General features: G+C 65.7%; 58 protein-coding genes and 1 pseudogene. 12 read left to right on the forward strand and 47 right to left on the reverse strand.

The annotated features are described in order from the left end of the window. The first annotated feature begins 64 nt into the window (after positions 1–64). From DI624_RS08445 to DI624_RS08455, 3 genes are all read left to right on the forward strand, one after another. A protein-coding gene (locus tag DI624_RS08445) for an IS3 family transposase (RefSeq protein ID WP_088491822.1) occupies positions 65–1,251 on the forward strand; the annotation gives its coding sequence in 2 pieces (ribosomal slippage) (positions 65–317 and positions 317–1,251; 1,188 coding nt in all). Positions 1,252–1,904: 653 nt separating this feature from the next. Then, positions 1,905–2,735, forward strand: coding sequence for a type IV toxin-antitoxin system AbiEi family antitoxin domain-containing protein (locus DI624_RS08450; protein WP_291537344.1), 831 nt, complete (start codon positions 1,905–1,907; stop codon positions 2,733–2,735). Beyond that, complete coding sequence (locus DI624_RS08455) at positions 2,722–3,645, forward strand: nucleotidyl transferase AbiEii/AbiGii toxin family protein (RefSeq protein WP_183197762.1); 924 nt, start codon at positions 2,722–2,724, stop codon at positions 3,643–3,645. The genes DI624_RS08450 and DI624_RS08455 overlap by 14 nt, the downstream gene beginning before the upstream one ends. 94 nt (positions 3,646–3,739) lie before the next feature. On the opposite strand, the gene DI624_RS08460 is transcribed toward DI624_RS08455, so the two are convergent. Together DI624_RS08460 and DI624_RS08465 are read right to left on the reverse strand one after the other, a co-directional pair. Beyond that, positions 3,740–5,629, reverse strand: coding sequence for an ATP-dependent helicase (locus tag DI624_RS08460; protein ID WP_291537345.1), 1,890 nt, complete (start codon positions 5,627–5,629; stop codon positions 3,740–3,742). Next, positions 5,626–7,617, reverse strand: coding sequence for an AAA family ATPase (locus DI624_RS08465; protein WP_291537346.1), 1,992 nt, complete (start codon positions 7,615–7,617; stop codon positions 5,626–5,628). The genes DI624_RS08460 and DI624_RS08465 overlap by 4 nt, the downstream gene beginning before the upstream one ends. A gap of 497 nt (positions 7,618–8,114) precedes the next feature. On the opposite strand from DI624_RS08465, the gene DI624_RS08470 reads away from it, so the two are divergent. Next, complete coding sequence (locus DI624_RS08470; RefSeq protein WP_291537347.1) at positions 8,115–8,654, forward strand: hypothetical protein; 540 nt, start codon at positions 8,115–8,117, stop codon at positions 8,652–8,654. A 93-nt stretch (positions 8,655–8,747) separates the two neighbouring features. Here the strand turns inward: DI624_RS08470 and DI624_RS08475 are convergent, their stop codons facing one another. From DI624_RS08475 to DI624_RS08485, 3 genes are all read right to left on the reverse strand, one after another. Continuing rightward, complete coding sequence (locus DI624_RS08475) at positions 8,748–9,218, reverse strand: hypothetical protein (RefSeq protein ID WP_287928168.1); 471 nt, start codon at positions 9,216–9,218, stop codon at positions 8,748–8,750. A 247-nt stretch (positions 9,219–9,465) separates the two neighbouring features. Next, the gene (locus tag DI624_RS08480) at positions 9,466–9,726 is read right to left on the reverse strand and encodes a hypothetical protein (protein WP_183197753.1); all 261 of its coding nucleotides are present in this window, start codon (positions 9,724–9,726) and stop codon (positions 9,466–9,468) included. A 57-nt stretch (positions 9,727–9,783) separates the two neighbouring features. Continuing rightward, a complete protein-coding gene (locus DI624_RS08485) occupies positions 9,784–10,005 on the reverse strand; it encodes a DUF2188 domain-containing protein (RefSeq protein WP_183197751.1) in 222 nt (73 codons plus the stop codon). A 128-nt stretch (positions 10,006–10,133) separates the two neighbouring features. Here DI624_RS08485 and DI624_RS08490 point away from each other — a divergent pair, with 128 nt between their 5' ends. From DI624_RS08490 to DI624_RS08505, 4 genes are all read left to right on the forward strand, one after another. After that, positions 10,134–10,439, forward strand: coding sequence for a helix-turn-helix transcriptional regulator (locus DI624_RS08490; protein WP_183197749.1), 306 nt, complete (start codon positions 10,134–10,136; stop codon positions 10,437–10,439). Then, on the forward strand, positions 10,436–11,305 hold the full coding sequence (locus tag DI624_RS08495) for an ImmA/IrrE family metallo-endopeptidase (protein ID WP_287928169.1): 870 nt from the start codon (positions 10,436–10,438) through the stop codon (positions 11,303–11,305). The genes DI624_RS08490 and DI624_RS08495 overlap by 4 nt, the downstream gene beginning before the upstream one ends. A gap of 294 nt (positions 11,306–11,599) precedes the next feature. Further along, positions 11,600–12,439, forward strand: a complete 840-nt coding sequence (locus DI624_RS08500) for a hypothetical protein (protein WP_291537348.1) — start codon at positions 11,600–11,602, stop codon at positions 12,437–12,439. 59 nt (positions 12,440–12,498) lie between these two features. Then, positions 12,499–13,785, forward strand: a complete 1,287-nt coding sequence (locus DI624_RS08505; RefSeq protein WP_183197743.1) for a hypothetical protein — start codon at positions 12,499–12,501, stop codon at positions 13,783–13,785. Between the two features lie 47 nt (positions 13,786–13,832). Here the strand turns inward: DI624_RS08505 and DI624_RS08510 are convergent, their stop codons facing one another. From DI624_RS08510 to DI624_RS08550, 9 genes are all read right to left on the reverse strand, one after another. After that, entirely contained in the window at positions 13,833–14,633 is an 801-nt protein-coding gene (locus DI624_RS08510) for a hypothetical protein (protein WP_183197741.1), read from the reverse strand. Positions 14,634–14,740: 107 nt separating this feature from the next. Further along, positions 14,741–15,691, reverse strand: a complete 951-nt coding sequence (locus tag DI624_RS08515; protein WP_291537349.1) for a hypothetical protein — start codon at positions 15,689–15,691, stop codon at positions 14,741–14,743. 119 nt (positions 15,692–15,810) lie between these two features. Continuing rightward, positions 15,811–16,260 carry a hypothetical protein gene (locus tag DI624_RS08520; RefSeq protein WP_291537350.1) on the reverse strand — a complete coding sequence of 150 codons (450 nt, stop codon included), beginning with the start codon at positions 16,258–16,260 and terminating at the stop codon, positions 15,811–15,813. Continuing rightward, positions 16,253–17,779 carry a toll/interleukin-1 receptor domain-containing protein gene (locus DI624_RS08525; RefSeq protein ID WP_291537351.1) on the reverse strand — a complete coding sequence of 509 codons (1,527 nt, stop codon included), beginning with the start codon at positions 17,777–17,779 and terminating at the stop codon, positions 16,253–16,255. Before DI624_RS08525 ends, DI624_RS08520 begins: the two co-directional genes overlap by 8 nt. A 20-nt stretch (positions 17,780–17,799) precedes the next feature. Beyond that, positions 17,800–18,540: a hypothetical protein gene (locus DI624_RS08530; RefSeq protein WP_291537352.1), complete on the reverse strand. Its 741-nt coding sequence runs from the start codon at positions 18,538–18,540 to the stop codon at positions 17,800–17,802. A gap of 8 nt (positions 18,541–18,548) precedes the next feature. After that, on the reverse strand, positions 18,549–19,484 hold the full coding sequence (locus tag DI624_RS08535) for a hypothetical protein (protein ID WP_291537353.1): 936 nt from the start codon (positions 19,482–19,484) through the stop codon (positions 18,549–18,551). A 190-nt stretch (positions 19,485–19,674) separates the two neighbouring features. Then, positions 19,675–21,198: a hypothetical protein gene (locus tag DI624_RS08540; RefSeq protein ID WP_291537354.1), complete on the reverse strand. Its 1,524-nt coding sequence runs from the start codon at positions 21,196–21,198 to the stop codon at positions 19,675–19,677. 111 nt (positions 21,199–21,309) lie between these two features. Further along, positions 21,310–21,741 (reverse strand): hypothetical protein, encoded by a 432-nt coding sequence (locus DI624_RS08545; protein WP_183197731.1) that lies wholly within the window; start codon positions 21,739–21,741, stop codon positions 21,310–21,312. A gap of 33 nt (positions 21,742–21,774) precedes the next feature. Then, entirely contained in the window at positions 21,775–22,299 is a 525-nt protein-coding gene (locus DI624_RS08550) for a hypothetical protein (RefSeq protein ID WP_291537355.1), read from the reverse strand. Between the two features lie 48 nt (positions 22,300–22,347). On the opposite strand from DI624_RS08550, the gene DI624_RS08555 reads away from it, so the two are divergent. Then, entirely contained in the window at positions 22,348–22,614 is a 267-nt protein-coding gene (locus tag DI624_RS08555) for a hypothetical protein (protein WP_183197728.1), read from the forward strand. On the opposite strand, the gene DI624_RS08560 is transcribed toward DI624_RS08555, so the two are convergent. The 19 genes from DI624_RS08560 to DI624_RS08650 form a co-directional block, all read right to left on the reverse strand. Next, positions 22,611–23,015 (reverse strand): AlpA family transcriptional regulator, encoded by a 405-nt coding sequence (locus DI624_RS08560; protein ID WP_291537356.1) that lies wholly within the window; start codon positions 23,013–23,015, stop codon positions 22,611–22,613. The genes DI624_RS08555 and DI624_RS08560 overlap by 4 nt on opposite strands. Then, positions 23,003–23,161 (reverse strand): hypothetical protein, encoded by a 159-nt coding sequence (locus DI624_RS08565; RefSeq protein WP_291537357.1) that lies wholly within the window; start codon positions 23,159–23,161, stop codon positions 23,003–23,005. The genes DI624_RS08560 and DI624_RS08565 overlap by 13 nt, the downstream gene beginning before the upstream one ends. 40 nt (positions 23,162–23,201) lie before the next feature. Next, positions 23,202–23,453 carry a hypothetical protein gene (locus DI624_RS08570; RefSeq protein WP_291537358.1) on the reverse strand — a complete coding sequence of 84 codons (252 nt, stop codon included), beginning with the start codon at positions 23,451–23,453 and terminating at the stop codon, positions 23,202–23,204. Positions 23,454–23,479: 26 nt separating this feature from the next. Next, positions 23,480–24,097 carry a lytic transglycosylase domain-containing protein gene (locus DI624_RS08575; protein ID WP_291537359.1) on the reverse strand — a complete coding sequence of 206 codons (618 nt, stop codon included), beginning with the start codon at positions 24,095–24,097 and terminating at the stop codon, positions 23,480–23,482. Then, positions 24,091–24,606 carry a S26 family signal peptidase gene (locus tag DI624_RS08580; RefSeq protein ID WP_291537360.1) on the reverse strand — a complete coding sequence of 172 codons (516 nt, stop codon included), beginning with the start codon at positions 24,604–24,606 and terminating at the stop codon, positions 24,091–24,093. The genes DI624_RS08575 and DI624_RS08580 overlap by 7 nt, the downstream gene beginning before the upstream one ends. Beyond that, positions 24,603–25,820: a TrbI/VirB10 family protein gene (locus DI624_RS08585; protein WP_291537361.1), complete on the reverse strand. Its 1,218-nt coding sequence runs from the start codon at positions 25,818–25,820 to the stop codon at positions 24,603–24,605. The genes DI624_RS08580 and DI624_RS08585 overlap by 4 nt, the downstream gene beginning before the upstream one ends. After that, positions 25,817–26,845, reverse strand: coding sequence for a TrbG/VirB9 family P-type conjugative transfer protein (locus tag DI624_RS08590; protein WP_291537362.1), 1,029 nt, complete (start codon positions 26,843–26,845; stop codon positions 25,817–25,819). Before DI624_RS08590 ends, DI624_RS08585 begins: the two co-directional genes overlap by 4 nt. Continuing rightward, positions 26,824–27,507: a conjugal transfer protein TrbF gene (gene trbF / locus DI624_RS08595; protein WP_291537363.1), complete on the reverse strand. Its 684-nt coding sequence runs from the start codon at positions 27,505–27,507 to the stop codon at positions 26,824–26,826. Before trbF ends, DI624_RS08590 begins: the two co-directional genes overlap by 22 nt. 2 nt (positions 27,508–27,509) lie before the next feature. After that, positions 27,510–28,865, reverse strand: coding sequence for a P-type conjugative transfer protein TrbL (gene trbL, locus DI624_RS08600; RefSeq protein ID WP_291537364.1), 1,356 nt, complete (start codon positions 28,863–28,865; stop codon positions 27,510–27,512). Between the two features lie 12 nt (positions 28,866–28,877). Next, complete coding sequence (locus DI624_RS08605; protein ID WP_291537365.1) at positions 28,878–29,627, reverse strand: conjugal transfer protein TrbJ; 750 nt, start codon at positions 29,625–29,627, stop codon at positions 28,878–28,880. Next, positions 29,578–32,001, reverse strand: a complete 2,424-nt coding sequence (gene trbE / locus DI624_RS08610) for a conjugal transfer protein TrbE (RefSeq protein ID WP_291537366.1) — start codon at positions 31,999–32,001, stop codon at positions 29,578–29,580. The genes DI624_RS08605 and trbE overlap by 50 nt, the downstream gene beginning before the upstream one ends. A 7-nt stretch (positions 32,002–32,008) precedes the next feature. Continuing rightward, complete coding sequence (locus DI624_RS08615) at positions 32,009–32,287, reverse strand: VirB3 family type IV secretion system protein (protein ID WP_035306146.1); 279 nt, start codon at positions 32,285–32,287, stop codon at positions 32,009–32,011. Further along, positions 32,287–32,607 carry a TrbC/VirB2 family protein gene (locus DI624_RS08620; RefSeq protein ID WP_164952685.1) on the reverse strand — a complete coding sequence of 107 codons (321 nt, stop codon included), beginning with the start codon at positions 32,605–32,607 and terminating at the stop codon, positions 32,287–32,289. The genes DI624_RS08615 and DI624_RS08620 overlap by 1 nt, the downstream gene beginning before the upstream one ends. 607 nt (positions 32,608–33,214) lie before the next feature. Continuing rightward, entirely contained in the window at positions 33,215–33,967 is a 753-nt protein-coding gene (gene arsH / locus DI624_RS08625) for an arsenical resistance protein ArsH (RefSeq protein WP_291537367.1), read from the reverse strand. Next, positions 33,967–34,383, reverse strand: coding sequence for a GNAT family N-acetyltransferase (locus tag DI624_RS08630; protein WP_134581262.1), 417 nt, complete (start codon positions 34,381–34,383; stop codon positions 33,967–33,969). Before DI624_RS08630 ends, arsH begins: the two co-directional genes overlap by 1 nt. Next, positions 34,383–35,468 carry an ACR3 family arsenite efflux transporter gene (gene arsB, locus DI624_RS08635; RefSeq protein ID WP_291537368.1) on the reverse strand — a complete coding sequence of 362 codons (1,086 nt, stop codon included), beginning with the start codon at positions 35,466–35,468 and terminating at the stop codon, positions 34,383–34,385. Before arsB ends, DI624_RS08630 begins: the two co-directional genes overlap by 1 nt. Then, a complete protein-coding gene (gene arsC, locus DI624_RS08640) occupies positions 35,465–35,890 on the reverse strand; it encodes an arsenate reductase (glutaredoxin) (RefSeq protein ID WP_291537369.1) in 426 nt (141 codons plus the stop codon). The genes arsB and arsC overlap by 4 nt, the downstream gene beginning before the upstream one ends. A gap of 7 nt (positions 35,891–35,897) precedes the next feature. Beyond that, positions 35,898–36,233, reverse strand: a complete 336-nt coding sequence (locus DI624_RS08645; protein WP_291537370.1) for a helix-turn-helix transcriptional regulator — start codon at positions 36,231–36,233, stop codon at positions 35,898–35,900. 174 nt (positions 36,234–36,407) lie between these two features. Beyond that, a complete protein-coding gene (locus DI624_RS08650; protein WP_367142102.1) occupies positions 36,408–37,085 on the reverse strand; it encodes an ATPase, T2SS/T4P/T4SS family in 678 nt (225 codons plus the stop codon). Positions 37,086–37,198: 113 nt separating this feature from the next. Between DI624_RS08650 and DI624_RS08655 the strand changes: the two genes are divergently transcribed. Next, complete coding sequence (locus DI624_RS08655) at positions 37,199–37,405, forward strand: helix-turn-helix transcriptional regulator (protein WP_291537385.1); 207 nt, start codon at positions 37,199–37,201, stop codon at positions 37,403–37,405. 110 nt (positions 37,406–37,515) lie between these two features. Beyond that, on the forward strand, positions 37,516–37,740 hold the full coding sequence (locus tag DI624_RS08660; protein ID WP_291537371.1) for a helix-turn-helix transcriptional regulator: 225 nt from the start codon (positions 37,516–37,518) through the stop codon (positions 37,738–37,740). An 89-nt stretch (positions 37,741–37,829) separates the two neighbouring features. Here the strand turns inward: DI624_RS08660 and DI624_RS08665 are convergent, their stop codons facing one another. The 6 genes from DI624_RS08665 to DI624_RS08690 form a co-directional block, all read right to left on the reverse strand. Beyond that, entirely contained in the window at positions 37,830–39,074 is a 1,245-nt protein-coding gene (locus DI624_RS08665; protein ID WP_291537372.1) for a DUF3363 domain-containing protein, read from the reverse strand. A gap of 331 nt (positions 39,075–39,405) precedes the next feature. Next, positions 39,406–40,350, reverse strand: coding sequence for a DUF2493 domain-containing protein (locus DI624_RS08670; RefSeq protein ID WP_291537373.1), 945 nt, complete (start codon positions 40,348–40,350; stop codon positions 39,406–39,408). A 380-nt stretch (positions 40,351–40,730) separates the two neighbouring features. Beyond that, on the reverse strand, positions 40,731–40,952 hold the full coding sequence (locus DI624_RS08675; protein ID WP_291537374.1) for a hypothetical protein: 222 nt from the start codon (positions 40,950–40,952) through the stop codon (positions 40,731–40,733). Positions 40,953–41,093: 141 nt separating this feature from the next. After that, on the reverse strand, positions 41,094–41,567 hold the full coding sequence (locus DI624_RS08680) for a GcrA family cell cycle regulator (RefSeq protein WP_291537375.1): 474 nt from the start codon (positions 41,565–41,567) through the stop codon (positions 41,094–41,096). Positions 41,568–41,690: 123 nt separating this feature from the next. Then, complete coding sequence (locus DI624_RS08685; RefSeq protein ID WP_291537376.1) at positions 41,691–42,110, reverse strand: single-stranded DNA-binding protein; 420 nt, start codon at positions 42,108–42,110, stop codon at positions 41,691–41,693. 36 nt (positions 42,111–42,146) lie between these two features. Continuing rightward, positions 42,147–42,503: a hypothetical protein gene (locus DI624_RS08690; RefSeq protein WP_066629722.1), complete on the reverse strand. Its 357-nt coding sequence runs from the start codon at positions 42,501–42,503 to the stop codon at positions 42,147–42,149. A gap of 187 nt (positions 42,504–42,690) precedes the next feature. On the opposite strand from DI624_RS08690, the gene DI624_RS08695 reads away from it, so the two are divergent. Beyond that, a complete protein-coding gene (locus tag DI624_RS08695; RefSeq protein WP_291537377.1) occupies positions 42,691–43,071 on the forward strand; it encodes a hypothetical protein in 381 nt (126 codons plus the stop codon). Positions 43,072–43,084: 13 nt separating this feature from the next. Here DI624_RS08695 and DI624_RS08700 read toward each other — a convergent pair whose 3' ends face one another. The 8 genes and pseudogenes from DI624_RS08700 to DI624_RS08735 form a co-directional block, all read right to left on the reverse strand. Further along, positions 43,085–47,359 carry a strawberry notch-like NTP hydrolase domain-containing protein gene (locus DI624_RS08700; RefSeq protein WP_291537378.1) on the reverse strand — a complete coding sequence of 1,425 codons (4,275 nt, stop codon included), beginning with the start codon at positions 47,357–47,359 and terminating at the stop codon, positions 43,085–43,087. A gap of 140 nt (positions 47,360–47,499) precedes the next feature. Continuing rightward, the gene (locus tag DI624_RS08705; RefSeq protein WP_291537379.1) at positions 47,500–49,566 is read right to left on the reverse strand and encodes a ParB N-terminal domain-containing protein; all 2,067 of its coding nucleotides are present in this window, start codon (positions 49,564–49,566) and stop codon (positions 47,500–47,502) included. 4 nt (positions 49,567–49,570) lie between these two features. After that, positions 49,571–50,518 (reverse strand): toprim domain-containing protein, encoded by a 948-nt coding sequence (locus DI624_RS08710; RefSeq protein ID WP_291537380.1) that lies wholly within the window; start codon positions 50,516–50,518, stop codon positions 49,571–49,573. A gap of 7 nt (positions 50,519–50,525) precedes the next feature. Beyond that, a complete protein-coding gene (locus DI624_RS08715) occupies positions 50,526–50,837 on the reverse strand; it encodes a JAB domain-containing protein (RefSeq protein ID WP_367142103.1) in 312 nt (103 codons plus the stop codon). Continuing rightward, positions 50,794–51,024: a helix-turn-helix domain-containing protein gene (locus tag DI624_RS08720; protein ID WP_291537382.1), complete on the reverse strand. Its 231-nt coding sequence runs from the start codon at positions 51,022–51,024 to the stop codon at positions 50,794–50,796. Before DI624_RS08720 ends, DI624_RS08715 begins: the two co-directional genes overlap by 44 nt. 153 nt (positions 51,025–51,177) lie before the next feature. Continuing rightward, a pseudogene (locus DI624_RS08725) lies at positions 51,178–51,635 on the reverse strand (transposase); the annotation flags it as partial. A 185-nt stretch (positions 51,636–51,820) separates the two neighbouring features. After that, positions 51,821–52,063, reverse strand: coding sequence for a hypothetical protein (locus tag DI624_RS08730; protein WP_291537386.1), 243 nt, complete (start codon positions 52,061–52,063; stop codon positions 51,821–51,823). Further along, positions 52,017–52,290, reverse strand: a 274-nt coding sequence (locus tag DI624_RS08735) for a YHS domain-containing protein (protein WP_291537383.1), incomplete at its 5' end; no start/stop codon positions are given. The genes DI624_RS08735 and DI624_RS08730, both read right to left, overlap by 47 nt.

Below are 52,290 nucleotides of genomic sequence, written 5' to 3' on the forward strand. Positions count from 1 at the left end.
TGACGTGCCCCTGAGAATTTCCTCCACGCGGAGCTAGAGTCCGCCCCTTGAAAGGACGGACGGAATGAAACGAGCGAGATTCACGGAAGAGCAGATCATCGGGATCCTGCGGGAGAACGAGGCCGGCGCGAAAGCGGGCGAGCTGGCGCGCAAGCACGGCGTGTCTGAGGGCACGATCTACGCCTGGAAGGCCAAGTTCGGCGGGATGAGCGTGTCGGACGCCCAACGCCTCCGGGCCCTGGAAGATGAGAACGGAAAGCTGAAGCGCCTGCTGGCCGACGCCATGCTCGACAAAGCGGCGCTGAACGATCTGCTCTCAAAAAAGTGGTAGGGCCCGCAGCGATGCGCCAGGCCGTCGCCCATCTGAAGGCGGCGTTCGGCGTCAGCGAGCGGCGGGCCTGCTTCATCATCAAGGCCGATCGAAAATCGGTGCGCTATCGCTCCTGCCGTCCGCCGGACACGGCGCTGCGGGAGCGGTTGCGCGCGTTGGCCGTGGAGCGGCGACGGTTCGGCTATCGCCGGCTGTTCGTGCTGCTGCGGCGTGAGGGCGAGCCTTCGGGCAAGAACCGGATCTACCGGCTCTATCGCGAGGAAGGCCTGACGGTGCGCAAGCGCCGCTCACGTCGTCGCGCCATCGGCACGCGGGCGCCGATCCTGGTCGAGGTCAGGCAGAACGCCCGTTGGTCGCTGGACTTTGTGCACGACCAGTTCGCCACGGGCCGCCGCTTCCGCATTCTCAACGTGGTCGATGACGTCACCCGCGAGTGCCTGGCGGCGATCCCCGACACCTCGATCTCGGGACGCCGCGTCGCGCGTGAGCTGACCGCGCTGATCGCTCGGCGGGGCCGCCCTGCCATGATCGTCAGCGACAACGGCACGGAGTTCACGTCCACCGCCATACTGGCCTGGGCGCAGGATCATGGCGTCGACTGGCACTACATCGCGCCGGGCAAGCCGACCCAGAACGGGTTTGTGGAATCCTTCAACGGGCGGATGCGCGACGAACTTTTGAACGAAAGCTTGTTCTTTAGCCTCGACCACGCCCGCCAGAAGGTCGCTGCCTGGGCGCTGGACTACAACACCCGCCGGCCGCACTCATCAATCGGCTACCTCACCCCGGAGGCTTTTGCCGCCAGTCTGACCGCAACAGGCCGACCCGCTGCGCAGGATGAAAGCTGCGCGGTCCGGCCTGTTGCTCATCCCACGCTGCGAGGCGTAACTAACCCAAGGACTCTGGTCGCCGCTGGATGAAAACTCAGGGGCACGTCACCCAAGTCTGACGTTGATGATCGCTGTGTCGATCTGGGATCTGGTGTCCACACCGAAAAGGAGGCTCGCCGGTGCGGCTTGAGTTTCCTTTCCCCCGGTAAGACGAGCAGATGAGCACCAAGGCCTCTCGTCGTAGGATCACACCCGCTGCCATATCGTGCGTCAAAACAGGGACGATGGGCGAGGAGGTTCAGCGTGCTGAGCCATGTCCTTAGATCTGCTCCTTAGATCTGCAGGGTCCACAGACCCTATCTCCGTGCCGAAGCGATACGGCCGGTCTGGTTACGCGAGCTAGACCCGAAGAAGTGGCGTGAGGACCAATCCCTAGCAGCTCCCGTGTCGCTCTTATTTTAAGCTCCGGCTTCAACCGAAGGCCCACGTCGCTTGGCGCCTGTTGGACTATTTGTCGGCCGACTACGCTGGCATCTGAGTGACGATCCGGTTCGGGCGCTTACAGAGTTGATTGGCGAGCGATGCAGTGCCAAGGCCTGAACTCGGGGCGACTTGCTGGTATCAATCCCGCACCATGCATGGTTTGACTTTGAGCGCAGTAAGACACTCACGGCGTTCCAATTTCAAGAATGGCAAACCAATATGTTTGACAATCTTCATATTAGGACACTATGAGTGTTCAAATGCTGGGAAAGCTAAACAAGCTCGAACGTATCCTCCCGGAAGGCCTCCTGGTCGATTCCGGCTGGATGAATGAGAACGGCTATCCCAACTCGCTGAGGGCCAAATACGTCGCTTCGGGGCGCCTGGAACGCACGGCGCGCCGCGTTTATCGACGTCCGCGCGGAACCCTCGACTGGCCGGTCGCCGTGCTGTCGCTCCAGGCCCTGCTCGACTATTCCGTCGTCGTGGGAGGACGCACCGCGCTCGAGCTCCAGGGCTACGCCCACTACCTTCCTGCCACCCGCAAGGAGGTTCATCTCTACGGCGACGAAACCCCGCCGACCTGGCTGGCCGACCTGCCTCTGGATGTCGCGTTCAAATATCATCCGTCGCAGAAGCTGTTCCGCAGCGCCCGATACTTCGAGGTCGCCCGGCTCGGCGAGGACTCCAGCCAGACCGGCCTCCTGGCGGACTGGGCCCGCGCCGCAGTGGTGGACACCCCCCTGGGCCACTGGCAATGGCCCTTGCGCCAGTCGACGCCCGAGCGCGCCATCCTCGAACTTCTGGACGAACTCCCCGATCATGAGAGCTTCGACCAAGTGGATCAGCTGATGGGCGCCCTGGCCACCCTCAGCCCGCGACGGCTGCAGCGCCTGCTCGAGGATTGCGTGAGCGTGAAGGTCAAACGCCTGTTCTTCTATTTCGCCGATCGGCACGCTCATGCGTGGCTTAAAGCCCTGGACCGTAACACCATCGATCTGGGCAGCGGCAACCGCGTGCTCGCCAAGGGCGGTCGACTGGACCCGACCTACAAGATCACCGTGCCGAGGTCGCTCGATGCCGGTCAGTGACGTCTACGCCCGGCAGGTCCGCCTCCTCGTCCAAACCCTCCCCCTCGTGTTCCAGGAACCTGTCTTCGCCCTTAAGGGCGGCACGGCGATCAATCTGTTCGTCCGTGATCTGCCGCGGCTGTCGGTGGATATCGACCTGACCTATCTGCCGGTTGAGGATCGGGACACATCGCTCGCCGCAATCGACGCGGCCTTGAGGCGGATCGCTGACGCCATCGAACACGCCCTGCCGGGCTCGGTCGTCGTGCGCGGCAAGGGTGGAGCCCAGCCCGTGATCGACAAGCTGCTCGTCCGCGCGGACGGCGCGGTGATCAAGGTGGAGGTGACGCCGGTCCTGCGCGGCGTGGTGTTCGAGCCCGAGGTCCGTCCGGTTTCAGCGGCAGTGGAAGAGCGCTTCGGCTATGCGGAGGCCCGGATGGTTTCCCACGCGGATCTCTATGCCGGCAAGATCATGGCGGCGCTGGACCGCCAGCATCCCCGCGACCTGTTCGATGTGCGCGACCTTCTGGCCAACGAGGGGATCACGCCGGCACTGCGACAGGCCTTTGTGATCTATTTGGCCAGCCACCACCGGCCCATGGCCGAGGTGCTCCGCGCCAATCCCAAGGATCTGACCCAGGAGTTCGAACGCGGCTTCGATGGGATGACCGAAGACCCAGTGGACCTTGAGGACCTCATCGCGGCGCGCGCCGCCCTGATCACTGCCATCGTCGACGATATGCCGGAGGCGCACCGCACCTTCCTGATCGGGTTCAAGGCCGGCGCGCCCGACTGGGACCTCATCGGCCTGCCCGACGCCGCCGACCTCCCCGCCGTGCGCTGGAAGCAGTTAAACCTCGACCGCCTGGAGCCCGCCCGGCGCGCGGACATGGTCGAACGGCTTCGACAGACTTGGCCGCAATCAGTCTGACAATAGCGCCAGACCGCAGCATGCTCACAGACTCCGAGGTTCGGACGGTATGAGCAACTGACAAAACGGTCGTTTAGGCGTCTGCGCGTCGGGTCTAGATGGCGATTTCCGGAACGCCAGCCTGCCCTAGGAGCGCGTAGAGCTCGGCTACCTTTGATCGTTGGCCACGTTGCTGGCAGAACGCAAAGATGGCCCGCTGCTTCGCTCGGGAGAGAGCGACGAAAAACGCGGCGAGGCCCTCTTTGTCGCCGGGTTTGTGCGCCCACCAAGCTTGGTCGTCGAGCCCCATGAAGACGATCGTGTCGTACTCAAGCCCCTTGCTCTTATGCACGGTCATCAGAGGTATCTGATCGAGACCTTCGAAGGCATCCAAGCACTCGGACCAGGTCGATACCCCAGTAGCCGATGCCATCAGGTGCTGCAGGAGCCCTTCAACGACGATCTCGAGAAGATTGCCTGCTCCATATTCAACATAGGTTCTTTGAACGGCCGCGGGATCGAGGAAGGTCAACACGGCCTCTGCGATGTTAACCGCCGCCTCCGCCGAGGGCGCGGTTTCAGTCATGTCTTTCCTAAGCCCGGCCAGAAAACGGGACAGAGCGGCTTCAGCCCGGGCGTCCGCAGCATCGTCGCCGGGCGGGATCGCTCTCAGCGCCGAGACAGCGGCGGATAGATACTGCCAGGCCTTAGGCGAACGCTGGACAGATCCGAGCCTCAGCGCAGCGACGACGAGTCGGCAGAGGCTGTCTGACAGCAGGTCCTGAAGCGGGACTTTGCCGACCAGCGCGCTTTCGTTGCGAATACGCAAGCCGCTCGCGGCCATCGGCGCGCGGAGTTCGGTGTCCACCGCCTCCGCCTTCTGCTTGACGAGGATCGCATAGTCGCGTGGGCGACGTCCTCTCCGCGTCATGTCGCTAGCCAACCACGTCGCGAGATGGCGCGTTTCTTGAGCGCATGTCGGGCTGTTCCAAATCTGGGCCACGTCGCCGTCGATAAGCTTGCCTGTCTTGGCCACGACCTGTGGCGACGATGGGTCGAGGACGCGTGCGACGACATGCTGGATGGCGACGAGATCCGGTGAAGAACGAAAGTTGAAGAGGAGGGGCACCCGCAGAGCATGGAAGTCTGCTTCCAATCGGGCAAAGGCATCGGGTCTCGCGCCGGCCCAGCCCATGATCCTTTGTTTGTCGTCTCCGACACCCGTGATGACGGCGCTGCTGCCCCTGAAGACCGAATAGAGGAAATCATACTGAGCGAAGGTGGTGTCCTGAAACTCGTCGACGAAGATGAAGGGATAGGTGGCGCGGAGTGCGTTCGCGATCTGAGGATTTGATCTCAGAAGTAGCTCGGCCATGCGGTTCAGCGTGACGAAGGTGAGGTTGGATGGATCTCCCGCACCCCGTTGCTCCGACCACCACCGTGCGGTCGCAAACTCTGCCCCGGATCGCGGTTCCGGGTGAGGAACGAGCATGCGTCTGGCCCCCACCGTGCGACCCTCGAAACTCGAAGGACCGATCTCCTCGATTTCGGCCTTCCATGGATCTGGCGCCGCAAGCCGTGCTCGAGTGAGCCAATAGTTGGTCGATTTGTAATCCCAGAAGGCAATCTCATAGGGCTTCGTCGGGCGCCATTCTGCGGGAATTGCGGTGTGAAATCTGTCGACCAGGTTCTTGGTGAAGGCGTCGAACGTGATCGACGTGAACCGATCCGAAAACTCCGCAGGGCATCGCTGTTTGACGCGGTCCGCCAGATTGCCGGCGGCATCGCCCTTGAAGGAAATGGCCAGGATCTGGAAAGGCGGGCGGCACAGGCCTGTTTCCAGCAGATAGGTCGCCTTCTGAGCGAGGAACTCTGTCTTGCCCGCGCCAGGGCCTGCAACCACCGAGGTCGATCCCGGGTGGCGGAGCGCGGTCCACGCGGCGGGTTCGAGGGCATCGATTCCGCGCGGCCTCCAGTCGTCTGGCGCGGTGAACCGTAACGTCATGATGTTAGCGATACGGTCAGAGTCCCGGGCGCAGCCGGCGGTGGGGGATCGAGCTGGACCGCGACGGCGCCGAGCAAGGCCTTCAGTTCCTCGGGAGCCGCCGAAGCGAGGGCCGGACTGTCGAGACCGCTCAGAACCCGCACATGCGTGCTTGGCTTGCCTCGCCCCAGAAAGAGATAACGATACCAGCGCAACAGGCCGTCCTGGCTAGAGTCGTAGAGGGCGTGAATGCCGCCGTCGCCCAACACGGCGTCTCGCGGCTCCCCGGCCGGGGACGGTCCGGAACGCCCGGGCTCTGGCGCCGAATAGGCGGCCTGCAATGCCATCAGCATCGAATAATCCAAATCCAGCGGCTCACAGAAGAAGACGTTGAACCTTCGAAGAGATCGCGCCCACGTCTGAATGTCTGTCCAGTTGGCGGCGGCGAAGGTGTCGAAGGCCGCCAGATCGGCCGAAGAGCCCGCCGGGCTCGGGGTTTGGAAAAGTTGGTCAGGCCGAACGCCGTTGTCCATCAGCTGCGCGCAGGCGGTCTTGATGCGCCCCCAGCCCCCGCCCGCACGACCGTAATCCAGATCCAGAAGAGTCGCGTGCGGAATGTCCAGGTCGACAAGCAGCCGCCACAGGTGATTGACGTGGCGGCCCCCAAGGGGAACCACCGCCACGAAAGACCGATCGATGTCCAGGCCAAGGGCCTCGGCGAGGCGCGGGAGCACCACCTCTTCGGAGGCGCCTTCGCCGAGGATCACGAAACGGGCAAAATAGAGCTCGGGGTAGGTACGCACCGCCTCGCGAACGAACTTCGAAGCCTCGTCCGCGATCGGAGGCAATCGGATCCCCCTCACGCGGCAGGCGCGGGTCTTGGAGTCGAGGCGGAAATGACGGACTTGCTCGGGCTTCACCCGCGCCAGAATGCTTGGCGAATGGCTCGAGAGCATGGCTTGAGCCCGTGACCCTGCGGTCAGTTCCTGGATCTGTCGGACGATACGGGAGAGATAGAACGGCGCGAGGTTGTTTTCTGGCTCTTCGACGGCGATCAGGGTCAAGGCGGGAACGCTGATGCCGCCGGGCTGAAATCCATCAGGGCGGGGATCCGTCGCCAGGTTCGACTCTACGTCGAGCGTCGCCGCGGTCATGGCAAGGTGGAACAGAGATCGCTGGCCGTCGCTCAACTCATCGAGACCACGTTCGCGCCCTGCCTCGTCGGGGCGGAACAAAACCTCAGCCTTGCGGATGAATTGTTCGAACCGGAGATCGATAGGCCGAAACACTGGCGTGGTGTCCGTGCCTGCGGTGTGGACCTGCTGCCACCGTTTGGTGACTGCTGCGACCACGGCGTCTACGGCCGGCTCGCCGGAGAACGCGTTATTCAGGGCGGAGCCCGCCGAAGCGAACGTGGTCCGCGTGCCTTCCGACCAGTTGATCGCCCGCCACAACCGTCCACGCAAAAAGGCCGTCACCTGCGAGATCCCGTCCCGCGAGGCCGGTACATAAATGAGCTGGATTCTGGCTCTATCTTTGGGTTTCAGGTCCGAACACTCAGCGTCCGTAAAGGCGCCCATCGTCCGAACGGCGCGATAGGTGTGTTCGATCGCCCCATCGATGGAGCCGTCATCCGTCCAGACCGCCTCCATCCGCAAGCGGCATTTCATCCTTCCGCCGTCATCCGTCGCCATCTGAGAGAAGAACTCAGGAACGACGGACGCGTCCGCGAGCGGATCGTCGAGCTCCGGAAAGGCCAAAACCGCCTCTATGGTGAACCGGCGCTCGTTGGGCGGACTCACTTCCATAGCCGGGATATGGAAGTCTTGTCGCCGAAGCCGCCGCTGGTCCGGCGTAACGCCGAAGAGCCGCTGAAGCGCAAGCATAACAGCGGTCTTTCCCGCACCATTTACACCGACGAAGGCGGTCAAGCCTTGATCGAGAAGGATCGGGATAGGGTTTGGTCCGAAGCATCGGAAGCCGGAAATTTCGAGTCGTTCGATGTGCAAGACGCCACTCCCCTGGACGCGACACGCTGAGATGCCGCAACCTTTGCTTGCGGCCCGTTCTGGCCGCCCTTGCCAGGCTCGACAAGGGGTGATCCTGAGCCATTGGCCTGTGACGTGATGGCGTGGACGACCTCCACCCGACCAGCTTTTCTGGGTGCCCTCACCGGAACCACACGCCAAGCCACGTCGATCAACAAAAAGCCCGCCATCTCTGGCGGGCTTTCCGTATTCCATCGACGATGAGGGGAGGCTTTCGCCCGCGTGTCTCAAAGCCAGTGGCGAACAGATGGGGTTTTAGAGCGAAAGTGTCAACTCGAAAGTGAAAGTCCGTCACTCCGTCGACAACCCCGATCATTGCCGCCTACGTTAGCGTAATGCCTTTCACGCCGCAGGAAATAACTGATCTGCCGGACGTCATATCGGCACCCCGTTTTGCGACCTATCTGCAGGCCAAGCAGGGGCATGTCGACCAGGCGTTGGAACTTTAGGCTTGGAATATGGAAGTCTCCGCAGCCTTTATGGTGCCGCTTCACCTGTGCGAGGTGGCCATCCGCAACGCGGCGGGGGACGCCATCGAGGCGGTCCATGGCGCCAACTGGCCTTGGGTGAACGGTTTCATCAGGAGCCTGCCCGTTCCTAGGCGGCAGACAGACTACGATCCCCAGCGCAATCTTCGGACGGTCGCCGGGCGTCAGCCAACTGTGGGCAAGGTCGTCTCAGAGCTCAATTTCGCGTTCTGGGAAAAGGTGTTCACTCAGGGACAGGACAGCCGGATCTGGGACGCGCATCTGCGCACCGTCCTTCCTGGAATCCCTGCGGGTCTGACCGTGGCGCAAGCGCGCGCGCAGATATTCCTCGACCTTGAGAGGATTCGGAAGTTCCGGAACCGGATCGCCCATCATGAGCCGATCTTCGCCCGCAACCTTCAGAACGATTATGCCTCGATCCGGGAACTGGTGGAGTACAGGCGGGCAGAGGCGGCGAACTGGCTGGGCAAGGTGGAGCGGGTCACCGGGCTTATCGCAATACGCCCCTAAACACGCGACGCGACTGAAGGATTTGCCGTGCGGGACCCTCCTTGGGGTGCGCCGTTTCTTTAAGCCCGAAAGCCCGGAATTACGCACAGGGAGTTATCGGACTGTACGCTTCACAACGACGGTTTGAGCGATGATGCGTCGGTTGATCTTGACCTTCCAGGCCAGTTGCTTCTCCGACAGGATACGCTTGCGTACTGTCTTTTTGAGGAAGGTGTATTCCTTCTCGCCGTAGAGATATCCCATGCGCATCGCATGTTCGATCAGATCGCTGTTCGCATTCGCCGTGGGATCTTTCGCGATCCGCTTCAACCCGTCGAACAGGTTGCCGGTGTCGATCTGGATGAAGCGGTTAATGCAGACATTGCCGACATAGGTCTCGCGGTCGGTCATCCGATTGCGGATGTAGCAATGCTCCTTGATGTCCTGGCCGCACGGACAGTGGTCCCACTCGTCGCTGATTTCCACCGCGACAAGCCCCCACTCTCGCCTCGCAACGTCGAAGTCCTGCGATAGCGACAGAGGCAGGATGTGAGCCCTGAGCCTCTCGAAGTTATGGCCGTCCATTTCGGCTTCTCCATTGGCGGGGCGGTATTCGACCCCTGCGGCGGCGCGTCGGATGCTGGGCCCGCGCCCCTACTTCGACCAATGTCCGAGCACCCAATCCCAGGCGTGACGATCGTAGTCCCAGCGCCAATGGGCGCGGACCCATTTGGTTTTCCCCAAGGGCCGGATCGTTCGCATGTTCTGCACACGATCGACGGGCTTGGGCGGCCGTGGCGGGCGGATTCTACGGAGCTTCATCATGGGGACCTCAGTTCAGAGTGTATTCGCGCCAGGGAATGGCGCTGACGGGGACGCGAGACAGGAAACGCGCGATGTCGGGCCGGCCGAAATAGGTCGCCGCGCCCCGGTGGTTCTGCGCCATCAGCACCACGGGCAGACCGGGAAAGGCGGGCTGGAAGCTGTGCGCCACCCGGGTGGCCTCCGCGTTGTTGTCGAGGATGTGCCGCTTCACCACGACGATGGCGAAGACGATGCCTTGTTCGCGAACGATGGCGCCTTCGAAGCGCATTGGGAGTACTCCTGATGAACGAAAGGCCGCGTCATGGATGACGCGGCCTTTCGAGGTTCAGCCTTTCGGCGGGTAGGGGTCGTTTCCGAAGCTGTCACGCTCGCGGATCTGACCGTTGCGACCGTGGATCAGCAGTTCGCTCTGCTGGTTTTGAGCGATTCCTCGTGCCTGAGAGATCGCTTCAGCCTGTGTCTGATGCACCGTGGTTGCGCGCGCATTGCCCGCACCACGAACGGCCCAGCCATTGGCGTGGGGGACGACATGTTGGTTCTTGCCCATTTCCTTCACCTCCTTTCTCGCTCTCGATGAACGCATCGTATGATATAGTTTACGACGATACGCTTGTCAACACCGTCTTCCGGCGCGTATGATTTATCTGTACGGCGTTTCCGAGGGACCGAATGTCTTTGGCCACCAAGCTCAAGGACCTGCGGGTCAGACGCGGGCAATCACTCCAGCAGGTCGCTGACGGCGTCGGCGTGTCCAAGGCTCACATCTGGCAGCTTGAACGCGGCGACAGCACCAACCCGAGCCTGGACCTGCTCAGGGGGCTGGCGGACTATTACAAGGTGACTGTGGCGTTCCTGTCTGATGAGAGCGAACCTGCGGACAAGGCACCTGCCCTTCAGTTCTATCGAGAGTTTGACGGTAAGCTGGACGATAAGGCCTGGGCGGCCGTTCGCGCCATGGCTGAGGCCCTGAAGAAGCCGTGAGCGAGCTCCTCATGGATTTGGCGGACTGCGGCTCTCCCGAGCGGCTGATCCAGACCATCCTGAGGCATCACCCTGACTGGACGCCGCCCGTTCCGATCGAGGCGCTCGCGGCGGCCGTGAACATCCTCGAGATCAGGGATTTGGACACGACCTCTTTCGAAGGAGCCTTGCTGACCGACCTGGACAAGAGCCAGGGCATCATTCTGTGCAGGCCGGGCGTGCCAGGCGGCCGTCGACGGTTCACCATCGGCCATGAGCTCGGTCACTTTCTGATCCCCACCCACGTTGGGAATCAGAAGTGCACGCAGGCGCACCTCAGCGAGCGTGGATTCGCGACACCCGCGCAACGGCGCGAAGCCGAAGCCAACCGTTTCGCCGCGGGCATCCTCATGCCGAAGCCTTGGTTCGAACGCGACGCGGACCAACTTGGCCTTCCGGACGTCGGTCATGTCAGAAAGCTGGCGAGATCCTATGATGTCAGCCTGGAAGCGGCTGCGAACCGGTTCGTCGAGCTGACCTCGACACCGTGCGCCATCGTCTTTTCCTACGGTGGAGTGGTCCGTTACGCCCGTTCACACGTGAACTTCCCGCGGCTGGCCGTTGAATGGAAAAGTCGCCTGCCGTCAGATTGCGCCACCAAGGTTAAGCCGAACACTGGCGTTTCAGCGCCATCTGACTGGATCGAGATGGATGGGACGATCTGGCTTCAGCATGATTGGGGTCGTCCGGCGCCACGTGTTCTTGAACAGGTTCTGCGGCAGGCGAACGGGTACGCGGTGACCATGCTCCTGGTGGCCGACGGTCCGACAGACGACGAGGACGAAGAGGAAGACGACCTAGTCGCGCGATGGAGTCCAAGACTCTAGCTCGCGTGCTGAAGGCGTCAGAACACTCATTTTCGGTCAACCGTTGGACAAGGTGCCCATCCCATTTCTCGCATAGGCCGCCGCCAACTGAGAGGACGAGCCAAACGGCATGGTCTGGCGCAACTCCATCCTTCACCATCCCCTAGCAAACGGGGAGACGCTCGTCGTCCGTCCTCGCCATTGGGGTTGTCGGGGTCATCTGCCTGACGGCCGCCATCGGACATCGCGCTCTCTCATGCGGATCGCCTATGCCTTGGGTTAGGTTCGCGAAGCTGGAACGAACGGACCGGAACCATGGTCGAGCAGGAAGAGGCAGACCCTCGCGAGGCGCTGGCCGATGAAGGCCTGCTGTCGCCACAGGTCGAAACTTGGCGACATATCTACATCGACAACTACCGTGACTGGTTCGAGCTCGCGCGCGAGCTGAACCGGTATGCCGTGAGCCTATTCCAGGATCATCAGGACGCCGGCGACGGCGGGCCTGCAAATGCGGCGGCGCCGACCGCCGTCCGCGTCTACGGCCGTGCGCTGAACGCCTACACAGCGAGCATCATGCTTGCCGAGCGCGCCATGACGATAGAGGCCTTGGGAGCGGTGCGCCCCATTCACGAAGCCGGGTTCTGGCTCAGTCTTCTGGCGACCAATCCGGAGAAGGCGCTCGAGGAGCTGGACATCGATCACCACAAGCACGCGGTCGATCGGGAACAGCTCCGGGCGGCCTACCCAGGAAACGCCGAGCTCCATTCCGCGTCGGTGCAAAGAGAAGCGGCTCATGCCGCGCTGCTGGGCAAACGCCGGCCGATCTCCATGAAGGCGTTGGCGGCGAGCCTGCCCGGAGACCCCGGCTACCTCCAGTATCGTCTCGCGAGCGGCTTCTACGGGCATCTCTCGCAAAATAGTCTGGACGCCCTGAAGCTTCGGACGGGAGACAAGGGCGTCCGGCCGATACTGGGACCGTTTGAAACCGAGATTCCCAAGGCGCTTTTCTTCGCGATCGACGCCATGGCGCGCACGACGCGCTATTTTGCAGCGCTGGTGAAGGTGCGAGACGCGAACGACATCCTTTCGGCGCTGCGAACGACGCTTACTGATCTCGGCAAGGCCGACGCCGAGGCCGGGCCCCAAGGCGGCTGACGGCCCCGCGACGTTCCGACAAAACGGTTGCCGAAACGAATCGGCTGCTACGATCCGTCATGGGCAAGAAAATCTCAGACAACCCGACAGCAGCCGAGATGATGCAGGCGGCTGAGGCGGCGCGTCTCATCGCGAGCCTCGGAATCCTGCCGTCGGTTGGCCCTTTGGCAGATGCCGCCAAAGCCCTCGCGGAGGTCGTCGACAAGGCCGGCGTCCTGACTTTGCCCGACCGTTTCAACACTGCCTTCTCGGGCCTGGGTTGGGTCACCTGCGGAAGCATGCCTACCGAGGCGATGGAATCCGCGATCGCGCTCAAGACCGCAGGCAGGACGGACGATGCGGAGCAGTTGCTGGCCGAAATCTTCGATGAGCCGACGCTGAGATTCCTGATCATGCGCTCCCATCGCTTCCACAAGGTGTACGAGCGCAAGCCCCAGCTTGAAGAGGCCAAGGCGCTGTTCCTTGAGGGCCGCTATCTCGCCGCCACACCACTCCTGCTCATGGCCTCGGACGGACTGGCCTATGACGTCGGCGGCTTCAGCGTCTTCTCCGAGCACGCCGATCTCACGGCCTTTGATTCCATCGTCGGTCACCCGACCGGCTTGCCCGCCCTGATCGGTCTCATCAGGGCGCCACGCAGCAAAACGACGGGGGACCCGATCTCAATCCCCTACCGCCACGGCATCCTGCATGGTCGTGATAGCGGCTACGGGAACCGGATCGCCTGCGCCAAGGCCTGGCACCTTTTTCAGGCCTTGGTCGATTGGGCGCAGGAGAAGGCCGAGGAGCCCGGACGGATCGCGGTCCAACGACAGAAGGCCTCACAGTCTTTTGGCGACATTATCGACGAGGCCGTAACCAGCGCAGCGCGTCGAGACGCGGAGAAAAAAGCACTCGACGCCTGGACGGCCCGAGACCTCCCTGGCCTGCCCCATGTTCTGGAACCCGGCTCGCCCGAAGAAGCGCTTCACGACTATCTGGTCGGCTGGGCCAGCGGCAACTTCATGCTGATGTCGAGCCGATCAATCAACCTCGTCGGCAAGAGCGCCGGAAAGCTCGCCTACGAAGCCCGTCGCGACGCGCGCGGGCTTAAGCTGACGGATTTCCGCATCCTACGGTTCGAGGACACGACCCCAAGCAGCTCGCATGCGGAAACGATGCTCACGTTCGAAACCTCCACGGGGCGAAGGGAGATGCAGCTCTCGATCGGGGTCATGCTCGACCTCGGCAAGGACGGCATTCACCTGCGCGGCCCCATGGCGCGGTGGCAAGTCATGGGCCACGCCTTGCAAGAGGCCCGCAGGCGTTTGGGTGAAGCTGGCGACCAAGAATCAGTGATGCCATGACGTGAGATGCCTGGCGCTGGGAAAGACAGCTGGGCGTCGGGGCGCGATCAACCCATGGTAATGCTGGCCCGCTGATCCTGGAGGCGATCGAACGCGTTGCGGATCGCCAGGGAGAGATTGATGCGCAGGCGCGTCACCGCATTGTCGCGGCCATCGAGATAGTCTCGTTCGAGGCGGCGCAACTGGTCGGCGGCCCGCGCATCGCTGAAGACGTCGAGACTGTCGAGTTCCTCATGAACCGCGACGATCTGCGCGGTCGAGCCCCGGCCGACGATGCGGAAGTCGGGGCTCGCGGGCAGTCCGCCGGAGACGGGCGAGAACACCTTGATCGTTTCCCGCCCCTTGTTCTCCGTGGTGACGAAACTGTGGTCTGCGATGTCGATGATGAAATCGCCGGTCAGCGCCGTCGCAGGCTGATACAGGCCCGACCGGTTCCGGAGCCTTTCATGGAGCCAGTAGTCCTGATCCGTATCGATCGGTGCTTCGCCCGGCTCGTCGTCCCACGGCCTGTAGCCCGACTGCGGATTGAGCGGCGCGTGGATATAGGCCCCAAGGTTTGAGGGGAGCTTGCCGTAGCTCAAGTCGAACTGGTCCGCGAAGGCGGCGGCCAACCGGCCGGCGACCAGGAGCTCGAGACCGCTGAGGTGGAGCGCTCCGATCAGCGCGGCGTGCGCCAGCCCGACGCCGTCGTAGACCCGCGCGCCCGCCTTGCCCGAAACGCTGTCCCGCGCTCTTGGCGCGAGTCCCTGATCGTGGAGCAGCGCGAAATTGCGCGGCGTAATATCCACCGCCAACGCCACTTCGCGCGAGGTCAGTAAGTCCTGTGTCGATCTCGAAGGGCGCCCCATGTAAACTCTCACTCTCTGGAAGTTTTAACTTCCACGAAGTGGGTGTTTCCGTCAAGGGCTTGCTCCCACCCCACGTGCGAGGCCAGAGCTGCGGCTGTGCGCAGCGTTCAGATGTAGTGCTTGAAGGGCAAAGGCGGCAGGTTGGCGATTGGCGCGGCGGTCAGGATTTCGCCGACGTCGTCTGCAAACCTCAAGGTCACCGGCGTACCATCTCCGTAGATGCAGGCATTGAAGTTCAACTTGGTGAGACCGAGGACGTCTTGCATGACCTGGGTCAGATCCGCGTCGCCCTTGGTCACTTCGATGGACAGCGGGTTGGGCGCTTCGCGCCCGGGATAGGTCTGGAGATCGGGCACGAAGCCGATGGTCCACAAATAGCCCTTGCGCGGGCTGACCGTCAGAGCCGTTCCGCGCAGGACAGGGCTCCGTCCCTGACGGAAGAGTTTGATCTCGCGCGTCGTCTGAATCCGTACGCCGACGAGCCGTGTGTCAGGTCCCACGGCGCTGGAAAAGCCCCGCCATTCAGCCTCGTTGAAATGCTGCTTGGCGTGAATGAAGAGCTCCTTGGGTGGGCGGCCGTGCTTGGCGATGTAGGCCTCGACCACCAGGCCGGCGATCTCCTTCGCCTTCGCCTCATCGAGGTGAAACTCGGACGTCGTCAGGGAATACCAGGGCCCCACGGCGCCCTTGAACACGACGCCGTCTCCGGATCCGAGAAACATCTGGGCGCCGCAGCAGGCGTTCCCTGGCGATCCGGCGGTATCGGTCTTCTTGAAGACGAGACCGATGTAGCAGACGTCCTCTCTGACACCCGCTAACGCCCAGGGGCGCCCCCCGGCCTTGAAGAAGGCGGTCGTCGACAGGTTCCAGGCGATGTTGGCGGGATCCTGGAGCATCCGCGGCTTGCCGCCGAGCGCATTGACGCCCTCCGGATCGATCGTTGATTCCCGGACGATCTGAAGAACCACCTTCTGATCGAGCAGCCGCGCCTTGAGCTGGTTGTGGAAATCGACCTCGTACCGGTAGGGCTCGGCGGCGGCGTTGTCCTCTGCGAACATCGACGGCGCCTTTACGAAGTTCCGCGCCGTACGGGCGGAGAACCGTTGGCTGGTTCGGGTCCGTTCGGGCAAGGGAACGATCGACTTCGGCCGACAGAAACGGTGTACGTCGTCCGGTATCACGACAAACCAGACCGCCGGAACGCTGTCCTCCTCGCGGAGGAACTTGCGAATGCCTGGTCGAAGAGATCGACGGTCTTGTACACGCGCTCGTGGCCGTCCGGGATCCGGATTGTGCTAGACAAGGCCGCCGCTGAAATCGAGATAGTCGCGACGGGGTTGGCGGGCCATTTGGTCTTGAAGGCTGCTTCGAAGCCCGGAAACGCCAGGTGATGCTGCTCCGCCTTGGCGGCCGGGATATATCCCGTGATCTTGGATACCCACTTCTTGTACCGCGCTATCCCTTCGTCCGTGCCGATGACGCCGACTCTCATTTCAGCGGGTTTGGCCTCGTCGATCATGGGGCCGAAAAGGAACAGACCATCCTTTGGATCGGGCAGCATCTGGCCGTGTCCGAACTGGAGTAGCGGCTCCGTCAGGATCTGCAGGCCCAGGATCGGATCAGTCATCAGCGGACTCCGCCAGGGCCGCGATCTCGAAGGCCTCGTCCGGTTCCACCGGCGCCTCCGGAGGCGTTTCGTCCTCATCGTCCGGGACCACGGCCCGGGATTTTACGGCGGGATCGGCGCAAGAGACCGGCGATTCAAACAGGACTGGCCGCGCATCCACGACCACCTCTGCGAAATCGCCCATCGGCAGCTTCAGATGGCCGTCCTCGTCACCGATCCAAGCCACGTAAGCCAGCATCAGGTCGCGCCATTGTCCGTTCCACCAGTTTCGGCAAAAACCGCGCCGGAGCTTGTGCATCTTCTCCACGCTGTCGAGCGGCGTCTTGCCGTCGTGCGAGAAGATGATGGCCGCCTTCATGACGAAATGGGGCGTGTCCGTCATGACGGGCTTGGCGATGAAGCCGAGGTGCCAATAAACCCCGCGTTTCTGACTACGGCCCACCATGGCCTTGCGCCTGCGTTTGCCGGTGTGATCGACAAAATAGGCGGTGTCCTTTTCGATCAGGTCCTTGGTGAAGAACCATGCGACCGAGTTGTCGGCCATCTCGAACGCGGACAATCCCTTGGCCGCCATGGCGTTGTTCCAGGATTGCCGCAGGAGATTGACGACCATGCGCCGGGCGTCCGCGCGTTTGACGCCGGGCATCGCCGCCGGCATCCCGGCTAACATGTCTTCCAGCGGCAAGGTGTAGCGACGCTCGATGACCTGTTCCGGCAGCGCGAGCTTCAGGTCCACTTCCGTGCCGAACGTCCCCACCAGCCTGAAGTATTTGAACCAGGGGAGACGGGTCTCGGACATGACGCTCGAGACCGCCGTCTCGGCGACGCCGAGCGAGAAGAGGGACACTTGGGGAGGCATCGCGGCAATTGGGAGCCAGTTCGAATAGAGCTGCTCGGGCTCGATCCGGGGCATTTGATCGGCGTCGGACCGTCGGAGGCACCAGGCTGCGACGTCAGCCGGAGCGATTGCGCCCTTCGGCACGCCGTCACGCTCAAGGACCTGAAAGACTCTCGCCAGGGCGGGAGCCCATCCGGCCTTGAAGTCGATGACGTTCTTGCGGGCGATATTGGCTTTGAAGTCGGAAAAGGGGACATCGTCGACCCTGACCGGCAGGAGGAAATTGGCGATCTTGTCGCTGCGCTCCACCGTGACGGCGAGGTGGATTTCGTCTTTCACGCCCTCCTTGTTCAAGGCGGCGGCGGAAACGACGAGGATGAATTTCGCCGTGTGATGGCGAATGGCCTCTTCGATGTCGTCCCAGAACAGCTCCCCGCCGATCAGCTTGGTGACATCCGACCAGACTTCATAGCCTGCGCTGGCGAGTTGAACGCCGAGCCATCGGACGAAATCGTTCTCCTCCGGATTGGCATGGCTGATAAAGACGAGGCGACGGCCGGGTCCGGAGTCCGTTTGAGGCGATGGCGAGGTCACGGATGATGGAATCACTCGGGAACCATAGCGTGATTTCCAATACTCTTCCTGTTTTGTTCCGCCGCGCTGTTTGTTGATCCGTCGCACGCTTCGCCGTCGCGATCTCGCTAGAGGTTGTAGACGGCCTTGAGCCGCGCGACGAGTTGCCCCGCGTCAGGCGGCGTGAGTTTCAGCGCCTTCGGATCGAAGGTTTTGTCCGCCTCGACCGCTTCGACAAAGGCCCGCAGATCGGCGGCGATTCCATCCGGGAGCGCCAGGGTAACCGCCGGCCCCAACAGCTGAAGGAGCTTGAACACATCGTTGCGATGCTTGGTGACATTGCGGCTATCGACCTGCTGGCCGTCCGCCCGGTCGCGCGCCAGGTTGTTGTAGGCGAACGCCTTGAAGGGAATGAGGGTCTGGACGTCGATGACAGGGACGCCGTCTATCTCCGTCGTTCCGTCCTTGAGCAAGGCGTAATAGGCGTCGTCGAGCAGCATGGCTGACAGGCTCTCGACCGTCCCGTCCAGCGGTATGGGCGTGAGGCGCGCGCCCTCCGGCACAGTGATGACATCGGGCAACCGCGAGAACAGCTCGATCATCGCCGGATAGATCTTGTCGGAGGGATGGGTGAACCGGAAGAAATCCCTCGCACCGTCGCTGCGTTCGCGGGTCTGGTAGCCGCCGACGTCGATGAAGGCCCAGAAGGATCGGACGAACTCCGGCTTCAGGGCCTCGAGACAGAGGACCAGGTCGAGGTCCTTGGTCGGTCGGAACGGCAGACCGGCGTCGGTCATATGGATTTCGGCCGCCGCCCCGCCGATCAATGTGTACTGATCTTCAAATCCAACGAAGGCCGCCTTGAACACATCAATGCCTACGACCATCCGAAGGGCTCCATGAGGGTGTCGACGGCCTGATCGAGGCGTTCGTCGTGACGGTCCTCCAGGCTGAGATACAGGGAGAGGCGATCCACGACCGGACCATGATGGCAAAGCAGACGGGGATCGTAGGACCAGGTTTCGATGCGGATGGCTTCCGGGTCCCGATCGTCGGCCGGCTGAAGGTCGTGCTGGTAGACCAGCCCCTTCCACTGACGTGCGGAGACCGCCCGGGCTTCATGAACGGGAGGACCGAGGAGGGTGTAATCCGACAAAGCGGATTCCCCGGCCAGCGGCAGCGCCCGGACTTCGGGAAACGGCTTGACCAGGCGACGGGCACGGACGGGCGACTGAAGCAAATCACGCACCGCCCGCCAGAGGTCGTCGCCCTCCTGCTTGAAAGCGATGCGACGCTCCCGGCCGCGAACATCGATGTTGAGGATGTCATGCCGCTGCAGTTCATCGACCACCCGCCCGGTGCTCATGGCGGAATATTGAAACCGCTCGGCCAAGGACTTGGGCGTCTGGCCATCGAGGTCCTCACGAAGCAACGAGGCCAGGACCACGACCTGGGCGGCCGGCGTCAACTGTTCCACGGCCGGCCGGACCTCGGACCGGAAATACTCGCGCAGATCGGCGCCGAGCTCGGGCAGGAACAGCTGATTGCCGGGAACGATGAAGTTGACGCCCTGCTGGATAAGACGCTGGCGGTTGGCCGAGCTCAGGGCGTCGGTCAGGAAGACAACCACGAACGCGTCCGATGTCGAGCGGGCGGTCTGGATATGTTTGGCGATCGTCGCCGGCGTTTCCGCGTCCTGGCCGGGCGTAGCGAGAATGAGCAGCTTTCGTCCGAATAGGCTCGTTTCGGCGAGACGATAGCGACCCGTCAGGAAGAACGGCAGGAGGCGTACGTCGGCGTCTTTGAACGTCAATCGGATGTCGAACAGCTGCGTGACGTAGGCCGCCGCATCTTCGAAAAGACGGCCCAGGCTCCCAAAAGATGTCACGTTCGATAACATTGGACTGCACGATAACACTGGCAATGTTACCATTCAATCTAATGTTATTATTGTTGTCGTGGCGGCGTTTCAGGCACCGGTCCGCGCCTCCAATCCGCTAACGTCAGGCTCGGGGCTCCATTGGAAGAAGGTCCGCATCACGTTCGAGGTCTTCGCGCCTGAGCCGACGCCCCTCCAGGAGCAGCCAGTCGAGTCGTTCCCGGAGTTGATCGTCAGAAAAGCGGGGCGCCCAGGCGAGCGGCGTCAGTTCGATGAGCGCCTCCTCCTGGCCCATCCGGAACTCCCCCGTCAGGGTGGTCAGTTCGATGGTCAGGCTGATGCTCTGGGACCGATGCCGGTTGTAGTCGTCGATCAGCCCCAGATACTCAGAGTTCTCATCTGCGCGCGCTCGCGCAGCCGGGAGGTCGACGTCGTGTTTTCGGTTGGGCGCGATATCGGTCACGAGATCACGAAGATCGGAGACGCTCAGCGCATTCTCCGAATACGAGGCGTCGATCGATCGCAGGTCCGTCACGACCTGGCGGCAGTCCTGACAGATGTACACGACCCGATAGGATCGGAACGCCCCCATCCAGCTCTCGTCCCCGACGCGCCAGAACAAGGCCTGGGGATCGCGCTCGGCCGTGAAAACCATGTGACGATGCAGGCGTCCCGTCCATTTGCCCTTTCCCGAAAGTCGGAGCGCCTCGCTCCGATCGCGCCGGCAGACCTCGCACCGCCAGTCCGGGACGACCCGCCGCCAGGGTGTCTCGACGCCTTGGGAGGTCCTGAAGGCCGCGAGGTCTTCGAGGCTCGGTCTTCGCGAGCCGGTCCGCTTGAGACGGGGCGAAATTCCAAAGCCGTCGTGACGAACCGAGCGCTCCGAAACGATGCCGGGTATCCGATAAAGGCTTTCTGCGTCGTGGCCCTGCTGCGATGCGAGGCGGGGCACGATCGACGTCAGGACGTGTGGGCTCCAGAACTGCGGTGGATTGCCCTGGATGCGATGACCTCCCGCTTTCAGACGCCCCGCAAGGATGTCGAGAAAGGCGAGCCGGTCCGCGACGTCGCTCTCGACCTCGTTCCAGACGTCACGGACCGTCTCATCGTCGATCCCATGCATCCGGTTGGGCTTCACCTGGATGAAGCGCATGATCTCGCGGGGCGAGAAGCTGAAATAGCTGGGGATCAGGTCGCCGAGCCGGCCCTTGGCCTTCCCCTCGGCCGTATTGCAGTCGTTGCAGATCAGGGTGGTGAAGAACCGCATGGTGAGGTCCTTGCAGGCGTCGACGCCGCGCCGAAGGTCCCGGGCTTCCGGGGTCCGGTCCTCGGTGTTCACCAACGAGCCAACCATCTTTTTGGCGTGATCGCGCAGGTGGTCGTGATGCCATTCCAGCTGGCACAGAAGGACACCGTTATCGCTGACCCGCGCGATCTCGGGCTTGCGGCGCTGACAGGCCTTACAGACCCAGTCACGCCGGACCTCGGCCCAGTTGCTGTTCAGATTGAGCTTTTGCGCGCCCAGGCTGAGCATCAGGGCCTTGGTTTGCCGGCTCCAGGCGCCGTCTGCCTGGGGCAGCAGGGACTCAAGGTCCTCGTCGGAAACCGCTCTGAGGTCGGGCATGACGAGAGAGAAGGATGCGGTCATCGAGGAATCCGGATGTTCAGGACGAACTGCCTCGAGTGTGCGCCAGATTCGGACGTCCGCTCGCCTTCAACTCTGGGATTTCCAATTCCGAAGCTCGCGGGTCAGGCGTCGTCAAGCGCGTCCGGCCGGCGCGCCGCCTGACTCCGCCAAGGGCAGCTCCATCGCGTAGCACCAGTAGATCAACAGGGCCTCGGTCAGCGCCTTGTCATCCAGTCCCGAAGGAAAGGTCGTTCCTGCACGCTCGCCAGCGATTTCATTGACCTGGATCACTGAAAGCGCCTGCGTCAGGCGAGAGCCCAACACCCGGCCGGCCTCCGGCGAAACCCGTTTCCAGCGCTTGAGGCGCACGCGATCCTGGATCGCCGCGTCGGCTGCGGGCTCCGATGCCGGTGCATAGGCGACGTCGCGCCAAGGAGCGAAATACTGCGCCTCCGGCCAGAGCAACCGAGACTGGTCGCCCCAAGGGATGACGACCGGCCTGCTCGCTTCCGGCCGCGAAATCGCGTTTTCGCAGAACGTGCTCAGAAGCTCGAACTTGTCCATATCGGTCTCACCAGGCCCTGAAGGACGACGCCGTCATCGCTGTCTGAGGTTCGGCGCCGGAAGGTCGTTGAGCTCACAGATCAGGGCCCGACAGCGATCGAATATGATCGCTGCCAGGTTCGGCGGATAGACGTGCTCGCTCCCGTGGGCGATTTCGTTGCGAATATGGACGAGCAACTGGTGATCGTCGCCCCACTGACTTTTCTGCGGTGGCGACAGAATGTTCCGATCAACCGCATAGCCCAGGCGCCTTGCGAGGCCGGGCATCTTCTTGGCGTCAGCGCCCAGTCGGGTCTTCAGCGCGAACTCGAGACTGGCCAGGGCCTGGCCGGCGGCGACCACCATCAGTTCATAGTCGAGCCAGCCATAGATCAAGGCGTTCAACGCGCGCGCGTAGATCCTGACCACGACGTCCGGCGCGCCCGCAGGTAGCTCCAGATCGGCGACCATGTCGTAGTGGTCGCGGAAGCTCAACGGGCGCAGGCCGTCGACCGGGTCGTCCGTCATCACGATCCGGTATCGGGCGTCAGGCTCCAGGGCCTCCGCGTAGGTTTTCATTCGCGTCTGTCCCTTGGCAATGACGCCGCTGTCCGGTTTTGTGGGTCGATGGGCAAGTATGATCCGCTTCGGGACTATCTTCGCAAGCAGAAGACCGATGAACTCGAGCTCTCCTTCGCCGAAATGGAGCGCAAGATCGGTTATATGCTGCCCAAGAGCGCGAGCCTGCCGCAGTGGTGGGCGAACACGACCGACCCGGCAACAACCCACGTTCAACGCAAGGCCTGGGGCGACGCCGGCTTCGACGCCTTCCTGATCGCCGGCGCCGACCGCGTCCGTTTCAAGCGGGTCCAATCGACCCGGTCCGCCCGCTAGCCTCCGAAGTCGAACGCAGCCTGGTTCTCCGGAACACCAGATTTCCGTTTCCGACGGCTCCTGACGGGCTGATCCGAGCCTGTCGCAGCCTCAGGCGCCGGTGATTGACGAGGCTCTTCCAGGGTTCTCCTGACTGGCTGTTTAACCGGCTCAGGCGCTGCCACTATGGCCCGGGGCTCCGGCAGACGCCTCGGTGTCCTCGCCCGTCGCCACGCCAGAAGCTCGCTCTGCCACCATCCGACCCGGTTTTGCGAGACCTGGACGCAGGCCGGGAAATCTCCGGTCTTCTGCATGCGCCAGACCGTTGTCCGGCTCAGACCGCAGATCACCTTCACCTGCGACCAGGGGAGAATCCGGTCTTCCAAATCGTCGAACGGAGGCGGCTCGCTCACACTGTCCATGACACCGCCTCGTCCGCCCGGCGCTCCAGAACCTCGGCCAGCAATCGGGCGTCTCGCGCTGCATCCACCGGATCTCGAACCTCCCAGGTGCGAAGAACGTCCTTCAGGGCGAAGCTGACCGCCGGGTCGAGCAGCAGGTCTGCCACGCTGGGCGCCCACTCCGTTCTGAACCCTTCCAATCCCGCCTCAGCCATGACGCCGACCCCTGGCCGCGGGCGGGGCAGACGCGCGAAGGTCGCTGACCTGGTTCAAGGCCCAGGCGCGAAGCACGCCACGCGGATAGTAGGGCCTGTGCCGAACGTGGAGACAGGGGGGGCCGTTGCCTCCGGTGGACCACAGCCGGGCGAGGGTCTCCGGCTTCATGCGGATGCCGAACTGCACCAGAAAGGCGGAGGCTTCCTTGCGGGTCAGCAGATCCTCATCGGCGGCGTCAGTCACCGCGGCCACCGGTTCTGTTGCGGGGATCATCGATCAGTCTCCGGCGCACGGCACTCCCGGGAACTGCGGGCGCCCCTCCCGGCCGAGAGCGCGAGGTAGCAGTCAACCGCTGCGGCCACATAGGCTTGCGTCTCCGCTATGTTCGGTATGCGCCCGAGCCGGGCGACGCGATCCGGCCCCGAATTATACGCCGCGAACGCAAGCCGGACGTCCCCGAAACGCAGCAGTTGCCGGGCCAGATAGTCCGCCCCGCCGTTGAGGTTCTCGATCGGATCGAACGGGTTCCTGACCGCGAGATCCGCCGCCGTTCCCGGCATCAACTGCGTCAGGCCACTGGCCCCGACCGGAGACACAGCATCGACCCGGTATGCGGATTCCACGATCACCAGGGCATGGAGCATCTTGGGGTCGATCCCATGCCGCTCGGCGGCGACGGCGATCGCGTCCATGAACGGCTGGGACAGGGGCGGAAGTCGGGGCGTGAGGTCATCGACGCCGGCCACGTCCGACACAGGCTGCGCGGCGGGACGGCGGAACAGGTCGCCGCCGGCGTTGCGCCAGTCGACCGATTGCGCGGAGGCCGAACCCGCCGCCAACGGCAGGGCCAGGGACAGGGCCGCTGTGGCCAGCAACGATCTCACCATGTCAGCGTCTCCCGAAACACCCCCTCCAGATCCCGGAACCGGACGGGGCCAAAATAACGACTGTCGAAGCTTCCCGGCGTGTCGCCGAGCAGGAAGAGCTCGTCCGGAGCCAGCCGACGGCAACCGGTCCAGCCGGGCAGAGCCGCGCCGCGCCGGTCAGAATCCAGAACGGGAGCCACGCGGCCTGGCATTCGAACCGCAGCCCCCTGCCGGCAGACGGGATCGCCGCCGACGGCCGCGACCCGTTTGATCAGCAGGACCTCGTCCGGCATCCCCAGCGCGCCCAGATAGCGCCGGGCGATCGGAGGCTGAGCCAGAGCAACCATTGCCCCCCTCTCCGGCGGCGCGCCGGGCTGTCGCAGATAGAGGCCGCGCGGCACGCTGGGGCTCTCGTTGACCAGGGCCAGGGCGGGCGTCTGATCGACGATCAGGGCGCCCAGGGTGAGGAAGAAGACGGTGACCCCGAGCACGGCCCAGCGGTTTCCGGTATCGAGAGGTGTCCAGGTCATGACCGGTACGGCTCCAAGATCAGGTCGCGGGTGATCATCACGCGGACCGGCGCGCCGGCGCGCAGACGGATCGACGGCCGGACGTCCAGCTCCCGGTCCACGAGCCGCCCCCCGACCTGGGAGCCCTCGATGGCGGCGGCGTCGCCGGCGTCGCCAAGCAGCCCGCCTGAACCCTCGCCACCGCCGTCGCGTGCGATCTGACCGAGGGTGGTGATCGCGCCGGCGAACAGGGTTCCGATCAGGAGGGGGAACAGCCGTCGGTCGACCTGGCCGCGCACGCCCACGGCGCCTTGCGCATCCACGCCAGGCTCACCGGTCAGCACCAAGCTCTTGCCGTTGGGCAGGATCAGCCGGTCCCAGGTCAGGAAGGCGCGTCGGTCGCCATAGGCGCTTTCGCCCTCATGACGGCCGATGAGCCGGGTCCCCTGGGGCAAGACCAGATGGCGGCCGCTGACGGTGTCATAGACATTCTGCGACACCGTCGCGACGACCGGCCCGGCGCGCGCGGTGTCAACCCCGGTCAACAGGACCGCGGGGATAATCGCGCCCGCCTTCAGCTCATAGGGCGACAGCGGCGCCGTCAGGGTGTGGCCATTATAGGTGGCGCCGACGTCCGCAGCGTCCGCACGAGCGCCGACCGTCGCTGGACCCGCCCCGGCATGCGCGGCAGGACCGGCCCCGGTTGACGACCCCTCGAAGAACAAGCCCGATCGCGCCGCCTGTTCGCCCGGACTTGGCCCGGTCGCCCGGGTCGTCCGCGATGGCGCATAACCGGCGCTATAACGGGCCGGCGCGGACGGCGGCGGCGGAACACCAGGCTCAGCCGTCTCGGGCTCGGCCCCATGGCGCGGGTCGGGCAGCCGGTCATAGGTGGCGGGCTGGTCGGTGACCGCTTCGGAGGGTCGAACGGAGCCCCGGGCCTGCTCCTCCCGGCCGTTGACGGCGCGGAGCCGGGCGCTGTCGCGCAGTTCCGGCTGGACGACGAAGGCCCAGGCCAGGGAGCCGGAGACGAGGATCACGCCGCCGATCACGATCGTCTGAACGACAGACTTGCGCAGCCGGGTGACCGGCGGACGCGGCGCCCGCATCGACAAACCAGGCGGCGGCGCCTTGGCCTTGCTGGTAAGGTCGGGTCTGACCTCAGGGCCGACGCCGGACGCTGCCGAGGAAGCGACGTCGTCGGGATCGTGGGCGGGGTCCTGGAACGCGGTCATCGGGCGGCTCCCTGGAGGCGGCGTATACGAACGATCTGGGGGCGACGATCACCGAGCCTGAGCTCGGCGCGATCGAAGACGCGATCGACGATGAACAGACCTCCGGCCTGGCGGTAGTTGACCATCTGGGTCTCGCCGTCGGCAGCGATCACGAAGAGGGCCGGCGCCTCGTCGATTTGCAGATCGGGGTCGAAGGCGATGAAGGTGCGCTGCCCGTCGTTGAAGACCCAAGCCGGCGTCCAGCGCGCCCGGCGCCCTTGCGGCTCTATCCGGTAACGGGCGTCGATCGGTCCCTCGGGCATCGCCACCGGATCCGACACGCGGATATCCGCCGCCTCGACGATCGGCGCCATGGTCGGAGGATCCATCGCCCCGGTGTCCCACGCGATCGCGGCATTGAAGCCTGAGGCGTCACCGCTCTTCAGATCGATGAAATAGACCCGCCGGTTGGTGGTCAGGACCAGGTTGGTCTCGAGTCCCCGTTGCAGCGGCTTGAGGAGGACGTGGGTTCGCTGACCTGCGCCCTCCCCGGACGTGGTCTCGCCGATCTGCCAGCGGACGGTGTCGCCGGCCGCCTTGGAGACCAGGGTCTCGCCGGCTCCCAGGGTCAGGGTGGTGACCCGCAGAGGCGCGGTCCAGACCTCGAACACCCGACCCGGAGACCAGGCGAACACCTGGACCCCGCCGACGAAGGCGTCCGATCGCGAGGCCGCCCGGGCGTCGAGGTTGGCGGCGACGATGGCGCGGCGGCCGGTCATCCCCGTCGCTGGCGCCACGGCCTTCGGCTGCGCCTCATAGGGTGTGCCGACGGGAGCGGCGGGCGCCGGGGTCGCGTCGGCGACCAGCGCCTCATCGACCTGCACTGTCGATTGCGGCAGGGCCCCGGCTTCGGCGATGACGGCAGCCTCGGCCTCCACGACAGGCAGGGGCGACATCGGCGGCCGCCCGGATGTTCGGCCGAACACGGCGCAGCCGGACAGGCTGAGGCCCAGGCCGGCCAGGATCAGGAAGCGTCGGGGGTCCATGATACATCCTCGATTTTCAGTCCAAGGGGGTTCTTCATCAGCTCGGCCTCGGTGCGGGGCGGCTGGGTCGTTGTGGTGATCAGGGCGCGCCAGCGCTCGACGCCGGCCTGCTGGCCGTTGACGAAACGGGTCTCGCGCCATTGCAGATCGTAGGTCCGCTCGGTGCGCCGCACGACGTTGAGCACCTCCACGTTGACGGCCTCGCGCCCGACCTCCGCGAACGGGTCGTGGGTCTGGGCCCAGGCGTTGAGGAAGCTCGCCGCCTTGGGCGTCATCAGGTCGTAGGCCCGAAGCCAGTTCTGCCGGATCACGATCGGGTCGATCGACTTGGAGCGGACGTCACGCAACCAGCCGGCCAGCGCGTGGCCGATCTGGGCCTCGGTCGGTTCGTAGCGGCCGCCGATCGCCGTGATCCTCTGGGTCTGTCCGAGATCGGAGACCTCGACCACGAAGGGTTTGACGACGGCCCTGTCGGCCTGGACCCACCAACCCGCGCCAAGGAAACCGGCGAGGACGAGATTGGCCACCGCGATACGGCGCCAGTTCCGGGCATGGGCCAGGGACAGCCCCATCCGGTCGTCCCAGATCTGGCCGGCGCGCTGATAGGGGGTCGTCTCGGGCGCGGAGGCCAGGGCGCGTTTGGGACGAAAGAAGGGGTGCATGGTCAGGACTCCTCGGTTCTCAGATTGGGAGACAGGACGCCGCTGGTCTCACCGGCAGGCATGAGGCCGCGCCCGGCGTTGGCGACGAAGAAGGCTTGAAGCGCCTGGGCGCGCGCCGGCGGCTTCAACCCGCCGGACGCGGGCGAACCTGCGGCCGCCCGATGGAAATCGGATTTGGCGACCTGAGCCTCCGCGGCGATCTTCTCGGCCGGTCGGCCCGGACGCGCCCCGCCGCCAGCGCCGTCGTTGGCCGCGCCGCCGGATTCCGACGCTTCGCTGGAGGGAAATGTCGGCGCGGCGGACATCGCCCCGCCCGACGGTCGGCGCGGACCCGACGGCGAGGGATTGTCATTGGAGGGTTTGGGAGGTGTGGATGGCGGAGGCGACATCGGCGGGGTCGGAGACCGGCCGCCGCCAGCGCCGGCCGCCGCCCGGGCCGGCCCCGCCATCTTCGCCGCGCCGCCTGCGACCGCCGTGCCCGCACCCGCGATCCCGGCTCCGGCCAGGGCGGCGCTGCCGCCGACGGCGATTCCGGCCGTGATGGCGGCGCCGGCTCCCAGGGCGGGTCCGCCCGTCACCAGGGCCGAGGCCAGATTGGGGATGAACATCGCCAGCATGGCCAGAAGGATCGCGGCGACGAGGATGCTCAACGCCTCGTAGATATCGGGATTGGCCGAGGGCTGGAGCTGGTCGAAGACGGTCCGAGCCCCGGAGATGACGATGGCAAGGGCCAGCACCTTGAGGCCCGACGAGACGACGTATCCCAGGGGCCGTTCGGCCAGGAAGGCGGACTTGTTCCAGATCCCGAAGGGCAGAAGGATAAAGCCGCCCAGGGTGACGATCTTGAACTCCAGCAGGGCTACTATGATCTGCAGGGCCAACACGGCGAAGGCCAGCATGATGCCGATCATGGCCAGGCCCAGGATCAGGGCGTCGGCCATGTTGCCGACCACGTCGAGCGGATTGTCGACGGGCGCGGGGGTCTCGCCGAGCGCCTTCACGATTTCCCAACCCTGGGCCAGGATGGCTCCGGGATTGAGGAAGTCGGCCCGGCTGAGCGATCCGCCGCCGGCCGTCAGCCCCAGTTCGATGAAGCCGGCGTAGATCGTCTCGGACAGCTGTTGCCAGTCGTTGATCAGCCAGGCGAAGGCCCCGATCAGCAGCACCTTTCCAAAGCCGGAGGCCAGGACTTCGCGATTGGACGACATCGCCCACTGGATACCGGTCAGGGCGACGACCAGGACGATCAGGAGCCCGAAGACGCCGTTGACCGCGCCCTGCAGGGCGTCGAATCCGGCCGATATGGTGTTGGAGAACACCATCATCAGCTCATTGGGGGTTTCCACTCCGACCGACATCGCTTGCGCTCCTCAGTCCCGCGCGTGCGACAGGGGATCGAAGGTCGGTGCGGCGGGCGTTCCGGCCGAGCCCGCCCAGCGGCGGCGACGGGCCTCGTCCCCCGAGGCCTGGGTTGCGGCGTCGCGCGCCGTCGCCTCGGCCAGAAGCCGGGACTGGGCCAGCATGATGGTGCGCAAAGCCGCCAGATCCTCGGCGAGGACAGCCAGCATCTGGTTCGACGACTGGATCGCGGCGGTCTGGCCTGAAGCGGCCTCGCTGGCCGAGAGGGCGCCCGTCAGCCGCTGATTGCGGCCCTGACCCAGACGTTCGAGCTCGGCCGCCGTGCGGGCCACATCCTCGGCCGTGCGCCGGGCGTTGGCGGTCCGGGCCTGCCCCTGTTCCAGAAGCCGCAGCATGTCTGAGCCGGACAGGTCATCGGGATAGAGGCTCTCGAACTGCTGCTCCAGGCCGCTGACCGAACTGGCGATCCCGCGCGCCGTGCGGGCCAGTTCGGCCATGTCGCGCAACGACTGGCTGTTGCCGGTCAGGTGGCTGTAAGGCGAGGCCGCAAGGCTCCTGGCCTCGTTGGCCAGGCTCTCCAGCTGACGCGCCGCCTGAAGCGCATTTTCGATGTGGTTGCGGGGGTCAAAGACGACCTGTTGTGCCGGCGCCGGAGTCGCGGTCGCCAGCAGGCTGACGGCGACGAGGCCGGCGGCCAGGATCTGGACCGGCCTATTCGGCCGCGAGCGGTCGGGCGAAGGCGTCGAAAACAGCATCAACATTGTGCACTCCCTTGGCTGTGAGAAATTCCCGCGCGAATCCGGCCTCTCCGGAGGCGGCGAGGATGTCGTCGATGAGGGTCTGGTCTTCCGGCGCGCTGGCTCCGCAGAGGGCGAGGGCCACGCCGGTCAGGCGCAGGTCGAACAGGCGTCGGCCGCGGGGCTGGCGCCAGTAGTAGGCCCGCTTGGGCGTGGCGAAGGCGATAAGCTCGAGCTGACGTCGGTTCAGGCCAAACCCCTGATAGAGCCGGGCCGAAGAGGGTTCGAGCGCGCGGGGGTTGGGAAGGAAAACCTGGGTCGGGCAACTCTCGATTAGACTGGTCGCGATCGGCGAGGCGGCCACGTCGTCCAGGCTCTGGGTCGCGAACACGACGGCCACCCGCTTTTTGCGCAGTGTCTTGAGCCACTCCCGGATCTTGGCCGCGAAAGCCGTCTCGCCGAGAAACAGCCAGGCCTCGTCGAGCACCAGCAATGTGGGCCGGCCGTCAAAGCTGCGCTCCAGGTGATGGAAGAGCGCCGACAACACCGGGGCCACAGCGGAGGGCGTGGCCATCAGGCTTTCCAACTCGAAGGTGTCGAAGCGGCTGGGAACGAGCGCCTCCCCCTCGCCGTCGAGCAGAGCGCCGTGCGGACCCTTGAGCGTCAGGGGCTCCAGCGCCGCCGCCACAGCCTTATCCTGAACCAGGGCGCAGAAGACCGTCAGGGTGCGCTGCGTCACAGGGGCATCGGCCAGGGCCGCGAGCGCCGCCCAGATCTCCTCCCTGATCCGGGGCACAGGCTCCAGTCCGGCGACCCGAACAGTCTCGGCGATCCATTCCGACGCCCAGGCCCGTTCGATCTCCTGGTCGATGCGCGCCAGAGGCTGTAGCGAGAACCGCGCGCCGGGCTCCAAGGCGCGCCAGCACCCGCCGGCGGCGAGTGTCGCGGCCCGAGCTGAACGGCCCTTGTCGAAGAAGACCACCCGGGCGTCCGGGTAGCGGAACCACTGCAAGGCCAGAAACGAGAGTAGCGCGCTCTTGCCCGAGCCGGTCGGTCCTACGACCATGGCATGGCCAACGTCGCCGACATGGAGCACCAGACGGAACGGCGTGGAGCCCGTCGTGCGGGCCGTCGCCAAGGGCGGGCCGTCCAGATTGAGGTCCATGGAGGGGCCGGCCCAGACCGCCGACACCGGCAGCAGATCGGCCAGATTCAGCGTCGAGACGAGCGGTCGGCGGACGTCGGCATAGGGCTCGCCGGGCAGGGAACCAAGCCAGGCCTCCACGGCATTGAGATCCTCTATGCGAGCCAGCAGCCCCTGGGCGTTCAGGGCCGCCTCGATGGCCCGGGCCCTGGCGGCGGCGCCGGCCTCCGTCGCGTCAAGCACGGTCACCGTCAGGGTCAGATAGCCGAAAGCGCAGGCCTCGGCCCCCAGGGCGGCCAGGGCGCCGTCGCACTCTTCGGTCTTGGAGGCCGCGTCGGTATCGAGGAGCGGCACCTCCTCCTTGGTGATCGCTTCACGCAGGAGAACACCGACACCCTTGCGCTTGGCGAACCAGCGCTTCCTCAGCTTGACGATCTCGCGCTCGGCTTCCGGCTTGTCGAGACCGATCCAGCGGGCCGTCCAGCGGTAGGGAAACGGCAGGGCGCCGAGCGCATCGAGCAAGCCGGGCCGGGTGACCGACGGCAGGCCGCGCACCGACACGACCTTAAGCCAGCGGTCGCCGAGGCGGGGGGCGATCCCGCCCGAGAGGTCGGCGTCCGCCAGCCAGGCGTCCAGATACATGGGCGAATCCGGCGCGGCGACGGTGAAGGTTTTGGGCGAGACACAGTCGTGCAGCCAGGTCAGCAGCGCCGTGTCATCGAGCGGATCGACCTCAGGCAGGGCGTCCGACAGGAGGTCGAGTGTGGTCGCCGCCTCACGGGTAAAGACCGCTAGGGCCTGGCGCCAGTCCGCGCCGCCCTTGGCCAGGCCGTCGAACAGCCAGCGCTCCATTCTCCGCGTCTCGTCGGCCGGCGGCAGCCAAGTCATGGCCAGCCGAAAATCCGTCTCGAAGGCGGGGTCGCCCGCTTCGAACCGGCTTCGGCGCTCCTCATCGAGAAGCCAGGCGACATCCAAGTCGAACGCGCTCTCCGGATAGGGGGCGGCCTCGCGGCGGCGCGCCTCCATATGCAGGCACCAGCCCGTCCCGAGACGCTTCAGCGCATTGTTCAGACGCGCCCGGACCGCCATCAGCTCGTCCTCGGTCGAGGATTCCAGGTCCGGTCCCCGGAACCGGAAGCCGGTCGTGAACGAGCCGTCCTTGTTGAGGATCACACCCGGCGCGACCAGGGCGGCCCAAGGCAGATGGTCGGCCAGAGCCGCCGGGCGTCTGCGATGTTCTTCGAGAAAGCGCATCGGCCCCTCACGCGTCCAGATGGCCAGGCAGGGCGAGGTGGCGCCGAAGCACATCGAAGAACCGGCGGTCCGCCCTGGCCGCCCACAAGCCGATCGCGTGGGCGACAGCCCACCACAGAAGGCCGAGCCACCAGATCCGCAGGGCCAGGCCGAGCACCACCGCGATCGTCCCCATGGCGATGGCGTAGTCCCGAGGCATTCCGGCCATGAGGACCGGCTCGGTCAAAGCCTGTGCGACCGGAAGATCCCAGCCCTCCGGTCGGCCGTCTTGGAGGGAGCCGGCCATTATCCGATCTCCGCCCCGCCGGCGAAGCCGAAGAAGTCGAGGAAGAAGGTCGAGGCCGCGAAGGCGATGCAGAGGCCGAACATGATGCCCAGACCGCGCCGCATCGAGGATCCGTTCTCGCTCATCGCGATCCCGGCGCCGAAGACGACTACGGCTACGACCGCTGCGGCCTGGACCACGGGTCCTGTGATGGACTGGACCACCTGCTGGAGCGGCCCTTCCCAGGGCATCCCTGAACCTCCGGCCAGGGCCGGCCCGGCCATCATCAGGCCACACGTCATCATTGCGCCGAACAGGCGGCGCCCAAGTCTTCCACGCATGTCTTGCTTCCTGTGTTCAGCGCGTCTCAGCGCGATGCACCACATTGCAAGCAAATATATCCACAGGTTGTCAACTCTGTGGATCGATTATTTTACGCGACTTATAGACGACTGTCGTACAACTCGCCACGACTCAAAACATGACTTGCGAAGACTTGTCGTTCGAAAGTCACCCCGACTTAGATTGCGACTTTCCACGACTTGCGTTTCGTGCCCGACAGCGCTCGTTGCCAAACGACGCCGCCTCAATTTCAGGTGAAGGATTGGCCTCAAGCCAAGACGCTGATTGCGTAGCTGTCGTCGCCCAAGGGCTCGACACCGAGCACAACCCGAACCATCCGTCCGGTGGCGGTCCGCCGGATGTGGACATCCAATCTATCGGTGGATGATCGGGCGGCGAGGTGTCCAGGAGAAAGTTTTGGCCGACGGCCTCCCCGAACGGCCCTTTCGCGGTGAGCCAGCGGCAGCTTGATTCGAGAGGTCTGAGACGCGGCTGAGGCCTGAAATGCGCGCCACATGCAAATATTCGGGTGACCGCGCAAATTTGACGTTGCACTCGGACGGGGGGCCGACGCTTAACTTTCCGGTATCAAACGCCCCGCCCCCTTCAGAGGGTTGCTATAGCGATTGCGGAGAGATCCGAGGTGATCTCGACCGGAACCCCGGTGGCCTTGCGTTCGGAATAGCGGTCCACCAGCTGGACGGCGTGGGGCCGGACCAGAATGGTGAAGCGCACCAGCTCCTCCATCACGTCGACGATCCGCTCATAGTAGGCCGAGGGCTTCATCCGACCGGCCTCGTCGAACTCCTGGAAGGCCTTGGCCACGCTGGACTGGTTGGGGATGGTGATCATCCGCATCCAGCGGCCCAGCAGGCGCAGGGTGTTGACGGCGTTGAAGCTCTGCGACCCGCCCGACACCTGCATCACCGCCAGGGTGCGGCCCTGGGTCGGGCGCAGGCCGCCCAGGCTGAGCGGCAGATGGTCGATCTGCAGCTTCATCAGGCCGGAGACCTGGCCATGCCGTTCCGGACTGCACCAGACCATGCCCTCCGACCAGAAAGCGTGCTCGCGCAGCTCGCGCACCGCCGGGTGGTCGTCGTCGCCGGGCGCGCCCGGCAGGGGCAGGTCGGAGGGGTCGAAGATGCGGGTCTCGCATCCCATTCGCTGCAGCAGACGGGCCGCCTCCTCGACGCAGAGCCGCGAATACGACCGCTCGCGCAGCGATCCATACAAGAGAAGGATCCGCGGCGCCGGATCGGTCGGACCTAGCCCCCGGGCGGGGTCGGCGGACAGATAGGCTGCATCCAGGGCCGGCAGGTGATCCGGATCCGGCAGCGGCCGCAGGCGGGCGAAAGTCATCAGAGGTCCTTGATGAGATAGGCCGCTGACGCCGGGCAGACGTCCGCGAACTCGCGGGTTTGCCGGATCGCAAGGGGCGCGGACGCCCGTTCGGCGGAGACGAAAGCACGCCGGGCGAAGAATAGCTCGGCCGTCGTGGTGAGCAGGTGAAGCCGTTCGCTACCCAGATCGCTCGCCATGGCCTCGACGGCGGTCAGTATGCGGCTCCCGATCCCTTGGGCCTTCAGGTCGGCGAGCACGACCAGGGAGCGCAGCAGAAGATCCTGCCCCTCCCCTTCCAGGCCGACATAGCCGGCGATGCCGCCGTGTTCGTGGGCGGCGAAGTATCGACCAGCGCCAGGCTCGGGCAGACCCGCGCCGCGCAGGGCCGCGATCAGGCCGACGTCATCCGCGTCCAGGAGATGCAGGACGACCATCAGGCCGCGTCCGCCGGCGGAGCCGTATCCGGGAACCAGCGGCGTCCCATCCACAGCGCGACCGACACCAGCAGGATCAGCACCGGCACCTCGACCAAGGGACCGATGACGGCCGCAAAGGCGACCGGCGAGGTCAGGCCGAAGGCCGCGATGGCGACGGCAATGGCCAGCTCGAAATTGTTCGAAGCCGCGGTGAAGGCCAGGGCGGTGGTGCGCGGATAGTCGGCCTCGATCAGCTTGCCCATGAGGAAGCTGACCACGAACATGACGAGGAAGTAGATCGTCAGCGGAATGGCGATGCGCAGGGCGTCCAGCGGCAGGGCCACCACCTCCCCGCCCTTGAGGCTGAACATCACCACGATGGTGAACAGCAGGGCGATCAGGGTGATCGGTCCGATGGGCGGCAGGAAGCGCTGTTCGTACCAGTCGGCGCCCCGGCGGGCGATCAGGCTGCGCCGGGTCAGGAAGCCGGCCAGGAAGGGAAGACCGAGGTAGACCAGGACCGCCCCGGCGATGGTCCAGACGCTGACGTCCACCACACTGCCCTGCAGGCCGAACAGGGGCGGCAGGACGGTGAGGAAGATCCAGGCGTAGAGGCTGAAGAACAGGATCTGGAAGATCGAGTTGAAGGCGACGAGACCGGCGACATACTGGTTATCGCCCCGCGCCAGCTGGTTCCAGACCAGCACCATGGCGATGCAGCGCGCCAGTCCGATCAGGATGACGCCGGTCATGTATTCCGGCTGATCGCGCAGAAAGATCACCGCCAGCGCGAACATCAGCACCGGGCCCAGCACCCAATTCTGGAACAGCGACAGGGCCAGCACCCGCTTGTCGGCGAAGACACGCGGCAGCGCCTCGTACCGGACCCTGGCCAGCGGCGGGTACATCATCAGGATGAGACCGACGGCGATTGGGATGTTGGTCGTGCCGATCGAGAGGCTATTGATCCAGGCGGGCAGACCCGGCGCCAGCGTCCCCAGAGCCACGCCGAGACCCATGGCCACGAAGATCCACAGCGTCAGCCAGCGGTCGAGGAAGGACAGGCGACGCGGCGACGTAGTCGTCACGGGGGTGTCGATCATCGCTTCACCCGCTGGCCGGCGGCGTCGATGACGACCTCGCCGTCCTCCTTGGTGAAGGGTTTGAGATCGTCGGCGGGCAGAAGATCGAGAACGGCCTCGGACGGTCGGCACAGGCCGACGCCCAGAGGACTGACGACGATCGGGCGATTGAGCAGGACCGGATGGGCCTCGATCGCATCGAGCAACTGATCGTCCGTCAGGTCCGGGTCGCCTAGACCCAGTTCGGCGAAGGGCGTGCCCTTCTCGCGCAACAGCTCGCGCAGCGGTTTGCCGGTCCGTTCGGCCAGCCAGGCGACCATGGCGCGCGACGGGGGCGTCTTCAGATATTCGACGACATGCGGCTCGACGCCGACGTGCCGGATCAGTTCTAGCGCGTTGCGCGACGTCCCGCAGGCGGGGTTGTGATAGATGACGATGTCCACGGGATCCTCAGGGGCAGCAGGGCGCGAGTTCAGCCAGCAGGGGTTCGCACAGGTCCGCCCGGCCCCCGCAGCAGTCCTTGAGCAGGAACAGGACCAGGTCGCGGAGCCGGTCCAGGTCGGCCCGGTAGATGATCGACCGGCTGCGGCGTTCCGACTTGATCAGCCCCGCCCGGCTCAGGACGCCGAGATGGGACGACAGGGTGTTCGCCGGGATCGCCAGATGGTTGGAGATGTCCCCGGCCGGCAGACCGTCGGGTTCGTGACGCACGAGGAGACGGAACGCCTCCAGCCGCGTCGATTGGGCGAGGGCGGCGAGAGCGAGAATCGAAGCTTCGGTTTCCATATTTCTGAATTAGTCGAACTATAGAAATATTCAAGTGCTCTTATGGCTGCCAAGCTGAAGCTAGGCACTGCAGCAAGAGGCTTGTTGCTCGATCATCGGGCAGCTACGGCCGCATTTCGTACGTCGCGATCAGCCGCTTTGGGTCAAAGTCCGTCGTTTCTGGTTCGACCAAGATCAGGCCAAGACGCTAATCGCGTAGCCCTCGTCACCCAAGGGCTCGACCCCGAGCACGGCTTCGACCTGCCGTCCGGCGGTGGTCCGCCGGACGTGGACAATTCGATCGACCGCCTGGGCGATCGCCCGGCGCGGCGTGCGCGACGAAACCTCGGCGATTAGGTCCTCCATGCGACGCAGGACATCGTCGGCCGAGTTGGCGTGAATGGTCGACAGGCCACCGGGATGGCCCGTGTTCCAGCTCTTAAGCGTCTCGAGCGCCGCCGCTCCGTCTCGCATCTCACCGACAACGATCCGATCCCGGAGAGGTTGTGGCAAGGCGAGCACGATTTCCTGAATCTGCACCGCCGCGTTCTGGGTCGGCTCCAGGGCCATTGTTCCCAACGGAGCGGCGCTGTCGAGTATCTGCCGCCGCCGCCGATGCTGACGATCCCCGCTGAGACCGATGTTAAAGGCGACCTTCAACAGGAATGCCCGGGGGTGACGGATGTCCATATCCGCCTCGATCGCTGCCACTCGTAGCCAGATTTCCTGGACCAGATCCTCAGTGTCCGCGCCGAACCGGCGACGAAGTCGCGCGACAAGCCAAGGTGAGTAGCGGCGGTAAAACCCCTCAAGCCGAGTGTGGCGGCGCGAGCCTGAACTAGTGGACACTCCGACGGGCTTCACATCCGACACGGCTACCTCCGCCCCACAACAAATCAAATGGCCTGCGGCTGAATCCTATCGGATGGGTTGAATGGTTACTATAGTGACTGGCAGAGTTTGCCGATTTACAGCCGCCTGTGGCGATGGAGCTGCGGGAGAAATTTGGGCTGAATGTCCGCCGCAGCCGGAAAGCCAAACGGATGACCATCGAGATTCTGGCCCACCAGAGCGAGCTTTCCTACAGTTATGTCGGAGAGATCGAGCGGGGACTTCGAAACCCAACTCTCGATGTCGTAGAGGCCTTGGCAAGAGGCTTGGACATAGACGTTGCCACTCTGTTTGAAAGCTAGGCCATCGGCAGGGCGCCAAACCTTTGAAGCATTCGGCTAAAAGGTAAATCAAAGAGCGTCTGGTTACTATAGTAACTGGCCTTGGCCTCCTGGCTGGTTGTGTTAACCCGATGGGGTTAGCCGTTATATTTGGACGAAACGTGCGTAAGCGGCGGGTGTCTAAAGGGATTACCTTAGAAGCGCTCGCTCACGATGTTGGTCTGTCCTACAGCTACGTTGGTGAGTTGGAACGCGGCAGACGCAATCCCACACTGAAGGTTATTGAACAGATCGCACGAGCGCTCGAAGTGGATGCTTTGGCCCTCCTGCAGGCAGAAGTCAGCCAGAGTCAGTAGCCGCAGTACCACCACAAACCCACATGCCTGATCCGACACCATCGCCCGCCCAGCCTCGATCAGTTCGGGCAGGCCGACCTGCAGGGGATCTAACTCCCGCGGCTCAGGTCCGCCCCCTTGCCTGCGACAAGCTGCGCGACGCCGTACGTCGATGGAAGCAGAGTCACGCTCTGATCTGGACGAACCCCAGCGTGCCCCGTTCGAAGTCTCGCGTAATGCTCGACTCCGTCCCCGTCGCGCACCACCGCCCAGGGCGAAGCACCTGCCTCATCATGAAACCCGGTCTTCACGACCACGCCCCGTACCCTGTCCTTCCCTAGAACCCGTACATCCCTAGCGCCCTCCAGCCGCCGCTGATTGAGGGTGCGGATGATGTCGCGCCGAACCTGAAGGGTCCGCAGTTTCGTCTCCATCTCGCCGTCGAGCCGATACCGCCGCCCGGACCGCGTCGCGAGCCCAAGCCGTTCCAGATGTCTCAGCCGCCCCCGTGTCAGAGCCGCCCAGGCATCGGTCGATCCGACCCCGTCATCGACCATCCCCATCTTGTCCGTCTCAGCGATCAGCCGCCGGTCGAAACCGGTGAAGCGGTCCGCCTCCGTCTCCTTCCAGATGCGTCGTTCGGCCTCGACCCGAGAGAGGTCCCCTAGGCGCTCCTGGGCCACCTCCTGGGCCCGCGCGCGGAATCCATAGCCAATGTAGTCGCGCGGAATGACGAGGTCTCGTCCATCCTCGCGACGACCCCGAACGAGCACATGGGCGTGGGGTTGATCGGTGTCGAAATGGCAGGTCGCCACCCATTTCAGGTTCGGCTCTCCGAGGTCCGCCGAGACCCGGCCCATGACCTCGCGGACATAGGATTTCATGTCGAGCCGATCGCCATGTTCCGGCGAGATGATGAACCGGAAATGATGCCGGTCCTGGCTCCACCCTTCCGTTTCAAAACCGGGTTGAACGCCATCGAGACTAGGGTCGAAAAACTCCGGCCGCGAGCCTTCCGCCCCGGCGCCCGCTCGCCCGAGGTAGGCCACATGCTTGGCGAGCGCGGCTGCCCGATCGGCGCCCTTGCCCATGTGCCGCGAGACCAGCGCCTTGACGATGACCTTCTGGCGAACGTCCAGACGAAAGGCGCGACCTGACCGGTTCTGAGCCGCCTTGAGCACCCCTGACCGGTTTCCCAGCGTAAAGGCCCTCGAACTCGCCAGACGCTTGAGCATGCCGCTTTTGACATCCATCCGCTCGGTCTTGAGGGAAAGGGGAAGGCCGACGTGCACCGCGTCGACGGTCCGCTCGGAACGGGCTGAGACCCGCCCCTCGATCGCGTCCCGGATCAGCATTCGCAGTCCTCCTGCACCGGCGCCGAGGCCTGGGAATACGACAACTCAGGACAAGTCGCCAATCACGGATCACGGCGTTTCTAACTATCGGACAGAATAGAAGAAAACAGCGCAGCCCAAAACATGCTTTTATCTTGCCCTCCGACCTCTTTTGCAGATTGTCATACATTCCGATCATCTCTCGACATGCCCGATCAATAGAAACCGCTTGGTTCGCTCCTGCGCCGGGATGTTCTCGTCGAGACCGCTCCGGAAGTCGGACGCCACCGGATGACAAACAAAAATCCGCCCGGCCGAAGCCGAGCGGGTCGTTGATCTCAGTCCGGATCTGTCAGGCTGCACGCGCCTTGATGGAGACGTGTCGCAGCCCGTTCTCCATCGCCTTCTGCCCGAGGTTGAGCGCCGGTCCGAACGGCCGCTGATCCTCCCGCATCCCCGCCACCGAATGGACCAGGGTCAGGCAAACTTCCGGCTCGAGCGCGATCAGCTCTTCGTTCGCCCGGAAGGGAGCCGCCTTGCCGTGCGCATCGAAATCCGCCCGAGCCAGGATGAGTTTCACCCCCTTCTGCTGGGCCCATCTGATCGCCAATTTCTCGGACCCCTTCGCCCCAGTCGTCGCCAGGGCCATGTCGGGCCACTCCTGCTTCGCCCAGTTGAGAGCGTCGAAGATCCGCCCCGCATCCTCCGCCGTGTCGGCCGTCGGCGCGCCCCGGAAGGCGATCACCGGACCGCCTGGATCGGCCTCTCCGGACTTCCGGTTGCGGATCGCCCGGATCGCCTGTTTGGCCTCGAGCTGCGCCGCCGTCAGATGGGTGCCGCGGCGCGAACCCCGCCAGGCCGTCCAGACCTCGCCGGTCGCGACTGTCCAGGTTTCGGAGGCTGCGTCCCGGATCAGTTCGCAGGCCTGCGTCGCGGCATCGCCCGCCTTGGCCTTCGCCGTCGCTTCCTGAAGCTCGGTGTCGGCCGCCTCCGATCCGTCGAAGTGTCGGTCGAGCGTTCTCATCGTGTCGCGCGCCCGATCCGCATCGCGTTCGATCCGTCCGGCCGCCGAGTGGAAGGCTCCGATCAACGCCTCCCCCAGAATGGTCTGATAGTCTTCCAGCGCGGTGTCAGAGATCACATCCACCAACTCGGTCATGAGCGCTCGCCCGAGCAGGACCAGGGCATCCTCCGTCGGGTGCGGACGATCCTCACCCAGGGACGCGGTCAGGTCGTCGAAGGCGGAGTCGGACTTCTGTGCAGCGGAGGCGATGAAGGGATGGTTGTAGAAGGTCATTGGAACATTCCTTGAGAATGCCGTGCGCCCCATGCGCAACGACCCCGGTCTTGGCCACAGTGGGGTCCCCGGCAGTCACCGGAGCGGAGGGCCGCTTGCCCTCCGTGGAGGGAATAAGGCGAAGCCGTTGACTTCCGGGGTGCTGTGACAAGATCGGAGGGCGTTGTGTGGGGGCAAGTCGTCGTCGCTCTTCGCGACGACGACACAACTCGGCGCCGTCGCGCCGATGCGGACGAATGGACATCGATCTTCCTGCCCGTCGACGTCGGCGAGCCGACGACGCTGCCCGGTCGACCGGAACGCAATCAGCTTCCTCGATGCCTACGACATCGGCATGTCCGTCAGCCTAGCGCCGCAGACCGTCCGCCGGTCTGCTTGTCCTAAACGGGCTCTACCCATCCGGCCGGCCGCCAGCCGCTGAGGAAGGCCTCGATCGCGACCTTGACCGGCCCGCTGATGTCGCGCTTTCCGGCCTCCATGTCCTGGATGCGCGCCTCCAGCTTCTCCGGCGTGCCGACCAGACGTAGTGCGCGCGCCATCGTCAGCGCATCCCAGCCCAGGATCTGGCGGGCGACCTTCAGTTCAGCGGAGGGGGACGCCATGATGTACCTTGTGCGGCCGGGGCCGAAAAGCGGGCGGCTTGATGGGGTCGGCCGGACAAATGACAAACGGCGACCTCGTCGAGGCCGCCGTTCGGGCTTGTGTAGACGTGGATTGCAGCGGCCACATGGCCAGGACGGCAGTCAGACCAGACCCGCCAGCCGCTCAAGGCTGCGGGTCGTCTCAAGCGCAGGCCGATACGCGATCTGGGCGTGCGGCGCGCAATAGGCCCCGCGGACGGCGGGCCGTCCGCAGAGACTGAAGCTGCGAGAGCCCGGATCTCCCAGAGGCCAGCGACAGTCGTGGCGGCGGACGGTCAGGAGGGACGCCCGGCCGGTCTCCGGGGGCTCCGGACAATCATCGGCCGGGCCCTCCTGTGGCGAAGGGGCCGGCAGGGTCGGAGCGCGGGAGGTCAAAGCCCGGGCGGGCTGCGGTTTCATCGTCGGCGGCGCGGCGGCGCGTCCGGCCGACAGGCCCATGCGATAGACCTTGCCCAGCACGGCGCTTCGACTGATGCCGTGCGCAAGCTCGTGAGCAATGTACTCGGCGGTCTTTCCTTCTCTCCAAAGGATCTTCAAGCGTTCGATACGGTCCTGGGTCCAGGCGGAGGCGGTCATTGGGGGGACTCCCGATGCGACGAGCCCGATCGGCTCGCCCCTCCCACCCTTCCTTTTTCTCCGGCAGACGAAGAACGGCCCGACGCTTGCGCGCCGGGCCGTTCAGGGAGGGAGCCGCTCCGATCAGAACGGGATGTCGTCGTTCAAATCGTAGCCGCCGGCCGGTTCCTGGACCTGGCGGCTTTCCGCCGCGTCGTCCTCGCCGTCGCGCTCCCGCCGATTCTTGAGGCGAATGTCGCCGACGATCAGGCGAAGGTCGTAGTGTTCGACCCCGTCCTTGCCGGTCCAGGTGTCGTTCTCGACATGGCCCTGGATCACGACCCGGCTGCCCTTCCTGGCGTACTGCTCGATGTAGCGTTCGGCGGTCGCTTCGTTGAAGCAGACGCAGTTGAAGCCGGTGGTGCGTTCGCCCGGCGTGCCGTCGCCGCGCCGGAAGCGGGTGGTCTCCAGCACGCGGAAGCTCGCGCGCTTCTTGCCCGAGCCCTGGGCGGAGAGGATGGAGGGGTCGGCGGCCAGATAGCCTTCGATGACGAGGGTCTGCATGGTCAGTCTCCTGTTGAATGTAGGGGGTTGAAAGGATCAGGCGGCGGCGCGGTCGGGCGAGCCGACCGAGGCGTCGCGGCCTTCGGCCCAGTCGAGGACGGTCAGCCGGTTGATCACCAACTCCTTGGCCGCCCGCTCCTTGCCGTCCCGGGCCGTGTAGGTGGTGTCGATGAAGGCGCCGATGACCACGGCCTCGCAGCCCTGGGCCAGTCCGCGAGCGATGACCTTCTCGTTCAGACCCTTGGACCAGCTGACGCAGTTGACCCCGACCAGCCGGTCCTTGCCGGCTGCGTCGACGCCACGCTTCTCGAGCAGCCGGAACACGGCCTTGCCGAAGTCGTCGCTGATCTGGGGATCCGCTGCGAGACGCCCGGTGAACATCATGGATTGCATGTCAGTCTCCTGTCGATCCGAAGCGCCGGGGAGCCGATCTCCCTCATCCCGCTTCACCCATGGCCTCCCTTCCTCCGTTACTTTCCGGTTCGGGCCTCCGCCCGGACGGTCTGCTCTGTCAGGTGATGCCCGTGCCAAGCCCCCCCGTGCTAGACTGACGCTTTGGGATCGACCCAGGAGGGACGGCATGGATCGGGAGCCTTTGTCGGCCAAGGACGCGCGCGACCTGGCGCGGATGTCCAAGGCGATCGTGGAGATCTGCGTCCGGAACACCGAACTCGAGACGCTCCACGCCGGACGGTTTCCGGTCTCGCGCACGGGCGACTTCAGCGACGTCGTGGTCATCACGCCGGACGGCGAGATTCCATGGGCCGAGCTCAGCCGGATTTCCGATCCGGAAATGAAGGCCCTGATGATCGAGATCGTCGACAGGGTCTTCACCTACATGCGTTTCCCCGAAGCCCTGGCCACGATCCCGGGCGGCCGCGCCTGGGATCCGCCCAAGTTGAACGAAGACCTGATGAAGACCGTGCGTCGCCGACAGCCCCTGCGAGACGCCGAAGGCTAGCTCAGGCCGGCGCTCAGGCTGCGGCGCCGTCGAGCATGGTCTGCACGGGGTGACGCCGGAGCACCGCCTCGACCACCCGCGGCCGATCTACGGGCACGAACACTCGCGGCGTGAAGGCGATGATTTCGACGAAGCAGCCCAACGAGACCAGGGCGTCGCGATCGGCGCGCGCCCCGACGATCTCCAGGCGCCAGCGGTCCATGACGCGAGCCCGCTTTAGCCAGAGGCCGCCTTCCAGCGAGAGCTGGACGCCTCGGTCGAGCACTGCTGCCCCGGTCGTCGAGCCGTCGGCCCAGGCTTCGCTCACGTCCGTCAGGCCGAGAGCGGCCTTCAGAGCGCGGGCCTGGACGGCGTTGAGGACACGGCCGAGCCAGCGCCGCCCATCGGGCGCGCGGACGCGACGAACGGAACAGCCCCTGGCTGGCAGCCGGCCCCAGATTGGCAGAAGCAGGCCGGTCGCCAGGGTCAGCTCGCGCCGACGCCACGGGTCCGTACCGGCGACCTCCTCGTCCCACGCCCGCCGCCAGTCCTCGACGATCGCAGGCTTCCAGGACGACTCCTCGAAGGCCTTCTCGGCCAGGGTCTGGCGGTCGTCGGGACGAATGAGCCGCACTGCCGTGACCAGGCGATCGTCGTCCGTGGCCGTCGTCAGGCCGAGCTCGGCTATCGCCGCCCGGCCCGACCTCTCGTTGACCACCAGCCGGTGAGCGATGTCACCCGCCAGGTTCAGGGCGTCGTCGGCGTTGAGGATCTCGCGCCGCACCTTCAGTGCGAAGGTGACCAGGGCCGTCTCGGCGCCGGTGGCGACATCGGTGCGGATCCTCTCCTGATCGACGACTTCCAGCTCCTCGGCCTCGATGTCCTCCAGGCCGCGATCCAGGTCCCCCGAGGCGGCCGCTCGCTCCAGGATGCCGGAGAGGATGCGGTCGAAATCGTCGAAGAGGGCGTTTTGATCGGCGATGCGCAGGGCCAGCAGCCGGTTCAGGAAGGTGTGGATGGGAGGCAGGTCGTCGGAAGGTTTGAGGCCGCCGTCCTCGTCCAGGAGCTTCAGGCTCGTCTTGGCCATAAAGGTCTCCAGCGTCATGGACGACAGCTCGCCGAAGGCCAGAGCTCCGTAGAAGACCAGCAGGGCGCGGCGCGCCCAGGGGCTTTCGAGGTTGTCCTCGGCCCGGAAAAGACCAGCCCCGGCGGTCCGGCGCTCTCCGCGCGTCAACGCGCCCAGGGAATCGAGGCGCCGGGCGATCGTGGAGGTGAAACGCTTTTCGCCCTGGATGTCGGTGGTCACGGGCCGAAACAGGGGCGCCGAGGCCTGGTGGGTCCGGTGGCTGCGGCCCAGCCCCTGGATGGCGGCGTCCGCCCGCCAGCCGGGCTCGACCAGGTAGTGGACGCGACGCTGGCGGTTCTCCGCCGACAGGTCGGCATGGTAGCTGCGGCCCGTCCCGCCCGCGTCCGAGAAGATCAGCACCCGCTTGCGTCCGGACATGAAGGCGTCCGTCTCGGCGCGGGCGGCGGAGGCGCCGCGCCGTTCCACCACGCGTCGGCCGTCCCGCACCACCACCCGGCGCGAGCGGCCGGTGATCTCGGCGACGGCGTCCGTGCCGAAGGCTTCCAGGAGGGCGTCGAGCACGCCGGGCACCGCGGGCAGGCAGGCCATACGCGTGATAAGGACCTGTCGGCGTTCGACGGCTTCCCGGCTGACGGCCGGTCGTCCGTCGACCATGACCGGGACCATGGTGACCCCGCCCCTGTCGTCCTCAATCGCTTCCATCAGATGGATCGGGAAGGCCTCGCGCAGATAGTCGAGGACGTATTCGCGGGGGGTCAGGTCGATCGACAGATTGTTCCACTCTTCGGGCGGGATGGAGGAGAGCCGGCGTTCCATCACCGCCTCATTGGTCGAGACGATCTGGACCACGGCCGAGCGGTTGGCAGCGAGGTCGTCACGGATGGAGGCGATCAGGCTGGGGGCCTTCAGCCCGGCGAGGAGATGGCCGAAGAAGCGCAACTTGGCGCCCTCGAAGGCGGAATGGACGGCGGAGGCCGCCTGTCCGCTCCTGGGCTTGCCCTCCGGGTCATTCAAACCGGTGGCCTTCAGCGCCTCGGCCAGGTTGGCGTGGATGACTTGGAACGCGTCGGCCCAGGCGTCCCAGATGGCGATGTCGTCGGGCGTCAGCGGATGGGCGAGCGGCTCGTATTCGACGCCCTCGAACGAAAGCGATCGCGCCACATAGAGGCCGAGCGCCTTGAGCTCGCGCGCCACCAATTCCATCGCCGCGACACCGCCTCGGTCCATGGCGTCGAGGAAGTCGGCGCGGGTCATGAACGGCGCCTCCGGCCCGCCCCACAGGCCGAGACGCCCCGCATAGGCGAGGTTCTCGGCCGTGGTGGCCCCGGTCGCCGAGACGTAGAGGATCCGGGCGTTCGGCAGACGGTTCTGCAGGGCGAGACCCGCCATGCCCTGCAGCGAAGCCTTCTTCGCCCCACGCGCGCCCTTGCCACCCCCGGCGGCGTTGGCCATGGCGTGCGCCTCGTCGAACGCGATGACGCCGTCAAAGTCCTCCCCTAGCCAGGCGACGATCTGGTCCAGACGCGACGGGCGCGCGGCCCGCGCGGGCTGGCGAAGGGTCGCATAGGTCGTGAACAGGATCCCGCGATCCAGCCGGATCCCGTCGCCCTGTTTCCAGCTCGAAAGCGGCACGATGTCATGGGCCCCGCCGCCGATCGCGCCCCAGTCGCGGCGAGCGTCCTCTAGAAGGGCGTCGTTCCGCGACAGCCAGACGGCCCGCATGCGGCCCTGGCCCATGTTGTCGGCGATGACGGCCGCGATCTGGCGGCCCTTGCCGCAGCCCGTTCCGTCGCCGAGGAAGAAGCCGCGGCGAAACCGGATCGCGTCCTCCGCATCGTCCCGGACGAGCACGACCTCGTGCGGCGCCTCGGCCGGGCGGAATCGCCCAGGCAGATGCCCGCCGTGGGCCTCGCCGGCGTAGATGACGCTCTCTGTCTGGGCGTCCGAGAGGCGAGCCTCGACCCGCATCGCCGGCGGCAAGACCGGACGATAGGTCGGCGCCGGGGGCGCGACCGAGGCCATTGGCCCGGACTCCACCAGAGGGGACGGATGCGGCCTCGGGTCCGGCAGGTCGATCCGCGCCAGGGCGTGGGCCTGGTAGAGGCCGACGTCGCGGCCCTCCCCGCTCCACGCCTTGACCGCATAGGCGAGCGGCGCCGCGCCCGCGAGGAAGCCAAGCCGGCCGGAGGGCAGAGCCAGGCCACGGTCCCTGGGCGTGAGGAGGGAGGTCGCGGCGAGCTCGATCCGGACGCGCGGCCTGGCTGAGGCGCGCGGAGACAGGCCGCGGATCAGGCCCGTCATCGCGTCCCAGTCGTCCGGCTGGTGCAAGAGCCCATCCCAGGTCCGCACCGGCGTGCGATCAACGACCAACAATCCGGTTTCGACGGATGTGCCATGTTTGGCGAAGGCGCGGCCCGGAAAGGCGATCGCCCCGACGACGGCGCCATGCGCCTCGAGCGCGCGGCGCATCACCGTGTCCGCCAGGGCCGTCAGGGGCACGATGGCCGCCATCCTCCCCCCGTCCGCCAGAGCCTTGAGACCGGTGACGAGGTGAGCCTCCAGGTCGGAGAAGGGTGGGTTGACGAGAACCACGTCGAACCGGCCGGCCTCGGGCAGCACGTCGGCGAGGTGGCGACCATCATGCCGCGTCCGCGCGGCCTGGGGGAACAGGCCGTCGAGGAGGCCGGCGCGGCCCGGCGCCCTCTCGTTCAAGGTCAGTGCGCCTCCGCAGACCTCGGCCAACACCGCGAGCAGCCCTGTGCCCGCCGAGGGCTCCAGCACACGGTCGCCGGGCCGCACCTGGGCGGCCAGGACCGCCATGGCCGCGAGCGGCGGCGGGGTCGAGAACTGGTCCAGCGCGACCTGTTCCTCGCTGCGACGGCTGTGGGTGAGGCCCAGTGCGGATACGCCGGCAAGGAGGGCGGCGATCTCGGCCGGTGCGTCTTCCAGCCTCGCGACCTGGGGGGCCAGGCGCCGGATCTGCATCACGGTCCCGGCCTCGATGGCGTCGTAGGCGTCGCGCCAGGTCCAGGCCCCGTCCGCGTCCGACGCGCCGAATGCGGTGGTCATGACATCGGCGACGAGACGCCGGTCGAGCGGCCGGGACCGCGCAAGGGCGATGGCGAGCGCCCGCGCCGCGGCGAGGACATTGGCCGATCGGTCGGACCGCGAAGGCGTGGCGAACAGGGACGGGGTGGTCGAGGCGGCAGGCATGGCGGGCATCCGGATCACCTGGAGCGGAGGGCGCCTCCCTCACGGTCCTCCAGGCTCGCCTCGCCCCGCCCTTCCCCCGCCTTTCCGGGTCCGCACGACAACGCCGCCCCGACCGAGGTCGAGGCGGCGCGTTCGTCGTGTGCGAAGGTTTAGGCTGCGGCGGGGTCGAGCGCGGCTTCGCCAGCGGCGGTGACGGCGAAGGCGCCGACGCCATCGTCATCGTCATCGGCCTCGTCGTTCAGCGCATCGGAAGGACCGTCCTCCGCCCCCTGACTATCCTCCGCGACCGCGCCTCCATCATCGACGGAGGACCGCCAGGACAGGCTCGCGGGGGCCCAGGTCCGCGTGGCCGCCTGTTCGACCACCCAATCGACCAGTTCCGTCTTCTTCAGGGTCCGGGCGCGCTCGTCCTCGGAGCCCATGGTCTCGAGCATGCCCAGCAGGAAGCCCTTGGAATGGGACTGCAGGAAGGGCGCATCGGGCGTCCAGTGCAGGCTGATGTCCGCATCGCACAGCGCGGCGAGTTCCGCCGCCTCGGCCCGGGCTGCCCGGCGGATCTGGAAAGTCTTCTCCTCCCGGACGTCGAGGCTGACGGCGGTGAGTTCGGCCAGCAGTCCCATCTTTTCGCCATGCGGCAGCCCATGGATCCAGGCGATCACGGTCTCGCCCGAGGCCTGCCAGTCGGCGCGACGATCGTCGAGGCGCTGGCGGACGTCGCCGTCGAGGGCCTCGATGACCCTCCCGGCCGAAGGGTTGAACCCCGTGGCCACGATCGCCAGGGCCGACTCCGACCGGGCCACGCGGCTGCGCAGGACGATCACCGTGAACAGGCGCGAGATCAGCGCCGTCAGGGCGGCGGACGGATCATCGGCCAGGGCCCGGATCAGGCCTCGCGTGGCGACGTCGGTGCGCGCCGCATGGAGGGCGTGGTTGACCCCTTCGGTCTCAGGTTCGGGCGCCTCGACCTCGGGCGAGATGTAGGCCGGCGGGGCGGCCGCACGCGGGACCGGATCGCCCCCGCCTCTCTCATCGTCGTCGGTCTCGGGCTCCTCCGGCGTGTAGCAGCGCACCTCCACGCCCGTGTCCGCCGCCGGCCACATCACCATCGTCGTCACGACGCGGCCGCCGCAGCCGGTCTGGTCGGAGGCGATCCGCGCGCGGATCATGTCCATGATGGCGAGATCGGCGATGTCCGGTCGGGCCGGGTCGGCCAAGGCCAGGCGCGCAGCCTCGACACGATCGTTGAAGACCTCGCGCTGGGCGCGATATCGCGCCATCTCCTCGGCCGGGAGGGATCCGCCATAGACATAGCCGAGCGCCTCCAGGTCCTCGGGCAGGTCCGGCTCCGGGCCAGCGGTGACGTGGACGGCGACGCCTTCCGCCTCGAACACGGCTGCGATGCCACGGGCGCGCCTCAGCCAGAGATCGGTCAGGATGTCAGGGTCGAGCAGGACGGGGACGAGTTCGCCGAAGAGATCGGTCTCGGTGCGGCCCCCGGCCTCGCCGTAGGTGGTCGGATGGACGAGGGCGCAACGGCGGTCGCGGGCGGTGACGCGAGCGTCGTCGAGCCGCTCGAGAACGCGCCAGTCCTGGAAGCCGTGACCGTCCAAGGCCGCCTCGGCGAGTTCCTCCTGCTCGGCCTTGTCCGGCAACCGCGCCAGCAGCCGCGCCTGCTTCAGGCTCATGCGGCCGCTCTTCAGGGCGACGAGCGCTGCGGACGGCAGGCCGGCGAGCGCCGCCAGACGCTTGATCTCGATCTCGGCATAGCCCAACGCCCTGGCGATCACCGCGACCGTCAGCTTCGACTTCAGCATCCGGCCGATCGCCGCGATGATGTCGGCGACATGGACGGGAACCGCAGTGTTGGTGAGAAGCACCGCCGCGGCCTGACGGGCCGGGTCGGTCTCGACGAAGACATCGACGGGATGGTCGTCGCCGATCTCGCCGGCCTCGAGGAGGAGGCCGAGCGCGAGCCGGCGCCGGCGCCCGTCGAGCGCCATCCACGGCTCTTCCTTCCTGCCGCGACCCGGGCGGACGGTCAGGGGCTGAAGCTGGCCGGCGGCCCGCATCGTCGCGGCGAGCGTGGGGATGTCGTCGTCAGGCGGCTCGTCGTGACGAAGGTTTTCCCGGGCGATGCCCAGATCGCCGAGACGGACTGTGCGTCGGTCGCGCTCGACGACAACGACAGGGGTGATAACGGGAGCGAGGTCGGTCATGGGATCATCTCCGCAGGGCGACGGGGCCCATCCCCGCCGCTCCGGCGCCCCCGAGCGCCCTCGCTCCTCCTTTCGCGACGCCGCGGGCGATCGCGTTCCAGTCCTCAAACGGCGGGTTGGGGCACCAGACCCGAACCTGGATTCCCAGCGTCCTGAGGCGATGGCTAAGGCGGGCGGCGGCGTCCTCGCCGACCATGCCCCGGTCTGCGGCGACCAGCACGCGACGGACGTCCGGGGGCGGGGTCCAGGCCGCGAGATTGTTCGCCGACATCAGGGCCCAGCCGGGAAGGCGGAAGCGGTCGATGGCGGACAGGGTGGTGACCACCCCTTCGCCGACCAGCATCTCCTCGGCCGCCGGCGACAGGCGAACCGCCGCGCTAGGCGGCACGACCCCCACCGTCTTGCGCGGCACGGCGAGGCCGACGACGCCCAGGCCGTTCGGCTCGAGATAGGTCACCTCGACGGCCGTCAGGCCCCCGTCCGCCGCGACGATTCGCGCGACGAGGGCCGGTCGCGTACGCCCGCCGGGCCGGTAGATGGAGACGGGGACGGCGGGATGGAAGCGCAGGTCGAGCGCCCCATCGCCGCCGTGGACGGCGCGGCGTCGCAGGTAGAGGGACGCGGGATCGGAGGGGCTTAACGGTCGAGCGTCATGCCACAGACGAGAGGCGGTCTCGATGCGCCGCCGGCGGTCCGGCGCCGGGGCCGACACCGGGGCGCGCCCCGCCCCCGTGAGACGCCCGGTATCGTCGATGAAACCCGAACTACGCAGGTGGTCGCGGATGGCCCTCCAGTCCGCCGCGCCGAACCCGTGGATGATGACCCGACCCTGGGAAAGGAGGAGCGAGACCGATCGATCGGCCTGGCTGTGGCCCGGCGCGGGCACATTGGCGCGCAGCCCGCTCTGGTAGAGGTCGCCGCCCAGGGCGGCGACGATGGGGTGAAGGGTCATGACGGCCTCAGAACAGGCCGAGTTGCTTGAAGCTCGCCGTCCCCTGACGCCCCAGGACCAGATGGTCGTGGACCTGGATGCCGAACAGTTTCGCAGCGTCGATGATCTGGCGGGTGACGACGATGTCCGCCTGGGACGGGGTCGGATCGCCGGAAGGGTGGTTGTGCACCACCCTAATGGCCGCTGTAACCAATTGATATTGCTCGTAAAAAGCGCCCCGTGGATGCAAGTGGAGCCGCTTATTGGGGGCGGTCCAAGGTGACCGATCGTGATCATCACGCCTGATCACCCGCAGGCTCGCTGAGTCGCTCAGAGGCACTGCAAGGCACTCTATTCCTTTTGTCCAAATCCTCAAGCTCCTCCACCGGGTAGAGGACGGCCTTTCCGATCTTGATGAACGAGGGGCCAATACGCTTCGTTCGCCAGTTTCGTAGGGTGCCAAGCGACACACCGCCGCGATAGCGGTCCACCACTTCCTCCGGCGTCAGAAACCTGCTGTCTGTCATATTCGCCTCCTGCGGCTCGTTGTGCGCGAGGCGGTTCTGATCGAAACGTTCCGCACTCCGGAGCACTCTCGGGATCGTTCAAGCGCGATGTCTCACGCTACTGCCCGCAAGAGGTTGCATTGAGTTTGTAGCGAGAAAAGCCCCCACGCTCGGGCGTCGATAGCCGAACCGCCGACGCTCCTGGGCCAGGGCCTTCAGCCGATCGCGCAGGGTGCCGTCGTCCGGTCGCGTCGCCTGATAGCGCACGCTCGTCCGGTCCACGCCCAGCACCCGGCAGGCCCGCCGTTCGCTCATCCCGTAAGCCGACTGCAGGTGCGCCGCCGCCGCTCGATGCGCAGCGGGCGTCACCACTTTTTTCCCAGCAGATCCTTCAGCGCGACGTTGTCCAGCATCGAGTCCGCCAGCATCCGCTTCAGCTTGGCGTTCTCCTCTTCCAGCGCCTTCAGCCGCCGGGCCTCCGACACGTCCATGCCGCCATACTTGGCCTTCCATTTGTAGAAGGTCGGCGAGCTCAGCCCGTGCTTCCTGCACAGGTCCGCCACCGGAACACCGGCCTCCTGCTCGCGCAGGATCCCGATGATCTGCTCTTCCGTAAACCGTGATCGCTTCATTCTGTCCGTCCTTTCGAGGGGCGGACTCTAGCTATTCGTGGAGGAGTTTCAGGGGGTCACGTCACGTATCATGAACGAAGCCTCGCACGGCGTGGACGTCGACCCTGACGCGGCCAAGCGAGCGGTGGAGGTTGGAACAGTCTTTCTCACCGAACTGAGAGCCATGGACACCCATAACTGAGGCATCAGGTTCGGCAGGCATTGAGTGACTTCAAAAGTTTCATGGAGAGCGACGCCGGCGCATCCGCACGATACCAATCACGGCTCGGGCGACGCATCCACATAAATCGAGCCGCAGTCAAAGAAGATGTCCCCCCGCGGATCGCACCGCCTTTCAAGCCGCTGTCGCCGAACAGCTTGGTTCCATTAAGCGTAGCACCTTTAGCGGTCAGGACCATGCGTGTGGCTATGGTGGGAATGATCGCCATGGGCGGCAGCACCCTCATGGTGATGTGCGGCATGCGCTGCCAGTGCCGCATAATGCACGGGGTCGGCGTCGAACTTCGCCTTGCAGCCGGCCGAGCAGAAGACGTAGCGCTCGCCTTCATACTCAGCCTTGTGAGCGGTCCTGGCGGGATCGACCACCATGCCGCAGACCGGATCATGGTCGACGTGACCGGACGGCGTTTCGCCGTCCGGCTCATGATGGTGATGA

This window comes from Brevundimonas sp. (assembly GCF_003248455.1).
GTDB lineage: Bacteria > Pseudomonadota > Alphaproteobacteria > Caulobacterales > Caulobacteraceae > Brevundimonas.

Bases quoted from the DNA above. Each gene is read 5' to 3' on its own strand.
- DI624_RS08475 (WP_287928168.1), bottom strand. From the start codon at position 9,218: ATGGACGGCCATAACTTCGAGAGGCTCAGGGCTCACATCCTGCCTCTG.
- DI624_RS08630 (WP_134581262.1), bottom strand. From the start codon at position 34,383: ATGGTCGTCCTGCATCTCCTGGACGCGGATGACGTCGGCCTGATCGCG.
- DI624_RS08580 (WP_291537360.1), bottom strand. From the start codon at position 24,606: ATGACCTGGACACCTCTCGATACCGGAAACCGCTGGGCCGTGCTCGGG.
- DI624_RS08680 (WP_291537375.1), bottom strand. From the start codon at position 41,567: ATGACCGCCTCCGCCTGGACCCAGGACCGTATCGAACGCTTGAAGATC.
- DI624_RS08550 (WP_291537355.1), bottom strand. From the start codon at position 22,299: ATGAAAACCTACGCGGAGGCCCTGGAGCCTGACGCCCGATACCGGATC.
- DI624_RS08455 (WP_183197762.1), top strand. From the start codon at position 2,722: ATGCCGGTCAGTGACGTCTACGCCCGGCAGGTCCGCCTCCTCGTCCAA.
- trbE (WP_291537366.1), bottom strand. From the start codon at position 32,001: ATGCGCTTTCTCGAAGAACATCGCAGACGCCCGGCGGCTCTGGCCGAC.
- DI624_RS08505 (WP_183197743.1), top strand. From the start codon at position 12,499: ATGGGCAAGAAAATCTCAGACAACCCGACAGCAGCCGAGATGATGCAG.
- DI624_RS08485 (WP_183197751.1), bottom strand. From the start codon at position 10,005: ATGGGCAAGAACCAACATGTCGTCCCCCACGCCAATGGCTGGGCCGTT.
- DI624_RS08500 (WP_291537348.1), top strand. From the start codon at position 11,600: ATGGTCGAGCAGGAAGAGGCAGACCCTCGCGAGGCGCTGGCCGATGAA.
- DI624_RS08705 (WP_291537379.1), bottom strand. From the start codon at position 49,566: ATGACCGACCTCGCTCCCGTTATCACCCCTGTCGTTGTCGTCGAGCGC.
- DI624_RS08515 (WP_291537349.1), bottom strand. From the start codon at position 15,691: ATGTTCGCAGAGGACAACGCCGCCGCCGAGCCCTACCGGTACGAGGTC.
- DI624_RS08695 (WP_291537377.1), top strand. From the start codon at position 42,691: ATGGATCGGGAGCCTTTGTCGGCCAAGGACGCGCGCGACCTGGCGCGG.
- DI624_RS08590 (WP_291537362.1), bottom strand. From the start codon at position 26,845: ATGGACCCCCGACGCTTCCTGATCCTGGCCGGCCTGGGCCTCAGCCTG.
- arsB (WP_291537368.1), bottom strand. From the start codon at position 35,468: ATGATCGACACCCCCGTGACGACTACGTCGCCGCGTCGCCTGTCCTTC.
- DI624_RS08450 (WP_291537344.1), top strand. From the start codon at position 1,905: ATGCTGGGAAAGCTAAACAAGCTCGAACGTATCCTCCCGGAAGGCCTC.
- DI624_RS08470 (WP_291537347.1), top strand. From the start codon at position 8,115: ATGGAAGTCTCCGCAGCCTTTATGGTGCCGCTTCACCTGTGCGAGGTG.
- DI624_RS08670 (WP_291537373.1), bottom strand. From the start codon at position 40,350: ATGACCTTCTACAACCATCCCTTCATCGCCTCCGCTGCACAGAAGTCC.
- DI624_RS08615 (WP_035306146.1), bottom strand. From the start codon at position 32,287: ATGGCCGGCTCCCTCCAAGACGGCCGACCGGAGGGCTGGGATCTTCCG.
- DI624_RS08575 (WP_291537359.1), bottom strand. From the start codon at position 24,097: ATGGTGAGATCGTTGCTGGCCACAGCGGCCCTGTCCCTGGCCCTGCCG.
- DI624_RS08665 (WP_291537372.1), bottom strand. From the start codon at position 39,074: ATGCTGATCCGGGACGCGATCGAGGGGCGGGTCTCAGCCCGTTCCGAG.
- DI624_RS08685 (WP_291537376.1), bottom strand. From the start codon at position 42,110: ATGCAGACCCTCGTCATCGAAGGCTATCTGGCCGCCGACCCCTCCATC.
- DI624_RS08585 (WP_291537361.1), bottom strand. From the start codon at position 25,820: ATGACCGCGTTCCAGGACCCCGCCCACGATCCCGACGACGTCGCTTCC.
- DI624_RS08690 (WP_066629722.1), bottom strand. From the start codon at position 42,503: ATGCAATCCATGATGTTCACCGGGCGTCTCGCAGCGGATCCCCAGATC.
- DI624_RS08620 (WP_164952685.1), bottom strand. From the start codon at position 32,607: ATGCGTGGAAGACTTGGGCGCCGCCTGTTCGGCGCAATGATGACGTGT.
- DI624_RS08730 (WP_291537386.1), bottom strand. From the start codon at position 52,063: ATGGCGATCATTCCCACCATAGCCACACGCATGGTCCTGACCGCTAAA.
- DI624_RS08655 (WP_291537385.1), top strand. From the start codon at position 37,199: ATGGAGCTGCGGGAGAAATTTGGGCTGAATGTCCGCCGCAGCCGGAAA.
- trbF (WP_291537363.1), bottom strand. From the start codon at position 27,507: ATGCACCCCTTCTTTCGTCCCAAACGCGCCCTGGCCTCCGCGCCCGAG.
- trbL (WP_291537364.1), bottom strand. From the start codon at position 28,865: ATGTCGGTCGGAGTGGAAACCCCCAATGAGCTGATGATGGTGTTCTCC.
- DI624_RS08555 (WP_183197728.1), top strand. From the start codon at position 22,348: ATGGGCAAGTATGATCCGCTTCGGGACTATCTTCGCAAGCAGAAGACC.
- DI624_RS08710 (WP_291537380.1), bottom strand. From the start codon at position 50,518: ATGACCCTTCACCCCATCGTCGCCGCCCTGGGCGGCGACCTCTACCAG.
- DI624_RS08560 (WP_291537356.1), bottom strand. From the start codon at position 23,015: ATGGACAGTGTGAGCGAGCCGCCTCCGTTCGACGATTTGGAAGACCGG.
- arsH (WP_291537367.1), bottom strand. From the start codon at position 33,967: ATGACTTTCGCCCGCCTGCGGCCGCTGCCGGATCCGGATCACCTGCCG.
- DI624_RS08605 (WP_291537365.1), bottom strand. From the start codon at position 29,627: ATGTTGATGCTGTTTTCGACGCCTTCGCCCGACCGCTCGCGGCCGAAT.
- DI624_RS08540 (WP_291537354.1), bottom strand. From the start codon at position 21,198: ATGACCGCATCCTTCTCTCTCGTCATGCCCGACCTCAGAGCGGTTTCC.
- DI624_RS08700 (WP_291537378.1), bottom strand. From the start codon at position 47,359: ATGCCCGCCATGCCTGCCGCCTCGACCACCCCGTCCCTGTTCGCCACG.
- DI624_RS08510 (WP_183197741.1), bottom strand. From the start codon at position 14,633: ATGGGGCGCCCTTCGAGATCGACACAGGACTTACTGACCTCGCGCGAA.
- DI624_RS08545 (WP_183197731.1), bottom strand. From the start codon at position 21,741: ATGGACAAGTTCGAGCTTCTGAGCACGTTCTGCGAAAACGCGATTTCG.
- DI624_RS08520 (WP_291537350.1), bottom strand. From the start codon at position 16,260: ATGACTGATCCGATCCTGGGCCTGCAGATCCTGACGGAGCCGCTACTC.
- DI624_RS08720 (WP_291537382.1), bottom strand. From the start codon at position 51,024: ATGACAGACAGCAGGTTTCTGACGCCGGAGGAAGTGGTGGACCGCTAT.
- DI624_RS08660 (WP_291537371.1), top strand. From the start codon at position 37,516: ATGGGGTTAGCCGTTATATTTGGACGAAACGTGCGTAAGCGGCGGGTG.
- DI624_RS08675 (WP_291537374.1), bottom strand. From the start codon at position 40,952: ATGGCGTCCCCCTCCGCTGAACTGAAGGTCGCCCGCCAGATCCTGGGC.
- DI624_RS08645 (WP_291537370.1), bottom strand. From the start codon at position 36,233: ATGGAAACCGAAGCTTCGATTCTCGCTCTCGCCGCCCTCGCCCAATCG.
- DI624_RS08460 (WP_291537345.1), bottom strand. From the start codon at position 5,629: ATGACGTTACGGTTCACCGCGCCAGACGACTGGAGGCCGCGCGGAATC.
- DI624_RS08480 (WP_183197753.1), bottom strand. From the start codon at position 9,726: ATGCGCTTCGAAGGCGCCATCGTTCGCGAACAAGGCATCGTCTTCGCC.